The 56713-nt window shown below is 60.6% G+C and carries 56 protein-coding genes (2 of these 56 cut by a window edge); 36 read left to right on the forward strand and 20 right to left on the reverse strand.

Annotated features, from left to right (window positions below; genetic code table 11):
• Positions 1-112: the 3' portion of a YiiD C-terminal domain-containing protein gene (locus tag AC1RR7_RS13395; RefSeq protein ID WP_102620612.1), read on the forward strand. 344 nt of this gene lie to the left of the window's left edge; only the last 112 of its 456 coding nucleotides appear in the window; its start codon lies off the left edge, out of view; it ends in the stop codon at positions 110-112.
• A 31-nt stretch (positions 113-143) separates the two neighbouring features.
• Here AC1RR7_RS13395 and cysQ read toward each other — a convergent pair whose 3' ends face one another.
• A complete protein-coding gene (gene cysQ, locus AC1RR7_RS13400; protein ID WP_096821923.1) occupies positions 144-977 on the reverse strand; it encodes a 3'(2'),5'-bisphosphate nucleotidase CysQ in 834 nt (277 codons plus the stop codon).
• A gap of 5 nt (positions 978-982) precedes the next feature.
• Entirely contained in the window at positions 983-1549 is a 567-nt protein-coding gene (gene nudE / locus AC1RR7_RS13405; protein WP_102620611.1) for an ADP compounds hydrolase NudE, read from the reverse strand.
• Positions 1550-1637: 88 nt separating this feature from the next.
• Here nudE and yrfG point away from each other — a divergent pair, with 88 nt between their 5' ends.
• Positions 1638-2300: a GMP/IMP nucleotidase gene (gene yrfG / locus AC1RR7_RS13410; RefSeq protein ID WP_102620610.1), complete on the forward strand. Its 663-nt coding sequence runs from the start codon at positions 1638-1640 to the stop codon at positions 2298-2300.
• 41 nt (positions 2301-2341) lie between these two features.
• Here yrfG and lysM read toward each other — a convergent pair whose 3' ends face one another.
• Positions 2342-2782, reverse strand: coding sequence for a peptidoglycan-binding protein LysM (gene lysM, locus AC1RR7_RS13415; protein ID WP_008080501.1), 441 nt, complete (start codon positions 2780-2782; stop codon positions 2342-2344).
• Positions 2783-2919: 137 nt separating this feature from the next.
• Between lysM and AC1RR7_RS13420 the strand changes: the two genes are divergently transcribed.
• The 4 genes from AC1RR7_RS13420 (at position 2920) to AC1RR7_RS13435 (ending at position 7774) form a co-directional block, all read left to right on the forward strand.
• Entirely contained in the window at positions 2920-3807 is an 888-nt protein-coding gene (locus tag AC1RR7_RS13420; RefSeq protein ID WP_102620609.1) for a LysR family transcriptional regulator, read from the forward strand.
• A 92-nt stretch (positions 3808-3899) separates the two neighbouring features.
• On the forward strand, positions 3900-4739 hold the full coding sequence (gene fdhD / locus AC1RR7_RS13425) for a formate dehydrogenase accessory sulfurtransferase FdhD (protein ID WP_096821921.1): 840 nt from the start codon (positions 3900-3902) through the stop codon (positions 4737-4739).
• On the forward strand, positions 4736-7084 hold the full coding sequence (locus tag AC1RR7_RS13430; RefSeq protein WP_096821920.1) for an FdhF/YdeP family oxidoreductase: 2349 nt from the start codon (positions 4736-4738) through the stop codon (positions 7082-7084). The genes fdhD and AC1RR7_RS13430 overlap by 4 nt, the downstream gene beginning before the upstream one ends.
• A 210-nt stretch (positions 7085-7294) precedes the next feature.
• Positions 7295-7774 carry a glycine zipper domain-containing protein gene (locus tag AC1RR7_RS13435; protein WP_096821919.1) on the forward strand — a complete coding sequence of 160 codons (480 nt, stop codon included), beginning with the start codon at positions 7295-7297 and terminating at the stop codon, positions 7772-7774.
• Positions 7775-7838: 64 nt separating this feature from the next.
• Here AC1RR7_RS13435 and AC1RR7_RS13440 read toward each other — a convergent pair whose 3' ends face one another.
• The 4 genes from AC1RR7_RS13440 to AC1RR7_RS13455 form a co-directional block, all read right to left on the reverse strand.
• Entirely contained in the window at positions 7839-8270 is a 432-nt protein-coding gene (locus AC1RR7_RS13440) for an acyl-CoA thioesterase (RefSeq protein ID WP_096821918.1), read from the reverse strand.
• Positions 8271-8301: 31 nt separating this feature from the next.
• Entirely contained in the window at positions 8302-9525 is a 1224-nt protein-coding gene (locus tag AC1RR7_RS13445; protein WP_493157662.1) for a 3-hydroxyacyl-CoA dehydrogenase, read from the reverse strand.
• A 110-nt stretch (positions 9526-9635) separates the two neighbouring features.
• Positions 9636-11564 carry a RecQ family ATP-dependent DNA helicase gene (locus tag AC1RR7_RS13450; RefSeq protein WP_273539555.1) on the reverse strand — a complete coding sequence of 643 codons (1929 nt, stop codon included), beginning with the start codon at positions 11562-11564 and terminating at the stop codon, positions 9636-9638.
• Between the two features lie 386 nt (positions 11565-11950).
• Positions 11951-12454 carry a polysaccharide deacetylase gene (locus tag AC1RR7_RS13455; protein ID WP_273539554.1) on the reverse strand — a complete coding sequence of 168 codons (504 nt, stop codon included), beginning with the start codon at positions 12452-12454 and terminating at the stop codon, positions 11951-11953.
• Between the two features lie 304 nt (positions 12455-12758).
• On the opposite strand from AC1RR7_RS13455, the gene AC1RR7_RS13460 reads away from it, so the two are divergent.
• The 6 genes from AC1RR7_RS13460 (at position 12759) to nadS (ending at position 15836) form a co-directional block, all read left to right on the forward strand.
• The gene (locus AC1RR7_RS13460) at positions 12759-13040 is read left to right on the forward strand and encodes a hypothetical protein (RefSeq protein ID WP_273539552.1); all 282 of its coding nucleotides are present in this window, start codon (positions 12759-12761) and stop codon (positions 13038-13040) included.
• A 102-nt stretch (positions 13041-13142) separates the two neighbouring features.
• A complete protein-coding gene (locus AC1RR7_RS13465; protein ID WP_273539551.1) occupies positions 13143-14270 on the forward strand; it encodes a hypothetical protein in 1128 nt (375 codons plus the stop codon).
• A 47-nt stretch (positions 14271-14317) separates the two neighbouring features.
• A complete protein-coding gene (locus AC1RR7_RS13470) occupies positions 14318-14494 on the forward strand; it encodes an antitoxin PaaA2 family protein (RefSeq protein WP_493157665.1) in 177 nt (58 codons plus the stop codon).
• Between the two features lie 326 nt (positions 14495-14820).
• Positions 14821-15120 carry a hypothetical protein gene (locus tag AC1RR7_RS13475; RefSeq protein WP_115076187.1) on the forward strand — a complete coding sequence of 100 codons (300 nt, stop codon included), beginning with the start codon at positions 14821-14823 and terminating at the stop codon, positions 15118-15120.
• Between the two features lie 111 nt (positions 15121-15231).
• Positions 15232-15552 carry a type II toxin-antitoxin system RelE/ParE family toxin gene (locus tag AC1RR7_RS13480; RefSeq protein ID WP_197870129.1) on the forward strand — a complete coding sequence of 107 codons (321 nt, stop codon included), beginning with the start codon at positions 15232-15234 and terminating at the stop codon, positions 15550-15552.
• Positions 15549-15836 (forward strand): NadS family protein, encoded by a 288-nt coding sequence (gene nadS, locus AC1RR7_RS13485; RefSeq protein ID WP_127796615.1) that lies wholly within the window; start codon positions 15549-15551, stop codon positions 15834-15836. The genes AC1RR7_RS13480 and nadS overlap by 4 nt, the downstream gene beginning before the upstream one ends.
• Before the next feature lie 65 nt (positions 15837-15901).
• Here the strand turns inward: nadS and AC1RR7_RS13490 are convergent, their stop codons facing one another.
• Positions 15902-17443, reverse strand: a complete 1542-nt coding sequence (locus AC1RR7_RS13490; protein ID WP_102620601.1) for a phosphoenolpyruvate carboxykinase — start codon at positions 17441-17443, stop codon at positions 15902-15904.
• 181 nt (positions 17444-17624) lie between these two features.
• Entirely contained in the window at positions 17625-18527 is a 903-nt protein-coding gene (gene hslO, locus AC1RR7_RS13495) for an Hsp33 family molecular chaperone HslO (RefSeq protein ID WP_096821908.1), read from the reverse strand.
• 104 nt (positions 18528-18631) lie between these two features.
• On the opposite strand from hslO, the gene AC1RR7_RS13500 reads away from it, so the two are divergent.
• Entirely contained in the window at positions 18632-19432 is an 801-nt protein-coding gene (locus tag AC1RR7_RS13500; protein WP_493065886.1) for a phosphatase PAP2 family protein, read from the forward strand.
• Between the two features lie 67 nt (positions 19433-19499).
• Here AC1RR7_RS13500 and AC1RR7_RS13505 read toward each other — a convergent pair whose 3' ends face one another.
• Complete coding sequence (locus AC1RR7_RS13505) at positions 19500-19907, reverse strand: RNA-binding S4 domain-containing protein (RefSeq protein WP_096821906.1); 408 nt, start codon at positions 19905-19907, stop codon at positions 19500-19502.
• 218 nt (positions 19908-20125) lie between these two features.
• Between AC1RR7_RS13505 and rimB the strand changes: the two genes are divergently transcribed.
• Positions 20126-20605, forward strand: a complete 480-nt coding sequence (gene rimB, locus AC1RR7_RS13510; protein WP_102620599.1) for a retropepsin-like aspartic endopeptidase RimB — start codon at positions 20126-20128, stop codon at positions 20603-20605.
• The gene (rimK, locus tag AC1RR7_RS13515) at positions 20602-21507 is read left to right on the forward strand and encodes a 30S ribosomal protein S6--L-glutamate ligase (RefSeq protein ID WP_007949201.1); all 906 of its coding nucleotides are present in this window, start codon (positions 20602-20604) and stop codon (positions 21505-21507) included. The genes rimB and rimK overlap by 4 nt, the downstream gene beginning before the upstream one ends.
• A gap of 35 nt (positions 21508-21542) precedes the next feature.
• On the opposite strand, the gene AC1RR7_RS13520 is transcribed toward rimK, so the two are convergent.
• Together AC1RR7_RS13520 and ompR are read right to left on the reverse strand one after the other, a co-directional pair.
• Positions 21543-22856 carry an ATP-binding protein gene (locus tag AC1RR7_RS13520; protein ID WP_096821905.1) on the reverse strand — a complete coding sequence of 438 codons (1314 nt, stop codon included), beginning with the start codon at positions 22854-22856 and terminating at the stop codon, positions 21543-21545.
• 114 nt (positions 22857-22970) lie between these two features.
• Positions 22971-23711 (reverse strand): osmolarity response regulator transcription factor OmpR, encoded by a 741-nt coding sequence (ompR, locus tag AC1RR7_RS13525; RefSeq protein WP_007952694.1) that lies wholly within the window; start codon positions 23709-23711, stop codon positions 22971-22973.
• 360 nt (positions 23712-24071) lie between these two features.
• On the opposite strand from ompR, the gene AC1RR7_RS13530 reads away from it, so the two are divergent.
• From AC1RR7_RS13530 to tauD, 7 genes are all read left to right on the forward strand, one after another.
• Positions 24072-26396 carry a Tex family protein gene (locus AC1RR7_RS13530; RefSeq protein ID WP_493157667.1) on the forward strand — a complete coding sequence of 775 codons (2325 nt, stop codon included), beginning with the start codon at positions 24072-24074 and terminating at the stop codon, positions 26394-26396.
• Positions 26396-26779 carry a PaaI family thioesterase gene (locus AC1RR7_RS13535; protein ID WP_085712709.1) on the forward strand — a complete coding sequence of 128 codons (384 nt, stop codon included), beginning with the start codon at positions 26396-26398 and terminating at the stop codon, positions 26777-26779. The genes AC1RR7_RS13530 and AC1RR7_RS13535 overlap by 1 nt, the downstream gene beginning before the upstream one ends.
• A 214-nt stretch (positions 26780-26993) precedes the next feature.
• Entirely contained in the window at positions 26994-28577 is a 1584-nt protein-coding gene (gene gshA / locus AC1RR7_RS13540) for a glutamate--cysteine ligase (protein ID WP_102620597.1), read from the forward strand.
• A 298-nt stretch (positions 28578-28875) separates the two neighbouring features.
• Positions 28876-29853, forward strand: a complete 978-nt coding sequence (gene tauA / locus AC1RR7_RS13545; RefSeq protein ID WP_493157669.1) for a taurine ABC transporter substrate-binding protein — start codon at positions 28876-28878, stop codon at positions 29851-29853.
• Between the two features lie 16 nt (positions 29854-29869).
• Entirely contained in the window at positions 29870-30664 is a 795-nt protein-coding gene (gene tauB / locus AC1RR7_RS13550) for a taurine ABC transporter ATP-binding subunit (protein ID WP_493065889.1), read from the forward strand.
• On the forward strand, positions 30661-31500 hold the full coding sequence (gene tauC, locus AC1RR7_RS13555) for a taurine ABC transporter permease TauC (protein WP_064382739.1): 840 nt from the start codon (positions 30661-30663) through the stop codon (positions 31498-31500). The genes tauB and tauC overlap by 4 nt, the downstream gene beginning before the upstream one ends.
• A gap of 57 nt (positions 31501-31557) precedes the next feature.
• Positions 31558-32400: a taurine dioxygenase gene (tauD, locus tag AC1RR7_RS13560; protein WP_096821900.1), complete on the forward strand. Its 843-nt coding sequence runs from the start codon at positions 31558-31560 to the stop codon at positions 32398-32400.
• 46 nt (positions 32401-32446) lie between these two features.
• Here the strand turns inward: tauD and mgrA are convergent, their stop codons facing one another.
• Genes mgrA through AC1RR7_RS13575 form a run of 3 tightly spaced genes read right to left on the reverse strand, consistent with a single transcriptional unit; the run spans position 32447 to position 37070 of the window.
• Positions 32447-33484 carry an L-glyceraldehyde 3-phosphate reductase gene (gene mgrA, locus AC1RR7_RS13565; protein ID WP_493071495.1) on the reverse strand — a complete coding sequence of 346 codons (1038 nt, stop codon included), beginning with the start codon at positions 33482-33484 and terminating at the stop codon, positions 32447-32449.
• Between the two features lie 39 nt (positions 33485-33523).
• Complete coding sequence (locus AC1RR7_RS13570; RefSeq protein ID WP_493157671.1) at positions 33524-34843, reverse strand: LLM class flavin-dependent oxidoreductase; 1320 nt, start codon at positions 34841-34843, stop codon at positions 33524-33526.
• A gap of 1 nt (position 34844) precedes the next feature.
• Positions 34845-37070, reverse strand: a complete 2226-nt coding sequence (locus tag AC1RR7_RS13575; protein WP_493157673.1) for a TonB-dependent receptor — start codon at positions 37068-37070, stop codon at positions 34845-34847.
• 206 nt (positions 37071-37276) lie between these two features.
• Here AC1RR7_RS13575 and AC1RR7_RS13580 point away from each other — a divergent pair, with 206 nt between their 5' ends.
• The gene (locus tag AC1RR7_RS13580; protein WP_493157675.1) at positions 37277-38314 is read left to right on the forward strand and encodes a LacI family DNA-binding transcriptional regulator; all 1038 of its coding nucleotides are present in this window, start codon (positions 37277-37279) and stop codon (positions 38312-38314) included.
• A gap of 22 nt (positions 38315-38336) precedes the next feature.
• Here AC1RR7_RS13580 and AC1RR7_RS13585 read toward each other — a convergent pair whose 3' ends face one another.
• Both AC1RR7_RS13585 and AC1RR7_RS13590 read right to left on the reverse strand, forming a co-directional pair.
• Positions 38337-38738 (reverse strand): type II toxin-antitoxin system HicB family antitoxin, encoded by a 402-nt coding sequence (locus tag AC1RR7_RS13585; protein ID WP_493157677.1) that lies wholly within the window; start codon positions 38736-38738, stop codon positions 38337-38339.
• A gap of 59 nt (positions 38739-38797) precedes the next feature.
• Entirely contained in the window at positions 38798-38980 is a 183-nt protein-coding gene (locus tag AC1RR7_RS13590) for a type II toxin-antitoxin system HicA family toxin (RefSeq protein WP_065261145.1), read from the reverse strand.
• A 261-nt stretch (positions 38981-39241) separates the two neighbouring features.
• On the opposite strand from AC1RR7_RS13590, the gene AC1RR7_RS13595 reads away from it, so the two are divergent.
• On the forward strand, positions 39242-39502 hold the full coding sequence (locus AC1RR7_RS13595) for a hypothetical protein (RefSeq protein ID WP_096821896.1): 261 nt from the start codon (positions 39242-39244) through the stop codon (positions 39500-39502).
• A gap of 24 nt (positions 39503-39526) precedes the next feature.
• Here AC1RR7_RS13595 and betT read toward each other — a convergent pair whose 3' ends face one another.
• Positions 39527-41488, reverse strand: coding sequence for a choline transporter BetT (betT, locus tag AC1RR7_RS13600; protein ID WP_493157772.1), 1962 nt, complete (start codon positions 41486-41488; stop codon positions 39527-39529).
• A 288-nt stretch (positions 41489-41776) separates the two neighbouring features.
• Positions 41777-42703 (reverse strand): serine O-acetyltransferase EpsC, encoded by a 927-nt coding sequence (gene epsC, locus AC1RR7_RS13605; protein ID WP_096821894.1) that lies wholly within the window; start codon positions 42701-42703, stop codon positions 41777-41779.
• 190 nt (positions 42704-42893) lie between these two features.
• Here epsC and AC1RR7_RS13610 point away from each other — a divergent pair, with 190 nt between their 5' ends.
• From AC1RR7_RS13610 to AC1RR7_RS13665, 12 genes are all read left to right on the forward strand, one after another.
• On the forward strand, positions 42894-43886 hold the full coding sequence (locus tag AC1RR7_RS13610) for a D-cysteine desulfhydrase (RefSeq protein WP_493157679.1): 993 nt from the start codon (positions 42894-42896) through the stop codon (positions 43884-43886).
• A gap of 246 nt (positions 43887-44132) precedes the next feature.
• Positions 44133-44933: a cystine ABC transporter substrate-binding protein gene (gene tcyJ / locus AC1RR7_RS13615; protein WP_096821892.1), complete on the forward strand. Its 801-nt coding sequence runs from the start codon at positions 44133-44135 to the stop codon at positions 44931-44933.
• Positions 44933-45598, forward strand: coding sequence for a cystine ABC transporter permease (gene tcyL / locus AC1RR7_RS13620; RefSeq protein ID WP_085733348.1), 666 nt, complete (start codon positions 44933-44935; stop codon positions 45596-45598). The genes tcyJ and tcyL overlap by 1 nt, the downstream gene beginning before the upstream one ends.
• Positions 45599-45602: 4 nt before the next feature.
• Positions 45603-46352: an L-cystine ABC transporter ATP-binding protein TcyN gene (gene tcyN / locus AC1RR7_RS13625; protein ID WP_096821891.1), complete on the forward strand. Its 750-nt coding sequence runs from the start codon at positions 45603-45605 to the stop codon at positions 46350-46352.
• Between the two features lie 473 nt (positions 46353-46825).
• The gene (locus AC1RR7_RS13630; RefSeq protein ID WP_493157681.1) at positions 46826-47590 is read left to right on the forward strand and encodes a hypothetical protein; all 765 of its coding nucleotides are present in this window, start codon (positions 46826-46828) and stop codon (positions 47588-47590) included.
• 209 nt (positions 47591-47799) lie between these two features.
• Positions 47800-49041 carry an SfnB family sulfur acquisition oxidoreductase gene (locus AC1RR7_RS13635; protein ID WP_102620589.1) on the forward strand — a complete coding sequence of 414 codons (1242 nt, stop codon included), beginning with the start codon at positions 47800-47802 and terminating at the stop codon, positions 49039-49041.
• A 38-nt stretch (positions 49042-49079) separates the two neighbouring features.
• Entirely contained in the window at positions 49080-50273 is a 1194-nt protein-coding gene (locus tag AC1RR7_RS13640; protein WP_493157683.1) for an SfnB family sulfur acquisition oxidoreductase, read from the forward strand.
• Positions 50273-51637 carry an LLM class flavin-dependent oxidoreductase gene (locus AC1RR7_RS13645; RefSeq protein WP_493157685.1) on the forward strand — a complete coding sequence of 455 codons (1365 nt, stop codon included), beginning with the start codon at positions 50273-50275 and terminating at the stop codon, positions 51635-51637. The genes AC1RR7_RS13640 and AC1RR7_RS13645 overlap by 1 nt, the downstream gene beginning before the upstream one ends.
• 13 nt (positions 51638-51650) lie before the next feature.
• Entirely contained in the window at positions 51651-52460 is an 810-nt protein-coding gene (locus AC1RR7_RS13650; RefSeq protein WP_096821886.1) for a MetQ/NlpA family ABC transporter substrate-binding protein, read from the forward strand.
• 2 nt (positions 52461-52462) lie between these two features.
• The gene (locus AC1RR7_RS13655) at positions 52463-53584 is read left to right on the forward strand and encodes a methionine ABC transporter ATP-binding protein (RefSeq protein ID WP_493157686.1); all 1122 of its coding nucleotides are present in this window, start codon (positions 52463-52465) and stop codon (positions 53582-53584) included.
• A complete protein-coding gene (locus AC1RR7_RS13660; RefSeq protein WP_096821885.1) occupies positions 53574-54218 on the forward strand; it encodes a methionine ABC transporter permease in 645 nt (214 codons plus the stop codon). Before AC1RR7_RS13655 ends, AC1RR7_RS13660 begins: the two co-directional genes overlap by 11 nt.
• Positions 54219-54266: 48 nt before the next feature.
• A complete protein-coding gene (locus AC1RR7_RS13665) occupies positions 54267-54893 on the forward strand; it encodes a class I SAM-dependent methyltransferase (RefSeq protein ID WP_192559481.1) in 627 nt (208 codons plus the stop codon).
• 3 nt (positions 54894-54896) lie between these two features.
• Here the strand turns inward: AC1RR7_RS13665 and AC1RR7_RS13670 are convergent, their stop codons facing one another.
• On the reverse strand, positions 54897-56713 hold the 3' portion of the coding sequence (locus AC1RR7_RS13670) for a glycoside hydrolase (protein ID WP_493157689.1). The gene runs 436 nt beyond the window's last position; the window shows 1817 of its 2253 coding nt (coding positions 437-2253); its start codon lies beyond the right edge, outside the window — the gene reads right to left on this strand; the stop codon is at positions 54897-54899.

The following is a 56713-nucleotide window of genomic DNA, read 5'->3' on the forward strand; positions in this document are numbered from 1 at the left end:
GATGTATCAGCGCTACGGGCGGGCGCGATTGACGCTGCATACGCGAGTCGTCAATGCGGGGAGCGATGAGGATGCGGTGACCTTCAGCGGGCAGTACGTTCTGCACCGCTGAAGGCTGAGCGTTCCCGAGTCCGGGAACGCACTTACGAACGGGCCAGTTCCAGCAACTTCGAACGCCACGCCGCTTTCGCCGGCAGCGCCAGAAAGAATGCGTTGCGCAACGATTCCCGTGGTGGATAACAGAACGCATCACCGTTCAAATCCAGGACCTCACCGCCGGCACCTTCCAGCACGCCTTGCGCCGCCGCCGTGTCCCACTGGGACGTCGGCGCCAGTCGCGGATAACAATCCGCCGCACCTTCGGCCACCAGACAGAACTTCAGCGAACTGCCGATGTTGGCCAATTGCAACTCGCCAAGGCTTGCGCTCAAACCGGCCAGCAAGCGTTCCTGTTCCGGGCTCGAATGACGGCGGCTGGCAACCACAGTGAACGCTTCGCCAGGCCCCGGCACGTCACGAACCTGAATCGCCACCGGCGTGCCGCCCGTGTCGCCACGCCAGGCACCGAGCCCGGCACCGCCAACGTAGTAACGCCCATTGGTCGGCATCGATACTACGCCAAAGACCACCCGGCCATTTTCGATCAGGGCAATGTTGACGGTGAACTCTTCGCTGCCGCTGATGAACTCCTTGGTGCCATCCAGCGGATCCACCAGCCACCAGCGCTGCCAGCCGGCACGCACGCTTTGCGGGATGTTGGCGTCCTCTTCGGACAACACCGGGATGCTCGGATCCAGGGCGGTCAGGCCGGCGACGATCACATGGTGCGCAGCGATATCCGCAGCGGTCACCGGCGAATCATCGGACTTGGCGGTCACCGCCACATCGGCGCGCCAGAACGGCAGAATCGCCTCGCCGGCCCGCAGCGCCAGTTCAACCACCGGCGCCATCAACGGATGGGAAAAACTCATAGACATCTCACTCATGACTGGAAAAAACCGCGCTGGGTCAGCAGATCGCGGGCCAGGTACAACGCCGCCAAGGCACGACCTTCGGAAAACTGCGGATTTTGCGCCAATGAAGAGAGATCCCGCAGGTTGATCTTGTCCACTCGCATCGGCTCCGGCTCGTCGCCTTCCAGTCGCTCCTCGTACAGATCGCTGGCAAGCACCACCTGGATTTTCTGGCTCATGTAGCCGGGGGACAACGACAACTCGGTCAGGTGTTCCAATTGCCGGGCACCAAAGCCCGCCTCTTCCTTGAGCTCACGCTCGGCCGCCGCCAGCACATCCTCGCCCGGTTCGATCAAGCCCTTGGGCAGGGACAATTCGTACTCGTCGGTACCGCCGCAGTATTCCTCGACCAACACTGCGTGCTCGGCATCGAGCATGGCCACAATCATCACCGCGCCGTAACCGGCGCCCTTGCCCACCAGCCGCTCGTAGGTGCGCTCCACGCCGTTGGAAAAGCGCAGTTTCAGCTCTTCCACGCAGAACAGACGACTGGTGGCGACGATTTCGCGGGCAAGTACGGTTGGTTTCTGGCGCATGCAAAGCTCCTTGGCGTGAACGCGCTACTATAACGCGGCTTTTCCGATTGTTTGCGTCGGATATCTTTCTACCGTTCGAGACGTTGCCATGCCTTCATTACCGTGGTCCGACATCGATACCGTTCTGCTCGACATGGACGGCACGTTGCTGGATCTGCACTTCGACAACCATTTCTGGCTGGAACACTTGCCGCAGCGCTACGCCGAACTGCATGGCGTGAGCCGGGCCATGGCGGAAATGGAATTGCAGCCGTTGTTCGAACGTCATGCCGGTCAATTGCAGTGGTATTGCCTGGACTTCTGGAGCACGGAATTGAAGCTGTCGGTGCGCGAGCTGAAGCTGGAAACCGCCCACCTGATTGCCCTGCGCCCGGACGCCGACACTTTTCTGGCCGCGATCAAACGGGCCGGTAAACGCGTGGTGATGATCACCAACGCGCACCGCGATTCGCTGTCGCTGAAACTGGAACGGGTTGAACTGGCGCCGTACTTCGAGCGGCTGATCAGCTCCCACGATTACGGTTTTCCCAAGGAGAACCCGCAGTTCTGGGATGCCTTGCAGGCCGATATCGGTTTCGACCCGGCGCGCAGCCTGTTCATCGACGACACCCTGCCGATCCTGCGCAGTGCACGGGACTTTGGTGTGGCGCATCTGTTGGCCGTAAAGGAGCCGGACAGCCGCAAGGGGCCGAAGGACACAGCGGAGTTTGTGGCCGTCGAAGATTATCGGGACTTGATAGCAGGACTCTGAACATTGCAGGAGCTGCCGAGACAGCTCCTGCAAGTCTGTTGTTACTCAGGAATACGCAGCGTCTGCCCCGGATAGATCTTGTTCACGTCCTTGAGCAGCGGCTTGTTGGCCTCGAAAATCTTGTTGTACTGGTTGGCATTGCCATACACCGCCAGGGAAATCGCGCTGAGAGTGTCGCCCTTTTTCACCACCACGAAACGTGCGGCAGCCACTACCGGCCCAGTGACCGTGATCTGGTCATCGACACTGCCGACGCCTTCGATATTGCCCACCGCCAGCAGAATCTTTTCTTTCTCTTCCTGGCTCGCCACCTCGCCGGTGACCGTCACCTTGTCGCCATCCACCGTCGCCTGAACATTCGGGTTACCCAACCCGACCTTGCTGATGTGTTCCTTCAATTGCTCGCTGGCATTGGCGTTGCCAGGGGTCAACAGGTCGATCAGCTTCTCACCGGCCTCTTTTACAAAGCTCAAAAGACTCATAGCGCACACTCCTTGATTTAAGTTCCAGACGCCCAAGCCTAGACCACCACAAACCAACCCGGTTCCAGACCGACCAATGACCCTGTCACCGCGCAAACGGTAGAATCGCCCACCCTTGCCAGCGCCCCGGAGCGAAGATGGACATCAAGCAGCTGAAATTCCTCATCGCCCTCGACGAAACCCGCCATTTCGGCCAGGCCGCCGCCCGGTGCCACATCACCCAGCCGACTCTATCAATGCGCCTGCGCAGCCTCGAAGAAGAACTCGATCTGCCGCTGGTCAATCGCGGCCAGCGCTTCGAAGGCTTCACCGCGCCAGGCGAGCGAGTGCTGGCCTGGGCGCGTACGGTGCTGGCGGCTTACGACGGCTTGCAAGCGGAAGCGGCAGCCTGTCGCGGCAACCTGATCGGTACCTTGCGCCTGGGGGTGGTGCCGCTGTCGAGTTTTGATCCGCTGCCGTTGATGCAACGCCTGCACGCTGCGCACCCGGAGCTACGCTTCGAATTGTCGGCACTGAGTTCGGAGCAGATCCTCGAACAACTGGCGGACAACCGGATCGACATCGGCGTGTCCTACCTGGATCGTCTCGACAACGAGCGTTTCGAATCCCTGGCGTTCGACGAAACCCGCATGGGCCTGCTTTACGATCAGCGCTCCTTCAGCTTCGGCGAGGCACCGCTGAGCTGGCAGGCGCTGATCGAACTGCCGCTGGGCATGCTCACCAGCGGCATGCACTTTCGCCAGTCCATCGACCACAACTTCCACAGCCGGGGCCTGACACCGCAACCACTGTTGCAGACCGACGCCGTGCATCAATTGTTACAAGCTGTGCACGGCGGATTCTGCTGCGCGATCATGCCGCTGGACGGCGGCCTCGAACGCCTCACCGATCACCTGCGCCTGCAACCGATCGAAAACGCCCAGACCCTCGCCCGGCTGGGCCTGATCATGCGCCGCGGCGCCCCGCGTTCGGCACTGGCCGAGGCCTGTTTCGCGCTGTACCAGAAATCGCCAGCGGCCGCTTGATCGACGGCATCTATCGATAGATCGACACTAGCGATTAGACGCGACAAGTTGCCGCGCCTAGTCTTAACGTTGATCAATCCGTCGGTGATGCCATGAACGCCAAGCGCCCGGCCTGCGCGGCGCCTGCACTCGAAACGCCCGCGCCCGCCGCCAGTCAGACCTACAGCTACAGCGACCTGCCCCTGGCGGAGTCGGCCAGCACCGCGCTGGCCGAGGAAGTCGCACTGGCGATTGCCTACAACGGCATCAGCCAGGCCGTGATGCTGGTGACGCCAACCGACCTCGAAGACTTCATCGTCGGCTTCAGCCTGGGCAGCGGCATCATCGAAGACGCCTCGGACATCTATGACCTGCAACTGACCGGTTCAGGCTCGGCGCAATACGCCCAGGTGACCATCGCCAACCGCGCCTTCTGGAATCTCAAGCAGCAGCGTCGGCAACTGGCCGGCACCAGCGGTTGCGGGCTGTGCGGCGTAGAAGCGGTGGAACAGGCGCTGCCCGATCTCAAGGTCTTGCCCGGCGCCCCTTTGCCGCCGATTGAATGGCTCGACGGTCTGCGCCAGCGCATCGGTGCGTTCCAGCCGCTGGGCCAGCATTGCGGCGCGGTACACGCGGCGGTGTTCATGAACGCCAGCGGTGAATTGCTGCTGGGCCGCGAAGACATCGGCCGACACAACGCCCTCGACAAACTGATCGGTGGCCTGATCCGGCAAAAGATATCCACAACCGGCGGCCTGGCGATTGTCACCAGCCGTTGCAGCCTCGAATTGATCCAGAAAGTCCTGCGCGCCGGGATCCAGACCCTCGTCAGTCTGTCCGCGCCCACCGGCCTCGCCGTGCAATGGGCCCGCCGCCACAACCTCAATCTCATCCACCTGCCGCAGAAAAACGCGCCGCGGGTGTATAGCCCAGAAATGGAGAAACACTCGTGAGCCAACACCATCAAGCCGACCAGAAACCCGTCCCGCGCTACAAGCCCTACAAGGGCGCAGCCGGCGGCTGGGGCGCACTGATCAGCGTGGCCCAGGCCTGGTTGACCAGCGACAACGCGCTGAAGAACCTGCGCATGATGCTCAAGACCAACCAGAACGGCGGCTTCGACTGCCCGGGTTGCGCCTGGGGCGACTCGCCGGAAAGCGGCATGGTCAAGTTCTGCGAGAACGGCGCCAAAGCAGTGAACTGGGAAGCGACCAAACGTCGGGTGGACGGCAAGTTCTTCGCCAAACACAGCGTCACCTCGTTGCTGGAGCAGAGCGACTACTGGCTCGAATATCAGGGCCGTCTGACCGAACCGGTGGTCTATGACGCCGAAACCGACCGCTACAAGCCGATCAGTTGGGACGATGCCTACGCGCTGATCGGCAAGCACCTGCAAGCCCTGCCGAGTCCGGACCTGGCCGAGTTCTACACCTCGGGTCGTGCCAGCAACGAAGCCGCCTATTTGTATCAACTGTTCGTGCGCGCCTACGGCACCAACAATTTCCCCGACTGCTCGAACATGTGCCACGAGGCCAGCGGCGTGGCGCTCGCGCAAAGCGTCGGTGTCGGCAAAGGCACCGTGACCTTCGACGATTTCGAACACGCCGATGCGATTTTTGTCTGGGGCCAGAACCCCGGCACCAACCACCCACGCATGCTCGAACCGCTGCGTGAAGCGGTGAAACGCGGCGCTCAGGTGGTCTGCATCAACCCGCTGAAAGAACGCGGTCTGGAACGCTTCCAGCATCCGCAGCACCCGATCGAAATGCTCACCAACGGCGACAAGCCGACCAACACCGCGTATTTCCGCCCGGCACTGGGCGGTGACATGGCTGTGCTGCGCGGCATGGCCAAGTTCCTGCTGCAATGGGAACGCGATGCGCAGAAGGCCGGTGCGCCGGCGGTGTTCGATCACGACTTCCTCAATGAACACAGCGTCAACGTGCTGGAATACCTCGGCGTCGTCGATGACACGCCGTGGGAGCAGATCGTTGCGCAGTCCGGCCTGACGCTGGTTGAAATCGAGCAAGCGGCGCGCATGTACGCCAAAGGCAAGAACGTGATCATGTGCTGGGCGATGGGCATCACCCAACACCGCCATTCGGTGCCGACCATCCAGGAAATCGCCAACCTGATGCTGCTGCGCGGCAACATCGGCAAGCCCGGCGCCGGTCTGTGCCCGGTGCGCGGTCACAGTAACGTGCAGGGCGACCGCACCATGGGCATCAACGAGCGTCCGCCGGTGGCGTTTCTCGATTCCCTGGAGCGTCGTTTCCAGTTCAAGGTGCCGCGCCACAACGGGCACAACGTGGTCGAAGCGATCCATGCGATGGCCGAAGGTCGGGCCAAGGTGTTCATCGGTCTCGGCGGCAACTTCGCCCAGGCCACGCCGGACAGCCCGCGCACCTTCCAGGCCCTGCGCAACTGCGACCTGACCGTGCAGATCAGCACCAAGCTCAATCGCAGCCACCTGGCCCACGGCAAAGACGCATTGATCCTGCCGTGCCTGGGCCGTACCGACATCGACATCCAGACCGAAGGCCCGCAGGCCGTCACCGTGGAAGACTCGTTCAGCATGGTGCACGCCTCCAACGGCCAGTTGCAGCCGCTGTCGAACCAGATGCGCTCGGAGCCGTCGATCATTGCCGGCATCGCCGCCGCGACCCTGGGCAGCAAACCGGTGGACTGGAACTGGCTGGTGGCCGACTACCGGCGCATCCGCGAACTGATCGCCGACACCATCCCGGGCTTCAAGGACTTCAACGAGAAGGTCAAGAACCCGGGCGGTTTCTACCTCGGCAACAGTGCCGGCGCGCGCAAGTGGAACACGACTTCGGGCCGGGCCAACTTCAAGCCGAACATGCTGCCCAAGGATCTGATCCATGAGCGCACTCGCGCCACCGGTCAACTGCCGGATCTGATCTTGCAATCGATGCGCTCTCACGATCAGTACAACACCACGATTTATGGTCTCGACGATCGTTATCGCGGGGTGAAGGGACAGCGTGACGTGCTGTTCGCCAACGAGGCGGACATCATCCGTCTGGGCTTCAAGCCTGGGCAGAAGGCTGACATCGTGTCGCTGTGGGACGATGGCCGTGAGCGTCGCGTGAAAGGCTTCACACTGCTGGCGTTCGATATTCCGGCGGGGCAAGCGGCGGCTTATTACCCTGAGGTGAACCCGCTGGTGCCGCTCGAAAGCACCGGGGACGGCAGCCATACGCCGACGTCGAAGTTCATCGCGATCCGGTTGGAAGCGGCGAGCGAGACAGGGCTGATCATGGCCAGGTCGGCCTGACACCAAACTTTTCAGCGCCCACAAAAAAGGCCGCTTTTGTATAAAAGCGGCCTGTCCGAAGCAGTTAAAGACCGGTGAAAATCGGTTAAGTTCCACCCAAAAATCAGTAACTTGCATAATTGTATACAAGTCGTGTTATTCGTCGGATTTCGATTGTCAGCCTTGTTACACAGCCTCAGGATCGCGCCGTCATCCCTTTGAGGCTCCTCTATGAAGTTCTCCCAGATTCTCTTGTTGTCCCTTGGCCTGGTCAGTGGCTTCGCTTCTGCCGGAGGCACCACCGAAGCAGGTGTGGGCGGCGCATTGGGCGGGGTTCTTGGCTCGGTCGTCGGTCAGTCTTTAGGCGGCAGCACAGGTTCAACCATTGGCGCGGCCCTGGGCGGCGCGGGTGGTAGCGCGGTGGGCGCCAACAAACACAGCCGTGGCGAAGCGGCCATTGGCGGTGCGTTGGGCGCAGCCGGCGGTAACGTGGTTGGCCGCAGCATGGGCGGCACCACCGGCAGCCTGATCGGCGCCGCAGCGGGTGGCGGCGCCGGTGGCGCGCTGGGTAACTACATGGGCAACGAGAGTAATCGCGAAGACCGCAGTTACGATCGCGGCCGTGACCGTGGTCGCTACTACCGTGACGACCACCGTGGTCGTGGCCATGCCTACGGCCATCGCAAGCATCACCGCTACTACCGCGACTGAGGCTTGACCTCGTTGCCGGTACAGCCAGATCGCAGCTCCCCCGAGCTGCGATTTTTTTTGCCTGTCAAACCGCCAGCCGTTCCAGCGCTCCGCGTAACCCCGCAGGGATCGCCACCGGCTGATTCGATGCACGATCAACGAACACATGCACGAAACGCCCCGCCGCACAGGCTTCATGCTCGCCAGCCTTGAACACGGCCAGCTCGTATTGCACTGAACTGTTGCCCAGTTTGCCGACCCGCAAGCCAACTTCGATCAAGTCCGGGAACGCAATCGAGGCGAAGTAATCGCAAGACGAACTCACCACAAACCCCACCACCTCCCCATCGTGGATATCCAGGCCACCCACCTGAATCAGGTAGGTGTTTACCGCCGTATCGAAAAAGCTGTAGTAGGTGACGTTGTTGACGTGGCCGTAGGCATCGTTGTCATGCCAGCGCGTGGTGATCGGCTGGAAATGTGGGTAATCGGCGCGTTGCGGCATCGGGTTGGACATCAGTGTCGATTCCTTGAGTGATCGGCCCAGTCTAAAGGTAAAAACCTTTGCCTCGTGCCGCCAGCTCGCCAATCAGTTGCGCCGGCCGCCATTGATCACCCTGCCGCGTTTCCAGCGCCAGCAGCCGCTTGTGAATGTCTGCCAGCCCCTGATCGTCCGCCCAGGCCATCGGCCCGCCTCTCTCAGCCGGGAAGCCATAGCCGTTCAGGTAAACCTGATCGATGTCATGCGCCGACTCGGCAATCCCTTCCTGCAGAATCTTCGCGCCCTCGTTGACCAACGCCAGAAGACAGCGCTCAAGGATCTCCTCAGATCCGATCTCACGGCGATGAAACCCCAGACCTTCACTGACACTCAACACCAGTGCATCCACCTCGGAATCATGTTCGGCCTGACGACTGCCCGGTTCGTAGTGGTAGTAACCATTGCCAGACTTCTGCCCGAACCGACCCAACTCGCACAAGCGGTTATCCACCTGAACCTCTGGCGCATCCTGGCCCTTGCCGGCCAGCTCACGAGCACGCCACTCAAGATCGATGCCGACCACGTCGTACATGCGAAACGGCCCCATGGCAAAACCGAAGCCCTGCAATATTGCGTCGATCTGCTGCGGCCAGGCCCCCTCAAGCAGCATCTTGCGCGCCTCGAGCACGTAAGGATGGAGCATGCGATTGCCGATGAATCCGTGGCAGTTGCCCGACACCACACTGACCTTGCCCATACGCTTGCCCAGCTCGAGTGCAGCCTCAAGCACGGCTGGCGAGGTCTGTGCACCACGGACTATTTCCAGCAGTTTCATGATGTGCGCCGGGCTGAAGAAATGCAGACCCAGCACTTGCGTCGGTCGTCGTGTCGCGGCGGCAATCGCATCGATGTCCAGTGCCGAGGTGTTGCTCGCCAGCAGGGCTTCGGGTTTCAGCAAGCCATCGAGCTCACGGAAGATCTTCTGCTTGAGTTCGAGATTCTCGTACACCGCTTCGATCACCAGGTCGACATTGCGGATCGCCACATAATCCGCCGCCGCACTGATCCGGGCAATTCGCGCATCGGCCTCGGCCTGATCGATCCGACCCTGACGCACGTTGTGCGCATAGGTATCGGCCACCGTCTTCAGCGCCTGCTCAAGCATCTGTGGATTGTTATCGACCCATTGCACTGACACGCCGGCGTTGGCCAGGCACATGACAATGCCACGGCCCATGGTGCCGGCGCCGATCACGGCGGCCTGCCGAATTTCGAAGGATGTCTGGCTCATTGTTGTTCTCTTGTTGGAGATCCAAAGACAGCCTTCACCATAGTCAGCCAACGGGTATTTTTGAAGTTTATTGCTGTGATGATCGACATTCAGCAAATGGATTCGTTGCATCAGAGATGCGCCTGAGCCCAAGCCCGCACGTCCGCGTAGGGATACGCCTCCAGCGCCGCATACCCGGAAATGGTCCGTGCCTTGAGCTTGGAGAACAGCGGCACACTGATCCCGCACAGAAAGCGCGTCAGCCGCTCCGCTGAAGGCGCACTGCCTGTCTGCTGCTCATGCCTGTGGATAAAATCGCCGCACAACGCCGAGAAACTTTTATCCACAAGCGCCAGCAATTCCGGAGGCGCCGGGAGCCGGGCAACCTGCCCGTGGCACACCGAGCAATGCCCGCACTGCTCGGGGGCGTTGTGATCACCGAAGTACTCCGCCAGTCGATAGCCCAGGCACCGCTCGGTGGCGAACAATTCGAGCATGGCGTGAATCCGCGCCACTTCGGTCTGTTCGTGGCGAGAGAAATAATCATGTAGCTCGCCACTCAAGACCTGGCTGTCGAAGGCGCTGTGCAGCACGTTGTAGACTTCGGTCATCTGCTTGCTTTCCAGCTCGACCCAGCCTTTCTCCTGGAAGTAATCCAGCGCCTTCACCACACGATTGCGCTCAGCCGAATACTGCGTGTACATCGCCTCGAAATTCACCGTGGCCCAGGTCCGAGCGCGATTCGAGGTCTGGATGATCGCCGCAACGAAATCCCTGCGCTCGCCCTCGAAACGCTCTAGCAGCGCCTCGGGTTCCAGCAGGTATTTGAAACGGTATTCGGCGTAGTACGCGTAGCGCGGGGCAATCAGCCCTCGCAGCTCCAGTTGCACCAGCAACGTCTTCAATGGCAGCGCACGAATGTTGCTCTGATCCGCCAGCGGCCCGAGCAAAAACTCCCACTGACCTTCAGGCGCAGCGGCCTGCAACTCGTCCAGCACATGGCGAATGCCATCGCGCTCCGGCGTGTCGCCGTAGACGAAGTTTTCCAGCACATTGAGGCTGTCGCGGTTGGCCAGCACCAGACAGTCGGACGGTTGCCCATCACGCCCGGCGCGGCCGATTTCCTGGCTGTAGTTTTCGATGGATTTGGGCAGGTCGAAATGCACCACGTTGCGGATGTCGCTCTTGTCGATGCCCATGCCGAACGCGATGGTCGCGACGATGCAATTGGACTGCCCGCCCATGAAGCGCTTCTGGATCGCTTCCCGTTGTTCGTGAGGCAGCCCGGCATGGTAAGCCTCAGCCTGAATGCCATTGCGCCCCAGATGTTCGGCGATGTGTTCGGCGGTTTTCTGCAGGGTGACGTAGACGATGCTCGGTTGACCCGCCCGCTCGGCCATCCACTCCACCAGCCGTCGCCGCTTGTCCTCACCGCGCACCGGCTCCACCAGCAGATTGAGATTGGGCCGATAGAAACCCGTGGTCACAACGTCTTCGGCAGCGATGGCGAATTTCGCCTGCATGTCGGCGATGACTTTCGGTGTTGCCGTGGCGGTCAGCAGCAAGGTTTGCGGGATGTTGAACTGACGCTGGTAGTCCGGCAGCTTGAGGTAATCAGGCCGGAAGTTGTGGCCCCATTCGGAGATGCAGTGCGCCTCATCCACCACCAGCAGCGAGATCGGCACCTGCTGCAAAAAATTGCGGAAGCGCTCGTTTTTCAGGCGCTCCACGGAAATCATCAGGATCTTCAGTTCGCCGGAACGGGCACGGGCCATCACATCGTTGGCGTCTTCGCGACTCTGCGCAGAATCAATGCTCCCCGCCGAGATGCCGTGACGTTGCAGAAACGCCAGCTGATCCTGCATCAGCGCGAGCAATGGCGAGACCACCAGCGTCAGGTGCGGCAGCAGGAGAGCCGGCACCTGGTAGCAAAGGGATTTGCCGGAGCCCGTGGGAAAGATCGCCGCCGCCGAGCGCCCGGCCAGCACGGCGCTGATTGCCGCTTCCTGACCGGGTCGAAATTGTGGGTAACCGAAAACCTGTTCCAGGGTGTTGTGCATTCGCTGTCACTCCGTTGACCGCTGTGATGCCAACAGCCTAGCGGGCGATCGCAGCGAATCGAGAAAAGGTCGGGGGGCAAATCGATACGGGATGATACAGCGTCGGCAGCTCCGCCACGGGATCAAACAAATGAAACACATTGTTCATCGCCGCGTGAATCGAACCGAGGGTAATGTCCGTCACGCCTCGAGCCAGGACGGCCGATGCGCATGGATTTTTATCAAGGAGTGAACATGTCGAACCCTTTGAAACTGCCCCTCGCCCTGATCTTTGCATCCCTGTTACTGAGTGGATGTGCGCCCTCTCCCGACAACTTTCCACCGCCCTGGGCCTCCGCCGTGACAACGGATGAAACCTCTTCGGCCTGACACCCGCAAAAGCAGCGTTATGGCCGCAAGACGGCCACCCGCAGTTGCTCATCCAGTACCCGCTCATGCACGTCCAGGCTCTTGCTTGCCCATTGTGCATGGGCCGGGCTGATATCACCCGTAAATGCCGCCGCCAACTGACGCAAGTCAGCGACGCTGCGCACCCGTGGGCAAAACGCTTGATCGTCACAGTTCTGGCTGGCGTTACGGTAGGTGCTGAGCAAGCGATCCCACAGACCGTCGCGCACTTGCCGGATCGACTTGAGCTGCATTTGCTGCACGCCCAGCCGTTGTTTGAGTTCCTGCTCATCCAGAGCTTCGCTGGCCAACAGGGCCTTGCCGAAGATCAGTACCTCAGCGCGGGAGGCCGTATCGATGTTGTCCTGAGTGGTGAGCGCGTCCGGCCAGCCACTGCGCTCCAGATTGGCAAGCGCCAGCCCATTGCCTGTGTCGGAAGCCGCCGCCAAACGACAACCACTGGCCCACAGCAAAATGATCGAGGCCATTCGTAGCCATTGCATACCTAATTCCCTTTAAGCGCGTGTCGGACGTCTGGAAACGCCCTACGGATTCTGGCGCGCACCATACAGAGGTTTACCGGGAATCGCCCGACAAACATGTGGGAAATTTCCCCCCTCAGGGTTTGGCTGTGAAAACGCCGCAAAAACGCGTAGGGCAAATGCCCGAACCCCGGAAAAACCCCTACGAATCCTGTCCATTGTGGCTGTCTTGTCCCACTCGATGGCGCCCTTCTATAGTGGCCGGCGCGGCTGAAAACACTGTGTCGGCCCACCGACGCGACTTCGTAAAGGACACGCCCCAATCATGAACATGTTCAAACCGCTGAATACTCGTTTTCGCCCTCTCAAAACCTGCGACGGCGACACCCCGGTCATGGTCATCGACACCGAAGCCAAACCTGGGGATCTGCTTAATGCTGCCGATCAACGCCTGCGCGCTGCCAGCGATCTGCTGGAAACTCTTTACTGCTTGTGTTTCAAACAGGCCGACGTGAAAGACATCCCCAACATCGTCAATGTGCTTTATTTGTTGACGCAGGACGGCTGTGACTTGCTGGAAGTTGCCAGGCAACGAATAAACAATTAACGCAACGAGCCAAACTTACAAAGTTCGCAACAACCCTTCGCTTCCATTACTGCAAAGTTCAGAACTAGCCTGCTTGCTCTTACATCAACCCAGAGCAACAACATGACTACGCTGACTATTTTCTTTTGCGGTACAGGTTCGACAAAGTTTGATAATACCCACGAAAACTATTGGGACGGCGAACTGGTTTCCACACTCGCCTCCCATCACACCGGTCGCGAGTTTGCCGAATGGATCGTGGTCGATGGCCCTGGCACCAGCAACCTGCAGGCCGATGATCTGTTCACCAAATCCAAGGACTACGGCCTCAGCGGAACCCTGTTCGGCAAGGGCTGGGAGGAAAACGTCCAGCATGCGATGAACATCATCAAAGGCCAATGCGACTGGCAGCGCGAGCAACTGACCGAAGCGGAATATAACCGCCTCAAGGCTGCTGGCATTCCTATTGAGGACGTAAAAGTCGAGGGCTCCTGGCTGTGGCGCAAATACAACTATGGTGATCGCAGCATCACGCAACAGAAGTTACAAGAGCAAATCATTAAAACGTTCCGCAAGGACGGCGTTATTCCAACAAAGGTCAATCTGGTAGGCTGGAGCCGTGGCGGCATTAGTTGCCATATGCTGGCCAATGCCATGTTCAACGACAGTGCGCTGAAAAACATTCCGGTCAATATCTTTGCCATTGATCCTGTGCCGGGCATCGGTAACTTTCAGGAACACCGGGTGAAGCTCAATTACAACGTAAAAGAGTACGTGGGTTTCTATGCACGGGACGAACGCTCCAAGGGTTTCAGCTGCGTCATCCCGCAAACCGCGACCGGCACCAAAACCAGCATCTTCCCTATGCCCGGCCGTCACGCCACCCTGGTTGGCAACGCCTCCGCCGATGGCAACAGTGGACCAAAAGTGCTGGCCGAACCCGGTCTCATCGTCCGCCACTTTGCCGAGGTCTGCCTGAAACGCTGGGGCACCGTGCTCGACAAAAACCTCAACCTTACTGACGCCACCCTGCGAAACCACACCGCGGCCCTCGTCAACGCGGCAGCGAAATACAAGGCCATGGAGAAATGCTCCTACACCTGGTTCACCGAACTGGACCAGGGTGAACGCTACGTGTCGCTGGGCAGCAAAGGCGTCCCGTTTTCGACAGTGAAAGGCACGATCTACAGCCCGGCGAGTGGACTGACGACGAGTGTGCTGGATGTTGAAGGGTATCGGGCGATTCGTTGAGGCGGGACCGGTAACAGACGTCAACACAATCACGGGAGAATTGAACGATGGATAGATCCACTGACGGAATTGAACCTCACTGCGACGAGGAGACCTACAAAGAGTGGGTTACTCGGCAAGTTCAGAAAAGCATCGATGATCCCCGGCCAAGCATCCCCGATGAAGAGTCGAGACGCTTGATGGCAGCGAAACGTGAACTGTTGAGAACACGCAATAATCCGTAGGAACGACCCTATTGAATCTTCGTCCACGTCCTACATGGAGTGATGCCTTATCGGCTATCGCCGTTTGTTAGCTCAAATCTATAGTCGTGACTGTCGCTGCCAAATCAGCGACTCGGGTTTGGTCACCTGAAAATGAGAGAGAAACTTCGCATGCCCTTGTATGCTTGCCGCCTGATTCATGCGGCACGCGTTATGGCGGCTGTGTTTGGGACGCTTCGGCGTGCCTGGAGTTCTCTCTCTCTGGTTGACCAACCCGAACACAGTCCGCCTCCTATCGTTTGGTCATGATGTTGGCGGTTCTTCGGATACTTGAGAGAGTCTAACCAATGAAATCATGGAACCAGTTCCCCAACGATCGCTACCGCCCACTTGATACAAACCTCACCGACACCAAGCCATTGGTCATCGACACCGAGGCCAACCCGCAAGACATCCTCGAATGCGCCGTCCAGCGCCTGCGCGCTTCAAGCGACCTGCTGCAAACTCTCTACTGCCTCTGCTTCAAACATGCCGACGTTGAAGACATTCCCCACATCACCCACGCCCTTTACCTGCTGACCAAAGACGGGTTTGACCTGTTGCAGGTCGCCCAGCAACGAATGCTCAACTGGAAAGCTCCAGTCTGAGGTTGAGTGATCAGATCGTTCCCATGTTCGACATGAGAACGATCACTTACCAGTCATCTACTCAAATCCCTTCAGCATTGCTGGGAGGTAAGCCAATGGCGTACATTTACGATGATTTTTGTTGAGACTCGGATCTTTACCCGTCGAGTAAAAGAGCTGCTGGACGATGACACGTATGCCGCTTTTCAGAAGCAACTGGTTGTAAGTCCTTCGATTGGCGATGTAATTGAAGGCACAGGCGGGATCCGCAAAACCCGAATCGCAGCGAAAGGACACGGCAAGCGAGGCGGAGCACGGGTTATCTACTACCACTTCGTTTCGGCGTCACAAATCGGGTTATTGATGATCTACCCTAAAAATGAACAACACGATCTGTCCAGCGATGAGCGTAAAGCACTCAAGGTCTTGATCGAAAAATGGAGATGCCCATGAGCAAATTTTTTGATGAGCTGATGGAAAGTGTGCAAGAGATGGACGAGATTGTACGAGGCCAGCGCGCACCTTCTCGCGAATTCCACGTTGATGCATTGCAGGTCAAAGAAATTCGTAAAGCTACCGGTTTGACCCAGACCAAATTTGCGGCACTGATCGACGTCCAACTCGGCACGCTACGAAATTGGGAACAGGGTCGTCGCGAGCCAACCGGGCCGGCAAAGGCTCTGCTCAAGGCCATTCATAACGACCCGGTTCATGTTTTGAATGCATTGGCCCATTGAGAAAATGAACGCCCACAAAAAAGCCGCCCTCAAGAGGCGGCTTTTTCATTCACCAGAACTAAGTCTTACAACTTAGGCCCGGCAGCCTTGATCGCGTCGCTCACGTCGAACTTCTTGAAGTTCTCGATGAACAGACCGGCCAGTGCTTTGGCAGCTTCGTCGTACGCAGCCTTGTCAGCCCAGGTGTTGCGTGGGTTGAGCAGGTTGGTTTCGACGCCCGGTACGGCCAGTGGCACGTCCAGGTTGATGGTATCCAGGTGTTCGGTTTCGGCACCGATCAGTGCACCGCTCTGGATCGCTGCGATCACGGCGCGGGTGGTCGGGATGTTGAAGCGTTTGCCGACGCCGTAGCCACCGCCGGTCCAACCGGTGTTGACCAGGTAGACCTTGGAGCCGAAGCCCTTGATGCGCTTGATCAGCAGCTCAGCGTATTCGCCAGCCGGACGCGGGAAGAACGGTGCGCCGAAGCAGGTGGAGAAGGTCGACTTGATGCCGCTGCCCGAACCCATTTCAGTCGAGCCCACCAGTGCGGTGTAGCCGGACAGGAAGTGGTAAGCCGCTTGCTCGTTGTTCAGGATCGACACTGGCGGCAGTACGCCGGTCAGGTCGCAAGTCAGGAAGATCACAGCGTTAGGCTCGCCGCCCAGGTTCTTCTCGGAACGCTTGGCAACGTGCTCCAGCGGGTAGGCTGCGCGGCTGTTCTGGGTCAGGCTGACATCGGCGTAGTCGGCGTGCTTGGCATCGTCGATCACGACGTTTTCCAGCACAGCGCCGTGCTTGATGGCTTTCCAGATGACCGGCTCGTTCTTCTCGGACAAGTCGATGCACTTGGCGTAGCAGCCGCCTTCGATGTTGAAGACAACGCCTTCGCCCCAGCCGTGTTCGTCGTCACCGATCAGGTAACGGCTTTCGTCGGCGGACAGGGTGGTCTTGCCAGTGCCGGACAGACCGAAGAACAGGGTCACGTCGCCCTCTTCGCCGATGTTGGCAGCGCAGTGCATTGGCAGCACGTCAGCGGCCGGCAGCAGGAAGTTCTGCACGGAGAACATGGCTTTCTTCATTTCACCGGCGTAACGCATGCCGGCGATCAACACTTTTTTCTGTGCGAAGTTGAGGATCACGCAACCGTCGGAGTTGGTGCCGTCACGCTCAGGCACGCACTCGAAGTTGGCCACGTTCAACACTTGCCACTCGTCACGACCGGCCGGGTTGTACTGAGCCGGGTTGATGAACAGGCAACGACCGAACAGGTTCTGCCAGGCAGTCTGGGTGGTCATCTTCACGGCCAGGTAGTGATCTTCGGCCGCGCCTACATGCACGTGGGAAACGAAATGCTCTTGCGCGTTGTTGAATGCTTCAACACGAGCCCACAGCGCGTCGAACTTGTCGGCCGGGAACTTGCGGTTGATCGGGCCCCAGGCGATTGCGTCCTGGGTGGAAGGCTCTTCAACGATGAAACGGTCGACTGGCGAACGGCCGGTGCGGTGACCGGTGCGAACTACCAGAGCGCCGGTATCGGCAAGCTCGCCTTCACCGCGTTTCAGGGCTTCTTTTACCAGATCATCAACACTCAGATCGGTGTACACGGCGTTATTGGCTTGCGTCATGAGGTTCCCCGTCGGCCAGTGGCCGAGTGTGCTCCAAACGTTTTGTAGTAGAAAGTCGTGCACTACTACCGCGAAAAAAGTGGGCCGGATTATGCCAGAAAAGCCCAAAAAGAGTAGGGCCCTCCCGTCGTAACGGCGTTATTCCGTCGTTGAGCAGTGAATTTACCTGCGCTGAACCGTTTTAGTGCCGGGTATCTGACGGCGTCTCGACGCCCGCACCAGCGAACAATTGAGCGATATCCGCCGCGTCGAACAGGTAGCGCTGGTTGCAGAACTGGCAATCGATCTCGACGCTGCCACCCTGCTCGGCCACCAATTGCTGCGCATCTTCCAGACCCAGGCTGACCAGTGCGTTACCCGAGCGTTCGCGGGAGCAGCTGCAATGGAAGCGCAGTTTCTGCACATCGAACAGACGGACCTGTTCTTCATGGTAGAGGCGATGCAGAACCGTTTCGTTGTCCAGGCTCAACAGTTCATCAGCGGTCAGGGTGTTGCCCAGCGCGGTGATGTGCTGCCAGCTGGCGGCGCGTTCTTCTTCATCTTTCAGGCGATCGGCAGGCAGTTGCTGCAGCAGCAGGCCACGGGCGCGACGGCCGTCGGCGCACAGCTTGAAGCGGGTGCCAACCTGCTGGGACATGACGAAGTAGTTGGTGAAGCAGTCGGACAGGGTTTCGCCGTCGAGGTCGACGATGCCCTGGTAGCGCTGGCCCACCGTCGGATCGACAGTCAACGCCAACACGCCGTTGGGCATCAGGTCGGAGAGGGTCGCATCAGCGGCGATCAAGTCGGCTTCATAACGGGCCAGGCCACGAATTTCGCGGTCACTGGAGCACTCGATCATCAGCAGCGGGATCGGGCCTTCGGAGCGCGCCTGAAGAATCAGCAAGCCATCGAATTTCAGGGTGCCTACCAGCAACGACGCAGCAGCCATCAGTTCGCCCAGCAATTGCGCAACCGGCTCCGGATACGGGTGCTTGGCGAGCACTTCGGCGTAGCTGCGTTCCAGCGACACCAGTTCGCCGCGCGTGTCGCTGTCATCGAAGATGAAGCGTTGGGTGTAATCGGTATCGAGGAAATCGGTCATAGGTCTAGGTATCTGATTTTAATGACAAAAAGGTTACAAAGAATGAAAATCCCGCGCTTCTGGCATCCATTTTGATGCCTATGTTCAGCCACGGGAGGCATTTTATGAACAATCCGGGTTTGTTCCAATCAAGGTGGAACCTCGGCCGGCTGGTTCTGTGCAATGCAGTGCCATTGGCACTACTGGCTTTCTGGTTATGGCCTACGGGTCAGATGCTGTGTGTGGTTTTCGACGAGTGGCTGTTCCGCTCACTCAATGCACCGCTGGCCAGCAACCCCATATGGCTCCACATCTGGGCAATTGCAAGTCTGCGCCCGTTCGACGTTGTCGTCGGACTGATCCTGCTCACGCTGCTGATCAAGGGCGACTGGGTGTTCAAGGCGATTGACGTGCGTCGCGCCTTCTTCGGATTTTTCTCGATCCTGCTGCTGATGGTGGTGATCCGCGCGCTGTTTTCCAAATTCGCCGACCACATGGGCTGGCAGCACAATAGCCCATCCATGGTGCTCCAGGGCGCCGTTCATATGAGCGACTACTTCCCGCATCTCGAGAAGACCTTTGAGCTGAAGGATCGCTCGAGCCAGAGTTTCCCCGGTGACCATGCTTCGGTGCTGTTGATCTGGGCGCTGTTCATGGGCGTTTTCAGTCGCTCCGCCGGCCAGTTCCTGACGATCTGGGGTCTGGCGCTGCTATTCATGCTGCCGCGTCTGGTGGCCGGCGCGCACTGGGGCCAGGACGATTACATCGGTGGCCTGCTGTTGGCGGTATGGGCGTTGGGCTGGGGTTACTACACACCGTTTGCCTATCACGCGGCGAACTTCTGGCTGAAGATCACAGCGCCGATTTTCACGCTGGTGGGCAAGTTGCCGGTGGTTTCGCGGATGAGTGTGGTGGCGCTCCGCTAATTCGATACGCCTGAAAAGATCGCAGCCTCCGGCAGCTCCTCAGGGAGCGCATGTAGGCTGCGATTTTTTATTCGCCGCTACTGTTCCCACGAAATTTAAACAAGTCCCGACGCTGTTTCTTGCTCGGTTTGCCGTCGGTGGTCACACCCAACGCGCCCGCCTTGCGCATCGCTGCAGCCGCCTCGCGCTTGGCGATACTGGCTTCGGTTTCCGCATACAGCGTCTGCGCTTCCGGCGCGCCACGGCGCACGATCGACAGGGCCTGGACCACGACAGTCTTTTCATCGAAGCCGGTACGAATCTCGAATTCATCGCCGATGCGTGGCTCTTTGCCAGGCTTGCAGCGCTCTCCCCGACAATGCACCTTGCCACTTTCGATGGCGGCTTTGGCCAAGGCACGGGTTTTAAAAAAACGTGCAGCCCACAGCCATTTGTCGAGACGGACCTTGTCGTCCTCTTCGCTTTTTTGTGCCATGGAATTTCCTCATTCTGAAATATTGATGAACTGTACTACCGTTTCTGTCGTGCCATGAATTGCGCTGTCCCGGATTACAATGCACACATTCCGGGGCGTGCTTGAGAGCGCGCAAATCCGGGCCATAGATATCTGTCGCCTTTTAACCACTATTCTGCGTGAATACCGCAAATCCGGCCCCCTGCGGGCTGATCGGTTTTCACCGGTTGAGCATTTTTTTGAAGACATTTGACCATTTGACCGTTGTCGGTCTGCGCGAGTGGGTGGCGCTCCCAGGTTTGGGAGTCGCAGGCCTTCGGGCGAAAATCGACACCGGTGCCAGTACCTCCAGCCTGCACGCCACCGATATCGAGCCGTTCGAACGGGACGGCGAGAAGTGGGTGCGTTTCACCGCGCACCTGGGCACGGTGGTGCAATTGCGCCACCGGCGTTGCGAAGCACCGCTGGTCACCCGCAAGACCATCAAGAGTTCCAACGGCCAGGCCCAGGTGCGCTATGTGATCAGCACCACCCTGGCCCTCGGTGATCGGGTCTGGCCGGTCGAGTTCACCCTCGCCTGCCGCAAGTCCATGCGCTATCGCCTGTTGCTCGGTTCCAAAGCCCTGATCGACGGCCAGTTGGTGGTCAATCCGGGTATCAAGTATGTACAAGACAAGCCGGTGTTCCCGGTATCTACCTCCTCCACAGGTGTTGCATGAAGATCGCTGTGCTGTCGCGGAATCCGCGTCTGTATTCCACCCGTCGTCTGGTCGAAGCCGGCACCGAACGCGGGCATGAAATGGTGGTGATCGACACCTTGCGCGCCTACATGAACATCGCCAGCCACAAGCCGCAGATCCACTATCGCGGCAAGCCGCTGGAAGGGTTCGACGCAGTGATTCCACGGATCGGCGCGTCGGTGACGTTTTATGGCTGCGCAGTGTTGCGTCAGTTTGAAATGATGGGGGTGTTTCCGCTCAACGAATCGGTGGCCATCGCCCGCTCCCGGGACAAGCTGCGTTCGCTGCAATTGCTGTCGCGCCGGGGCATCGGTTTGCCGGTGACCGGCTTCGCCCACTCGCCGGACGACATTCCCGACCTGATCGACATGGTCAACGGCGCGCCGCTGGTGATCAAGGTGCTGGAAGGGACTCAGGGCATCGGCGTGGTGCTGTGCGAAACCGCGACGGCGGCGGAGTCGGTGATCGAGGCGTTCATGGGCCTCAAGCAGAACATCATGGTGCAGGAATACATCAAGGAGGCCGGCGGCGCGGACATCCGCTGCTTCGTGGTCGGCGACAAGGTGATCGCGGCGATGAAGCGTCAGGCCAAGCCCGGGGAATTCCGCTCCAACCTGCACCGTGGCGGTAGCGCCAGCCTGATCAAGATCACCCCGGAAGAGCGCATGACCGCGTTGCGCGCCGCCAAGGTCATGGGCCTGGCGGTGGCGGGTGTGGATATCCTGCGTTCGAATCACGGGCCGCTGGTGATGGAAGTGAACTCGTCGCCTGGCCTGGAAGGGATCGAGACCACCACCGGCAAGAACGTGGCGGGGATCATCATCGAACACCTTGAGAAGAATGGCGGGCCGAACATGACCCGCACCAAAGGCAAGGGTTGAACCTTGAATCAGGCGGCCGCAAGGCCGCCTGAAACTTAAACCGCGTCTCGCGGCAGCATCAACCCCAGCGGCAAGCGCACCCGCGCCTCCAGCCCGCCACCGGAGCGGTTGCGCAGCTCGACATTGCCGCCATGCATCGAAGCAATCCGCTTGACGATCGCCAGCCCCAGCCCGGTACCCTTCCCGCCCCGCGCGCGGTCGCCACGGGTGAACGGGTTGAAAATCGCCTCAAGCTCCGACGGATCAATCCCCGCGCCACGGTCCATCACGCTCAGCACCACGTACGGCGCACTGGTATCGCCGGACACGTAAGCCGCAACTTCGACGCCGCTGCCGGCATGATTCAACGCATTGCCAATCAGGTTGTTCAGCAAACGCTTCATCGATACCCGGCGTAGCGGAAACGGCTGGATCGGCTCCAGACGCAAGCGCACCTTTTCTTCACTCTGGTTGTACGGCGCCGCGACTTCACGCACCAGATCGCTCAGATCCACTTCTTCCACCGACTCGTCCCGACCATCGCGAATGAACGCGAGGAACTGGTCGAGAATCGCGTCCATGTCTTCAATGTCGCGCACCATGTCGTCGGTCAGGTCGGTGCGGTCACCCATCAGTTCCAGCGACAGCCGTAGGCGGGTCAGCGGCGTGCGCAGGTCGTGGGAAACCCCGGCGAGCATCAGTTCACGTTCACGGCCGGCCTGTTCGACGTCCTCGGCCATCTGGTTGAAGGCGCGATAAACCTCGGTCATTTCGCTCGGTGTGTCACTGATCGGCAGGCGCACGCTGCGGCCCTGGCCGAGTTGCCGTGCGGCATACACGAGACGCTTCAAAGGCTGATTGAGCTGGCTGACGAAAATCCATGCCGACGCGGTCGAGAGCAACCCGATGGCGAGGAACCAGCCGAGTACGTTCCAGATTTTCTGGCCGCGCAACGGATGCGGGTACAACGGCACTTTCAACCAGCCATCACCCAGGCTCGGCGCACGCACCCACAACGCCGGCGGTGAATGCATGCGCAGCCGAACCTCGGTGTCGGCCCCCAGTTCCGCCTGCATCTGCCGCTGGTAGATTTCGCTGTACGGCCAGTGCTGTTCGCCTTCCGGCACACCGGCACCGACCACCCGGATCAGGGTCGCGGCATCAGCGATCTTCGCGCGGTTTTCTTCATCGGCGGCCCAATAGGCACGCAGCGTCAGGGCGACGCCGTGGCTGTATTGACGGTCCACCAACACGTCCTCGTTCATCAGCAGATAAACCAGGGTCAGTGCCTTGGAAAACAATACGACGATGAGCACCAGCCAGAGGGTGCGGGAGAAGAAACTTTGGGGGAACCAGACAGGGGTTTTCATGGATAACCGCTACGCACTTGCAGGAGCGAGCAATGCTCGCATATTGCGGATAACGAGTCTGCGGAGGCGGCATTTTTGACCGTTCTACACAGACCCGCTCCTACAAATCACCCGTCACTTGGTGGAGTTGCCATCCGGCACGAACACATAACCCACGCCCCAGACAGTCTGGATGTAGCGCGGTTTGGACGGATCGGGTTCGATCATCCGGCGCAGACGGGAAATCTGCACATCGATGGAACGCTCCAGGGCATCCCACTCCCGGCCACGGGCCAGGTTCATCAGTTTGTCGCGGGTCAGCGGCTGACGGGCGTTCATCACCAGGGCCTTGAGTACCGCGAACTCACCGGTGGTGAGCATGTGCACTTCGTCGCCGCGCTTGAGTTCGCGGGTGGCCAGGGACAGCACGTAGTCACCGAACGTGACGTTCTCTTCTTCGCTGCCCGGCGCGCCCGGCACCGGTGCGGCCTGACGGCGCAGCACGGCTTTGACGCGGGCCATCAACTCGTCCGGGTTGAATGGCTTGGCCAGGTAATCGTCGGCGCCCAGTTCCAGGCCCTTGATACGGCTCAACTCGTCGCCCTTGGCGGTGAGCATGATGATCGGGATCTGATTGTTCGCGCCACGCAGGCGACGGCAAGCGGTCAGGCCGTCTTCGCCCGGCAGCATCAGGTCGAGGACGACCAGGTTGAACACTTCACGCGACAGCAGACGATCCATCTGCTCGGTATTCGGTACGGCGCGGGCGCGGTAGCCCTTGCTGACGAAGAAGCGTTCCAGCAGGCTGCTCAGCCCCGGATCGTCGTCAACAATAAGAATTTTTTCGCCTTCAGCAGTTTGTGCAGTGCTGCTCATTGGATGCTCCTTTTAGCTCGGCGCGCATTATGGCGTAGCTGCCGTTATACGCACCGTGTGCATTGTTAGCAGATTTTTCCTTCACTGCCAGAAAACCGGGGCTTGAGCCTACAGACTGTGTCGCCCCCGAATGACAGAACGCTGGTTATAATGCGCGGCCTTTTGTGTCAGGCAACGTCTGAATCGTTACCGCAGGTGGCCGTCTCTTATTTTCCGGGCCGTCGCAGTAATTGTTCGATTTCACGGGTCAATGGGATGCCTTTTGACCCAGGCAGCGGCAAGCGTCAGGCCGCCCAACCAGACTCCGGGCCTTTATTTACGTGCCTGCGAGCCTGCTTTCACAATTTGTCAGGTGGTTTTATGGACAGCATCAACAGCCGCATCGCCGAGGAACTCGGCGTACGCCCACAACAGGTCGAAGCGGCCGTCGCGCTACTCGATGAAGGCTCTACCGTTCCCTTCATCGCCCGTTACCGGAAAGAAGTGACCGGCAGCCTCGATGACACTCAGTTGCGTCATCTGGAAGAGCGTCTGCGCTACCTGCGAGAACTCGACGAACGGCGCATCAGCATCCTCGCCAGCATCCAGGAGCAGGGCAAACTCACCCCTGAACTGGAGCGCGAAATCAAACTCGCCGACACCAAGACCCGCCTCGAAGACTTGTACCTGCCGTACAAGCAGAAGCGCCGCACCAAGGGCCAGATCGCCCTGGAAGCCGGCCTCGGCGAGCTGGCCGACGGTCTGTTCAACGACCCGAGCCTGGCCCCGGAAGCCGAAGCCGCACGCTTCATCGACGCCGAAAAAGGCGTGGCCGACGTCAAGGCTGCGCTGGAAGGCGCCAAGTACATCCTCATGGAGCGCTTCGCCGAAGACGCCAACCTGCTGGAAAAACTGCGCACTTACCTGAAGCAGGAAGCCACCCTCAGTGCCCGCGTGATCGCCGGCAAGGAAGAGGAAGGCGCCAAGTTCCGCGATTACTTCGAACACGACGAACCGCTGAAAAGCATGCCGTCGCACCGCGCGCTGGCGATTTTCCGTGGCCGCAATGAAGGCATTCTCAGCTCCGCACTGAAGGTCGGCGATGAACTGCCGGGCACCATGCATCCGTGCGAAGGCATGATCGGCCAGCAAGTCGGCATCCAGAACCAGAACCGTCCGGCCGACAAATGGCTGGGTGAAGTGGTGCGCTGGACCTGGAAGGTCAAGCTCTACACCCACCTGGAAACCGACCTGCTCGGCGAGCTGCGCGACGGCGCCGAAACCGAAGCGATCAACGTGTTCGCCCACAACCTGCACGACCTGCTGCTGGCCGCTCCGGCCGGCCCGCGCGCCACCCTGGGTCTCGACCCGGGCCTGCGCACCGGCTGCAAGGTCGCGGTGGTCGACTCCACCGGCAAGCTGCTGGATCACGCCACGGTTTACCCGCACGTGCCGCACAACAAATGGGATCAGACCATCGCGATCCTGGCCGCTCTGTGCGCCAAGCACTCGGTCGACCTGATCGCCATCGGCAACGGCACCGCCAGCCGTGAAACCGACAAACTGGCCATCGAGCTGATCAAAAAATATCCAGCGATGAAAATGACCAAGGTCATGGTCTCCGAAGCCGGCGCATCGGTGTACTCGGCATCGGAACTGGCAGCCAAGGAATTCCCGGATCTGGACGTATCGATCCGTGGCGCCGTGTCCATCGCCCGTCGCTTGCAGGATCCACTGGCCGAACTGGTGAAAATCGATCCGAAATCCATCGGTGTCGGTCAGTACCAGCACGACGTGTCGCAGCTGAAACTGGCACGCGGCCTGGACGCCGTGGTCGAGGACTGCGTGAACGCCGTGGGCGTGGACGTGAACACCGCGTCCGTGGCGCTGCTGGCGCGGATCTCCGGCCTCAACGCGACCCTGGCGCAGAACATCGTGACTCACCGTGACGAACACGGCGCGTTCAAGACTCGCGCTGCACTGAAGAAAGTCGCGCGTCTGGGCGAAAAAACCTTCGAACAGGCCGCCGGCTTCCTGCGCGTGATGAACGGCGACAACCCGCTGGATTCCTCGGCGGTTCACCCGGAAGCCTATCCGCTGGTGCAACGCATCGCCGCTGAAACCGACCGCGACATCCGCTCGCTGATCGGCGATGCCGGGTTCCTCAAGCGTCTGGATCCGAAGAAATTCACCGACGAGACCTTCGGTCTGCCAACCGTCACCGACATCCTGCAAGAACTGGAAAAACCGGGCCGCGACCCGCGTCCGGAGTTCAAGACCGCCGAGTTCCAGGAAGGCGTCGAGGACCTGAAAGACCTGCAACTGGGGATGATCCTCGAAGGTGTGGTGACCAACGTGACCGCATTCGGCGCGTTCGTCGACATCGGCGTGCATCAGGATGGTCTGGTGCACATTTCGGCGCTGTCGGAGAAGTTCATCAAGGATCCACGCGAAGCGGTGAAGGCCGGTGACGTGGTGAAAGTGAAGGTCATGGAAGTCGACATCCCGCGCAAACGCGTCGGCCTGTCGATGCGCATGAGCGACACCCCGGGCGAGAAGATCGACGGTGCCCGTGGCGCGCGTCCAGGCTCGGCGCCACGCCAGTCGCAGGGTTCGGCGCCGCGCAAGGAAACCACGCCGGCGGCTCCGGCGAACAACGCCATGGCGTCGCTGTTCGCCAACGCCAAGCAGTTGAAGAAACGCTGATGGAAATTCCGGCCGGGCTCGTCGAGAGCGCGTTTTTCAAGCTGTTGGGCTGCCGCCTGCACAGCCTGGAAACCGGGGTGGCGCAAGTCGCCCTGGTGCTGGAACCCGAACTGCGCAACCGCGGCGGCAAGCTGCACGGCGGCGCGCTGTTCAGTCTGGTCGATATCGCCATGGGGCTGGCCTGCTCCAGCACCCACGGCTTTGACCAGCAAAGCGCGACCATCGAGTGCAAGATCAACTACATCCGCGCCGTCTCCGAGGGCGAGGTGATGTGCACGGCGCGGGTGATCCACCCGGGCCGGCGCACGCTGGTGGTCGAAGCCGACGTGATGCAGGGCGACAAACTGGTCGCAAAAGCGCAAGGCACGTTCGCTGTCCTGTAGATGTTGTTCATCATTTTGAGTTAATTTCGGCGCTGTGATCGCAGCGTCGGAGTTTTCCTCGCCCGCGTCTGCCAGATTCAGGGACTGAAGTTGGCGTTTCCAATGGGGCTTTCATGGCCCGAAAACCAGGCGAAAACGCCAGTTTCAACTTCCCCCTTGTAGACCGTCCTGCCCACCCCCATATTGGGGCGACTGACGCGTGAAGGAATCCAAATTGAGCGAACTTCTCAACCGCCGCCTGGCTCTGCTCGGTGAGCGCGCCAACCTCTCTCTGCTCGAGCAGTGCCTGCACGGTATCGAACGTGAATGCCTGCGCGTGACCGGCGAGGGACGTCTGGCGCAAACGCCGCACCCTGAAAGCCTGGGTTCCGCGCTGACCAACGAACAGATCACCACCGACTATTCCGAGTCGCTGCTGGAATTCATCACGCCTGCCCTGCCAGACCCGGCCGACACCCTGGCCAGCCTGGACAAGATTCATCGCTTCGCCTACAGCAAGCTCGGCAACGAGTACCTGTGGAGTCCATCGATGCCGTGCCCGTTGCCGGCCGAGGAAGACATCCCGATCGCCTATTACGGCACCTCCAACATCGGTCAGCTCAAGTATGTCTACCGCAAGGGCCTGGCCCTGCGTTACGGCAAGACCATGCAGTGCATCGCCGGGATTCACTACAACTTCTCCCTGCCGGAAAAACTCTGGCCGCTGCTGAAAGAAGCCGAAGGCTTCGTCGGCACCGACCGGGATTTCCAGTCGTCGTCCTATATCGCGCTGATCCGCAACTTCCGTCGCTACAGCTGGCTGCTGATGTACCTGTTCGGTGCTTCGCCGGCGCTGGACGCGGGGTTCCTGCGCGGCCGTTCGCATCAACTGGAACAGTTGGACCCGGACACTCTGTACCTGCCTTACGCCACCAGCCTGCGCATGAGTGACCTCGGTTACCAGAGCAACGCCCAGGCTGGCCTGACCCCTTGCTACAACGACCTGGCAAGCTACACCGACAGTCTGCGCAAGGCGGTGGCCACGCCATACGCGCCGTACGTAGAAGTCGGCACGCACCAGGATGGCGAGTGGGTGCAACTGAACACCAACATCCTGCAGATCGAAAACGAGTACTACTCCAACATCCGCCCGAAACGCGTGACCTACACCGGCGAGCGGCCGATCCAGGCGCTGGTCGCCCGTGGCATCCAGTACGTCGAAGTGCGTTGCCTGGACATCAACCCGTTCCTGCCGATGGGCATCGACCTCACCGAATCGCGCTTCCTCGACGCGTTCCTGCTGTACTGCGCACTGAACGACAGCCCGCTGCTGACCAACATCAGCTGCGGCAACGCCACGTCGAACTTCCTCAGCGTGGTCAAGGAAGGTCGTCGTCCGGGCCTGCAATTGCAGCGTGACGGCCAACCGGTCGAACTGAAGGAATGGGCCGCCGAACTGCTGGAAAAAATTGCTCCACTGGCGGCGCTGCTGGATCAAAGCCATGGCGGCGATGCCCACAGCAAGGCACTCGACGCACAACTGGCCAAGGTCAAGGATTCGTCCCTGACGCCTTCGGCCCAGGTGCTGGCGGCGATGGCCGAGCACAAGGAAAGCTTCGCGCAATTCTCCCTGCGCCAGAGCCAGGCTCACGCCGAGTTCTTCCGCAGCGAGCCGTTGGCGGCTGAGGAACAGGCGAAGTTCGAAGAACTGGCGCGGTCGTCGCTGGCGCAACAGGCTGAACTGGAGCAGAACGAGGTGGGCGATTTCGACGTGTTTGTCGGGTCGTATCAGGCGAGTATTCTGGCGATCAGCAACTGACTGCCTTCCACTCGTTGATCGTTCCAACATCGAGGCGTCGAGCCGTCCGCTTGGGAACGCCTCACGCTAATGATCGTTCCCACGCTCCGCGTGGGAATGCCTCAAGGGACGCTCTGCGCCCCAGTGACGCGGAGCGTCACAAGCTGAATTCCCACGCAGAGCGTGGGAACTATCAAATACCCCCGGCTTAGATTTTTCCGCTCATAAGCTAAGTCTAAAAAGTTATTTATTTCTAGATTCTTAGATCATTTAGTCTCCTTTCACGCCGATCCTCGGTCGCCTGATATGGAGCTCTCCAATGAAACTGAATGTCCCGCTTCGCCTGCTGGCCGTGGCCTCTCTGGCTGCCGCGAGTTTCCTGGCTCAGGCCGCCGACCTCACCGTCGCCTACCAGACCACCGTTGACCCGGCGAAAGTCGCCCAGGCCGACGGCGCCTATGAAAAAGCCACCAAGGCCGACATCAGCTGGCGCAAGTTCGACAACGGTGCCGACGTCATCACCGCCATCGCTTCGGGCGACGTGCAGATCGGCTACCTCGGTTCCAGCCCGCTGACTGCTGCGATCACCCGCAAAGTCCCGGTGGAAACCTTCCTCATCGCCACCCAGATCGGCGCTGCTGAAGCGCTGGTCGCCCGCGACGGTTCCGGCATCAAGACGCCGCAGGATCTGGTCGGCAAGAAAATCGCCGTGCCGTTCGTGTCCACCGGTCACTACAGCCTGCTGGCCGCGCTGAAGCACTGGAACATCGATCCTTCGAAAGTCACCGTCCTCAACCTCGCCCCGCCAGCGATCATTGCCGCGTGGAAACGCGGTGACATCGATGCCACCTACGTTTGGGATCCGGCGCTGGGTGTGGCCAAGGAAAACGGCAAAGTGCTGATCACTTCCGGAGAGCTGGCCAAGTTCGGCGCGCCGACCTTCGACGCCTGGATCGTGCGCAAAGACTTCGCCGAGAAGCACCCGGACATCGTTACCGCATTCGCCAAGGTCACCCTCGACGCCTACGCCGACTACCGCAAGGATCCGAAAGCCTGGATCGCCAATCAGAGCAACGTCGACAAACTGGTGAAACTGTCCGGCGCCAAGGCCAGCGACATTCCTTTGCTGCTGCAAGGCAACGTCTACCCGCTGGCGGCGGATCAGGTCAGTGACCTCGGCGCGCCGACCACCAAAGCCATCACCGACACCGCTGCGTTCCTCAAGGAGCAAGGCAAGGTCGAAGCGGTTCTGCCGGACTACGCGCCGTACGTCAGCGCCAAGTACATCACCAACTGATCGGGAGTTAATTGCGATGGCCTTGCTACAGCTGGAGCGCATCAGCGCACAGTATCCCGGCAGCCCGGAACCGGTGCTGGCGGATATCTCTCTGACCCTGGGGCCCCAGCAATTGCTGGTCGCCCTCGGCCCGTCCGGCAGTGGCAAGACTTCGCTGTTGAACCTGATTGCCGGCTTCGTCGAACCGAGCGCAGGGCGCATCACCCTCGACAACGTGCCCGTCAAAGGCCCGAGCGCCGAGCGCGGCGTGGTGTTCCAGGACGACGCCCTGCTGCCCTGGCAGGACGTGCTGGCCAACGTTGCCTTCGGTCTCGAACTGGCCGGTGTCGCCAAGGACAAACGCGAACAGCGCGCCCGGGAAATGCTCGCGCTGGTCGATCTCTCCGGTTTCGAAAAACGTCGCATCTGGCAACTCTCCGGTGGCCAGAAGCAACGTGTCGGCCTGGCCCGCGCCCTCGCGGCCGACCCGCGCGTGCTGCTGATGGACGAACCCTTCGGTGCCCTCGACGCCTTCACCCGCGAACAGATGCAGGAACTGTTGCTGCAAGTCTGGCAACGCACCGCCAAACCGGTGTTCCTGATTACCCACGACATTGAAGAGGCGGTGTTCCTCGCCACCGACCTGATTCTGCTGGCGCCGAATCCGGGACAGATCGTCGAACGCCTGCACCTCGACTTCGGCCAGCGCTATGCCGCCGGCGAATCGGCGCGGTCGATCAAGTCCGATCCGCGCTTCATCGAAACCCGCGAACACGTGCTCGCCAAAGTGTTCTCGCAACGCAGCGCCGTTCAGCGGCAGGAGCGCGCATGAGCAGTTACGACGTTTCCGCCACCGCAGTGAAACCCGCCGCCACGTCGGTGGTGATTCCTGTGCGTCGCAGCCTCAGCACTCGCTGGATCAGCCTGCTGACCTTGTTCGCGTTGCTGGTGATCTGGTGGGCCGTCACGGCCACCGGCCTGATCGAACCGCTGTTCCTGCCGCCACCGTCCGCCGTACTGCAAAAAGGCTGGTTACTGGCGACCACGGGTTACATGGATTCGACGTTGTGGCAGCACCTGGGCGCGAGCCTGAGCCGCATCGGTCTGGGCCTTGGTTTTGCGATTCTGACCGCGGTGCCGGTGGGCATCGCCATCGGCGCCAACCGCATCGCCCGAGGTGTGCTGGATCCGCTGATCGAGTTCTACCGCCCTATTCCGCCGCTCGCGTATCTGCCGCTGATCGTGATCTGGTGCGGTATCGGCGAGTTGTCGAAAGTGCTGCTGATCTACCTGGCGATTTTCGCCCCGATCGCGATTGCTACCGCCACCGGCGTGCGCACCGTCGACCCGGCCAAACTGCGCGCTGCGCAATCGCTGGGGGCGACTCGCGCACAACTGATTCGCCACGTGATTTTGCCGAGCGCGCTGCCAGACATTCTGACCGGTGTGCGCATTGGCCTGGGTGTCGGCTGGTCGACTCTGGTCGCCGCCGAATTGATCGCGGCCACCAGTGGCCTGGGCTTCATGGTGCAGTCGGCTGCGCAATTCCTGGTCACCGACGTGGTGGTGCTGGGGATTCTGGTCATCGCCCTGATTGCCTTCGCCATGGAAATGGGCCTGCGCGCCCTGCAACGCAAACTGGTGCCGTGGCACGGCCAGGCCCACTGATTTTTCAGCACTGACTACCCCGACAGTTTCGGGGCCCCGGAATTGAAGAGAACCACCATGAGCAGCCTGAACATCACCCCGTTAAGCTCGGCCCTCGGCGCACAGATCAGCGGCGTCGACATCAGCCAGCCGCTGAACCTGGAACAGCGCGACGCCATCGAGCAGGCACTGCTCAAATACCAGGTGCTGTTCTTCCGCAATCAGCCGATCGAGCCGTCGCAACAGGCACGTTTCGCCCACTATTTCGGCGACCTGCACATTCACCCGATCTACCCGAATGTGCCTGAGCAACCGGAAGTGCTGATCCTCGACACCGCCGTCACCGACGTGCGCGACAACGCGATCTGGCACACCGACGTGACCTTCCTGCCAACCCCGGCCATGGGCGCGGTGCTCAGCGCCAAGCTGTTGCCGGAGTTCGGTGGCGATACGTTGTGGGCCAGCGGGATTGCCGCGTATGAGGCGCTGTCGACGCCGATGAAAGCGCTGCTCGAAGGGTTGACCGCGACTCACGACTTCACCCGCTCATTTCCGTTGGAGCGCTATGGCAACACGCCGGAAGCACTGGCGCAGTGGGAAGAGGCGCGGCGCAAGAATCCACCGCTGTCGCATCCGGTGATTCGTACGCACCCAGTGAGCGGGCGGCGTTCGTTGTTCGTCAACGAAGGCTTCACGTCGAAGATCAATGAGTTGTCGGAGACTGAGAGTGAAGCGGTGCTGAAGTTTCTGTTCGCCCACGCGACGCGGCCGGAGTTCACCATTCGCTGGCGCTGGCAGAAGGATGACATTGCGTTCTGGGATAACCGCGTGACGCAGCATTACGCGGTGGATGATTACCGGCCGGCGCGGCGGGTGATGCAGCGGGCTACGGTGTTGGGGGATGTGCCGTTTTTTCGCTGAACAATTGATCGTTCCCACGCTCTGCGTGGGAACGATCAGTGTGTCGTTATTCCGCCGTCGAAGGCTTCTCCCAAAGATTGATCCCGCCCTCCTGGGCAAACCGGTCAATCTCCGCCAACTCCTCCGCACTGAATCTCAGATTTTTCAACGCCCCGACGTTCTCGACAATCTGCTCCGGCCGGCTCGCGCCGATCAGGGCCGAGGTCACTCGCGGATCCCGCAGCGTCCACGCCAGCGCCAGTTGCGCCAGACTCTGCCCACGACGTTTGGCGATTTCATTCAACGCCCGCACATGAGCGATGTTGGCCTCGGACAAATGCGAAGCCTGCAACGAACCACCCCCCGGACGATTGACCCGTGCATCCGCCGGCACGCCGTTGAGGTATTTGTCGGTCAGCAGACCCTGCGCCAGCGGGGTGAACGCAATCACACCGGTGCCGAGTTCGTCGGTGGTGTCGAGCAGGTCCTTTTCCACCCAACGGTTGAGCAGGTTGTACGCCGGTTGGTGAATCAGCAGCGGCACTTTCCACTCTTTGAGCAGCGCGGCGATCTCACGAGTTTTCACCCCGGAGTACGACGAGATACCGATGTACAGCGCCTTGCCCTGCTGCACCGCAGTGGCGAGGGCGCTGGCGGTTTCTTCCAGCGGGGTGTCCGGGTCGAAGCGGTGCGAATAGAAGATATCCACATAGTCCAGGCCCAGGCGTTGCAGGCTCTGGTCGAGGCTGGCCAGCACGTATTTGCGCGAACCGCCGCCCTGGCCGTAAGGGCCGGGCCACATGTCCCAACCGGCCTTGCTGGAGATGATCAGTTCATCGCGATATTGCTTGAAGTCTTCGCGCAGCAAACGGCCGAAATTGGTCTCGGCGCTGCCGTAGGGAGGGCCGTAGTTGTTGGCCAGGTCGAAGTGGTTGATCCCCAGATCGAACGCGGTGCGCAGCAAGGCGCGCTGGGTGTCGATCGGCGTGCTGTCGCCGAAGTTGTGCCACAGGCCCAGGGACAGCGCCGGCAGCACCAGACCGCTGCGTCCGACGCGGCGGTAAGGGATGGAGTCATAACGGTTTTCGGCAGCGGTGTAAGTCATCGAATCCTCTCTTGTCGGTCTTGAATTGGGTGTCGATTGCTACGCAAATCTGTTGCCGGGCCGGGCAAGGCCAAGGTTCTGGCGCAAGGTCCGGCCCTCGTATTCGGTTCTGAACAATCCGCGCCGTTGCAGTTCCGGGACCACGCCATTGGCGAAGTCTTCGAGCCCGCCGGGCAGGTGCGGCACCAGCACGTTGAAGCCGTCCGCCGCGCCCTGCTCGAACCATTCCTGCAAACGGTCGGCAATCTGCACCGGAGTGCCGACGACGCTGTAATGCCCGCGACCGCCAGCAATTCGCCTGCCCAGTTCGGCCAGGGTCAGATGCTCCCGGCCGGCCAGTTCGGTCAGCAGTTTCTGCCGGCTCTGCTGGCCGCTGTCGGTCAGCGGCAACTCCGGCAGCGGCCCGTCCAACGGGTACTTCGACAGGTCGAAGTTGCCCAGCATACGCCCAAGCAGGGCGACACCAACCTCGGGTTCGACCAATTGCTGAAACGTTTCACATTTTTCCTGCGCTTCGGCTTCCGTCTGCCCGACGACGACAAACACACCGGGCATGATTTTCAGCGAATCGGCGCTGCGCCCGTACTTCGGCAAGCGTCCCTTGAGGTCGGCGTAAAACGCCTGGGCGCTGGCCAGTGAGGTCTGCGCGGTGAACACCACTTCGGCCGTCTGCGCCGCCAGTTCACGCCCGGTTTCCGACGAGCCAGCCTGCACGATCACCGGCTGACCCTGTGGCGAACGTGCGACGTTCAGCGGGCCCTTGACCCGGAAGTGCTCACCGACGTGATCCAGCACATGCAATTTTTCCGGGTCGTAATACGCTCCGCTGGCCTTGTCGCGGAGGAAGGCGTCGTCCTGCCAACTGTCCCAAAGTCCAGTGACCACCTGATGAAATTCCCGGGCGCGGCTGTAGCGTTCGGCATGGCCGATGTGTTCGTCGCGGCCGAAATTCTGCGCTTCGGCGGCGTTGTCCGAGGTCACCAGATTCCACCCCGCTCGCCCGCCCGAGAGGTGATCGAGCGAAGCAAATTTACGCGCCACGTGATACGGCTCGTTGTAGCTGGTAGTGGCGGTGGCGATCAGGCCGATGCGTTCGGTCACGGCGCTCAAGGCCGAGAGCAACGTCAGCGGCTCGAAGTGATCCGAACGGGCCATCCGGCTGGCGATATCCTGGGTCGGCGCAGCGACGCTGTCGGCGACGAACAACGTATCGAACTTCGCTGCCTCGGCAATCTGCGCCAGACGTTTGTAATGGGCGAAATCCAGCCCGGCGTTGGCCGGCACATCCGGATGACGCCACGCGGCGACGTGGTGCCCGGTGGCCATGAGAAACGCGCCGAGTTTCAGCTGTCTGCTCATCTCAGAAGTCCTTGCGCAGTTGCACGCCGAAGTAGCGCTCGTCGTCGCGAGGCACGGCGCGGTAGATGTAATTGCCACCGCTGGCGAGCAACGGCGAATACGACTTGTCGGTGAGATTCTTGCCCAGCAATGCCACGCGCCAGCCGTTGGTGTAATCGGCCAGGGCGACGCTGGCATTCCAGAGGCCGTAGGCGCCCTGCTTGGTGTCGGCGTTCTGGCTGATGTCGTACTGCACTTCGCTCTGCCAGCTGTAATCGGTGCCGAGTTCGATATCCAGGCCGTTATCCAGCGGGATGGTGTAGTCGGCCCGCACGTAGCTTTTCCAGTCCGGGCTGAATGGCAGCGGTTTGCCGTTGACGTTGCACGACGCCGCCGCACCCGCCGGGCAGGCGAACTGGTCGATGCGGGCGCGGGTGTAAGCCAGCGCTCCGGAGAACTTCAGTTGCTGGGTCGCCTGCAAGGCGTAATCGAGTTCCACGCCCTCGGTGCTGACGCTGCCGGCGTTGATCAGGCGCGTCACCACTTGCCCGGCGACGGTGTCGAAAAAGTTCGCCTGGTAGTTGTCGTAGTCGCTGTGGAAAACCGCGAGGTTGGTGGTCAGGCGATTGTTCCAGGATGAAGCTTTGATCCCCGCCTCCCAGGTGTTGGAGGTTTCCGGCTTCAATGCTTCAGTATCGCGCGGCTGCATGTTGAAGAACACGTTGTAGGCCGGGCCTTTGTAACCGCGCGAGTAGGTCAAATAAGTGGTGACCGCATCGCTCAAGTCGTACTGCAAACCGAGCCGACCGGACCAGCCGTCCTCGTCCACCGAACCGGAACTGCGGGTGGCCGGTTGAATGCCGCTGACCGTGGTTGTAGAAGTGGAAACGCGACGGTGATCGTATTCCAGATCGTCGTGGGTATAGCGCAGGCCGGCAATGCCACGGAAATCCGAGGTGAAATTCAGCGTGCTCTCGCCGAACACCGCGTAGCTGTCGCTGGTGGCGCTGTAGTCGGCGACACCACGGTCAGTTCGAGTAGTTGTGGTCAACGTGCGCTGATAGGTCTCGTCATCCTTGCCGTGCATGTAGAACAGGCCGCCGACGTATTCGAGAAACTCGCCTTTCGGCGAGGCCAGACGCAACTCCTGCGAGTACTGGTCGAAGGCCAGATCGCCCTTGTCCGCCGTGCCGGGGAACGCGGCCGTCACCGTGCCGAGGCGGTCGCCGTCCTGATACTGGGTGTTGTCCCAGCCACGCCACGCGGTGATCGACGTCAGGGTGTAATCGCCCAGTTGCCAGTCGAGCTGGCCGGACAGGCCCTTGTTGGTGTCTTCGACGTGGGTGCGGGTGTCGGTGTTGATGTCGCGGTTGTGGCTGGTGGCGCTGACCGGACTCAGCGCGTTGGCGAAGGCCGGGGTCAACGACTTGGTGACGACGCCGTTGGGGCCGTCATCGTGGGACTGCATGTAGTCGGCGATCAGGGTGAAGGTGACGTCGTCGTTCGGGGTGAATTCCAGTTTGCCGCGTACACCGCGATGGTTGTAACCGTTGACCTCCTGGCCATTGTGCTTGTTATCGACGTTGCCGTCGTAAGTGCCGAACAAGGTGCTGATCGAACCCTTGAGCGTGTCCGGAATCAGGCTGCCGCCAATGCCGAAACGGGTGCGGCTTTCGTTGCCGCTGTAGTACGACTGATCGATGTAACCGTGGGTCTCGGCGGTCGGCGCCTTGCTGGTGATGTTCAGCACGCCGGCCGACGCGTTTTTGCCGAACAGCGTGCCTTGCGGGCCGCGCAGAACCTCGACGCGCTCCAGATCCAGCAGATCCAGAGTCGACTGGCCAGGACGGGCGTAGACCACGCCGTCAATCACCGTGGCCACCGTCGGCTCGACGCCCGGCGAGGTGGAAATCGTCCCCACGCCACGCACGAACAACGAGGTGTCCTTGTTCGATGCGCCAGTGCGGAAATTCAGCGACGGCACTTGCTGGACGATGCTCGCCACGCTGTTGCGGTTGTCGCGCTCCAGTTGCTCGCCGTCGATTACCGACACCGCCACCGGGACCTTTTGCAGCGACTCTTCGCGGCGGGTGGCGGTGACCGTGACGGACTTGAGTGTCGGCTCCTGATCGGTGCTGTCGGCGGCGAACGCGGCGGGCAGCGGCAGCGCGGCCAGCCCGGTGAGTAGCCAGCCCGCAGCGCGGATCGATTGCGCCAGTTTGTGTGTCGCCCCAGGAATGTTGTGCATGTTTGCCCGCTCGAAAAGTTGCCCTGAACCGCTGCCGTTCTGCGACGACAGCGCCTGTCTCGGTGTCTTGGGCATTCGCTCGAGCGAGTAGCAGACAACGCGCCTTGTTAGCGCTAACATCGCCAGTATTGGCAAGCCGAACATAGACCGTCCAATACTGAAAAATTACTTTTATATGCGTTTTGGTTTTTAAGAAGGATCGAGCCTTGAGCGAAGAAAAGCCCCGCAAACGCCGTGGCGCCGGTCGCGTGACCCTCAACGCGGTGGCGCGCCAGGCCGGTGTTTCGGCAATCACCGTGTCGCGCTACTTCAACCAGCCGGACCAGGTGTCGCCCGAACGCCGCGAGCGGATCGCGGCGGTGGTCGCCGAGCTGGGTTATGTGCCGAACCTGGTGGCCGGCGGGCTCGCCTCGGCGCGGGGAAAAATCGTCGGCATGGTGATCCCGAACATCTCCGGGCCGATCTTCGCCAACACCATTCAAGGCTTCAGCGACACCCTCAGCCGCCACGGTTATCAGTTGCTGCTGGCCTCGAGTTACTTCAGCGCCGAGCAGGAAGAAAACGCGGTACGGGCCTTCCTCGGCTGGTCGCCGGCGGCGCTGGTGGTCACCAGTCACTTTCACAGCGCGGGCACGGAAAAGATGCTCGCCGAAGCGGATATCCCGGTGATCGAAACCTGGGATTACCAGCCAGATCGCGAGCCGATGCAGATCGGTTTTTCGCACTTCGAGGTGGGTGTCAGCGCCGCTCGTTATCTGCACGGCAAAGGCTATCGGCGAATCGCCTTCGTGCAGAACAGCGCACCCGGCGACTTCAGCGCACTGGAACGCCGCGACGGTTACGCAGCGACCGTCCGCGAGTTCGGTCTGGAACCGTGGGTATTCGCACCAGATGCCGATCGCGCCCCGTTCGAGGCCGGCAAACAAGCGATGGAAGCGCTGATGAACGCCTCACCGCGCCCGGACGCCATCATCTTCGCCAACGACAACCTCGCCGCCGGCGGCCTGCTCGCCGGGCAACGGGCCGGCCTCAAGATTCCCGAAGACTGCGCCGTCCTCGGCTTCGGCGACTACCCGTTCGCCGAGATGCTGCTGCCGAGCCTGAGCACGATCAAACCGCCGGCGCTGGAGATCGGCGTACTGGCGGCGACGCGAGTACTGGAAAGTCTGGGCGTGCTGCCGAGCGATGAGGTGCAGCGGTTGAATCTGCTGCAATGCACGGTCATTGAGCGGGAAAGTACCTGACCCCAAATGCTGTAAACCGGCCTTAAGCCGACAACTCACGCAAGGCAGCAGCAGCCAGAAATCCGGAGCGAGAGCTGTAACGCTGATCCCGTCGTACAGTTTGGTCAATACGCTCCAGCAACTGCTCCGGCAGCGTAGCGTTGAAGCGCACCGACTTGCCGAAATAGGGAGTGATATCAAACTCGACTACACCCCAGATACCGCCGGTGTAATCCGGGTTCTTGAGATGAGCATCAATGTCCTGAACCCGAGGCAACGGCGCGCCATCAGCGACCAATCCCTCATAGTGCAAGGCCAGTGCCTCCTGAGTGTTGTCAAAAGCTTCGGCTACCGTTGTGCCTGCGGAGAAACAGCCCGGTACATCCGGGATAATCACTCCGTAGTCTGAGTCGGCATCCTTGTGCAGAACGACCGGGAATTTCATGTAAGTGAATCCTTCCTCTGACATGTCCATAAAGGGACTTTCGTTTCCAATCACGGGCTTCATTTCAAACCCGCCTGTTTCAAGATGCTGTTGATCGTACCCTTGGGAAGATCCGAATCCGGATGCTTGATCGTCACCCTCCCTGGCTTGCCCGGATGTTTGTATTGGTGGTGACTACCTTTGACGGCGACCAGATACCAGCCATCCTCCTCGATCATCCTGATCATTTCCCGACTACGCATTTCCTTCGCCCTGTTCGACAGCAAGAGCTGCGTACTTTAGGAGCTGGACGCCTCACCCAATACACACCATACACACTTGGACAAATATTAGCCTACCAGGCAGACACGTGTTTAATATCCAGATCAGCGGTGAGCGCGCCTAACAAGCGACCCGCATAAACAGATGGATACGTGCCGAAATGTGTCGAACGACATGAGGCTGACAGCTGACCTATGCTCAGCAAAGACAGGACGACTCCCTTTCACAGGCAGATCCCGACCATGCACACCGCAATCATCATCTTCTTCGGCCTGATCCTGCTGGCGCTGATGTTCTATATCGGCGAGCGCATCGGCTTCAGCCGGCAGACGCTGGCCTACGGCTTCGCGGCGTTGTGGCTGGCGTTGACGGTGATCAATGGCGCGGTCGGCGTGGTGCACGCCGGGCAGCCGCTGGGGTCGGAGATCGCGATTGGCAGCGCCGTGTTCGGCGTGCCGATCGCCGCGATGGTTTTGTTCATGGTGCTGAGCGCCGAGACCTGAATCCGTCCCGGCGCCCTGCCCCGATCAACGCACCAGATGCAGGAACTGCATGTGCCGTTCGTACTGGTCGAGGATGTCGTTGATGATCTGTTCTTTCGTGTAACCGACCAGATCGTAGTCCTGACTGCCCTCGCTCAGATGCACTTCGGCGCGGTAGTAGCGGCGGTTATTGAGCTGCTTGGAACCCATGCCACCACGAGCGAACGACGGCGTGAAGTAGCCACGCATCTGCACCTGGTAGATGAACGGGTGCAACTCACCATGGCCGATTTCCAGGCTGACGCTGTCATGGGCCGGGTCCGGTTGGGTGACCACGTTCAGACCTTTCTCGACGAACACCGCGGTCACTTCTTCGATGGCCGGTTTTACCATGGTGTCCATGAAGCGGTACACCTCGTCCCGCGACGGGAAGTGCACGGCCTGACTCAGGCGCTGGCGCCAGCCACCCTTGCCACGCCGTGAACCGGACACAGGCGCCAGCGAATGCAGTTGCGCGATCTGTTTCTGCGACTCCAGATAGAACGCCTTGTGCAGCCCCCACATCATCAGCAGCAGAATCAGCGAGAACGGCAGCGAGGTCAGCACCACCGCTGACTTCAGCGCATCGATGCTGCCGGAGAACAGCAGCGCACTGGTGATCAGTGCGGTCATCGCCCCCCAGAACACCCGCAGCCATTTCGGTCCGTCTTCATCCGGGTTGCCACCCTTGGCGGACAGGGTCGAGAGCACTACCGTACCGGAGTCGGCGGAGGTGACGAAGAACACGAAGCTGATGAACACCGTCACCGCGATGACAGTTTTGCTCCACGGGTAGGTTTCCAGCAGCAGGTACAGGGTCATCGACGGGTTGTCGAGGGCCGACATGCCCAGTGCCGACATGCCGTGATTGAGCACCTGATCGATGGCGCTGTTGCCGAAGATCGACATCCACGCCAGGGTGAAACCGAGCGGAATCAACAACACGCCGAAGACGAATTCGCGGATGGTCCGGCCACGGGAAATCCGTGCGATGAACAGGCCCACGAATGGCGACCACGCGATCCACCAGGCCCAGTAGAACACCGTCCAGCCACCGAGCCAGTCGCTCGGTTTGTCGTAGGCGTAGAGGTCGAAACTCTTCATCGGCAACGCGCCGAGGTAGTCGCCGAGGTTCTGGATCAGGGTGTTGAGCAAATGCTGGGTGGGACCGGCGAACAACACGAACAGCAGCAGCGCACAGGCCAGCAGCATGTTGATGTCGGACATGACCCGCACGCCTTTATCCACTCCGGAAACGGCGACGATGATCGCCGCGCCCATCATCAGCGTGATCAGGCCGACCTGAATCCACTGGGTGTGGGCGATGCCGAACAGGTAGTCCAGACCCGAGTTGAGGTGCAACACGCCGAAGCCCATGTCCGCACCGAGGCCGAACACCGTGGCGATGATGCCGAAGCCGTCCACCGCGTAGCCGATGGGGCCGTTGATGCGTTTGCCGATCAGCGGGTACAGCGCCGAACGCAGGGCCAGCGGCAGGTTGTGCCGATAGGCGAAATACGCCAGCGCCATGCCGACGAAGGCGAACACGCCCCAGCCGTGCAGGCCCCAGTGCAAAAACAGGATCTGCATCGCCTGGCGCGCCGCGTCCGCGGTGCCGGCCTCGCCTTGCGGCGGCTGGAGCATGTGGGTCAGCGGCTCGGACACACAGAAGAAAAACAGCGTGATGCTGATCCCGGCGGCGAACAGCATGCCGGCCCAGGACAGGTAACTGAATTCGGGTTCGTCGTGGTCGGCACCGAGTTTGATCTTGCCGTAGCCCGATAACGCGGTGACCACCACGAAGACCAGATACAGGGTCATCGCGAGCATGTAGTACCAGCCGACCGTATTGGCCGCCCAGTTTTGCGCTTCAAGGAGCCAGGCACCGGCCTGTTCCGGCATGGCGATGACAACCAGGCCAAACAGCAGAATCACTGTCGCGGCGAACCAGAACACCGGCGGATTCATGCGTACCAGGCCGCTGGCAGGGGTGGACGATGCACTCATGAACGGTGCACCTCAAGGGATTGGAAAATGGCTGAAATGATCGGACTCAGCAAAGGCAAGCCTCCTGTTGTGAGCGGGCAGCGAGCTACCGGTTTAACTTGAATGAACGTTCAAGTTAAACATGGATAGCACGCTAAGGACTAATCGCAGGGCTCAGCGGTCGCTTTCGTACGCTAGCTCAAGGAGGGGTATGACGCTGTGGCGAGGGCGTTCGTTCCCACCTCGCGCGGGAACGAACGGACAGGAAAATTACTTCTGCGTCCCGTCATCATGCTGCAGGTTGGCCTGGGTCAGGTTGCACCCGGCCGGCACGCTGCGGGTCAGCCATACGTTGCCGCCGATGGTCGAACCCTGGCCGATGGTGATGCGCCCGAGAATCGTCGCGCCAGCGTAAATCACCACGTCGTCCTCGACAATCGGATGCCTAGGATGGCCCTTCTGCAACTGGCCGTCCTCGTCCGCCGGGAAGCGTTTGGCGCCGAGGGTCACTGCCTGATAGATCCTGACGCGCTCGCCGATGATCGCGGTCTCGCCGATCACCACGCCGGTCCCGTGGTCGATGAAGAAACTGCGGCCGATCTGCGCGCCCGGATGGATATCGATACCGGTCGCCGAGTGGGCGATTTCCGAACTGATCCGCGCCAGCAACGGCAGACCCGCGCGATACAAATGGTGCGCCAGACGATGGTGGATCACCGCCAGAATCCCCGGATAGCACAGCAGCACTTCATCGACGCTGCGCGCCGCCGGATCACCGTGATAGGCGGCCAGCACGTCGGTGTCGAGCAGGCTGCGCAGGCCCGGCAATGCGAGGGCGAAGTCCTGGATGATCCTGATCGCCTGCGCCTCGACTTCGGTGTCGGCCCGGGCGCTGTGGCGGGCGACGTAACGCAGTTCGAGTCGCGCCTGCGCCAGCAATGCATTCAACGCAACGTCGAGGGTGTGACCGACGTAAAAATCTTCGCTTTCTTCTCGTAGATCAACCGGCCCCAGACGCATCGGGAACAACGCGCCGCACAAGGCTTCGAGAATCTGCGCCATCGCATCACGGGACGGCAACTCGCGCCCGCCCTGCTCGCCGCTGGCGCGGCCATTTTGTGTACGCCACTGATCCCGGGCGGTACGCAGTTGGCTGACGATGGTCTGCAATTGCCAATGGCTGGAACGCTCGCTCACGGTAAAGACTCCTCACGGGCGGCCGGACTGTCTGGCCGCGTCAACGGCCACTACTTTACGGCAACGCCTAGGAGGCGAATTAAGAACCGATAGTGCTGGCCTAAGCACATTTGGCTATAAGCGATTGGCGGTTGCCCCGGTAAATCGGCGTGCCTATAGTCCTGACATCTCCTTGCATCAGTACGGACTCATGATCAAACAACAGCTGGACCGCTTTAACCGCCTCGACCTGCTCGGCCAACCGACCCCACTGGAAAAGCTCGAGCGCCTGTCCACCTGGCTCGGCCGCGATGTCTACATCAAGCGCGATGACCTGACGCCGCTGGCCATGGGCGGCAACAAGCTGCGCAAGCTCGAATACCTCGCCGCCGATGCCCTCGCCCAAGGCGCGGACACGCTGATCACCGCCGGCGCACTGCAATCGAACCACGTTCGCCAGACCGCCGCGCTGGCCGCGAAACTCGGCCTGGGCTGCGTGGCGCTGCTGGAAAATCCGCTGGGCACCGATGACAGCAACTACACCGGCAACGGTAACCGTCTGCTGCTGGATCTGTTCGACACCAAGGTCGAACTGGTCGACAACCTCGACAACGCCGACGAACAACTGGCCGCCCTCGCCGTGCGTCTGCGCAGCAACGGCAAGAAGCCTTATCTGGTGCCGATCGGTGGTTCCAACGCCCTCGGCGCACTGGGTTACGTACGCGCCGGCCTGGAGCTGGCGGAACAGATCAAGGACACCGGCCTGCAATTTTCCGCCGTGGTGCTCGCCTCGGGCAGCGCCGGTACACACAGCGGCCTGGCACTGGCCTTGAGCAAAGCACTGCCGCAACTGCCGGTGATCGGCGTGACCGTCTCGCGCAGCGAAGAAGATCAGCGCCCGAAAGTGCAGGGCCTGGCCGAGCGCACTGCCGATCTGTTGGGCGTGGCGCTGCCGGAGAGTTTCAAGGTCGAGTTGTGGGACGAATACTTCGGCCCGCGCTATGGCGAGCCAAATGCCGGGACATTGGCGGCCGTGAAACTGCTGGCGAGTCAGGACGCCGTGTTGCTGGATCCGGTCTACACCGGCAAGGCCATGGCCGGGTTGCTCGACGGTATCGGTCGCGGGCGTTTCGATGACGGCCCGATCATTTTCCTGCACACCGGCGGAGCCCCGGCGCTGTTTGCCTACAAGGATTTTCTGTAGGCCTGAGCGCGTTCCCGCGCCCTGCGTGGGAACGCTCAGCGTCGGCTCGAATGCATATTCATTAAATGCATAACAAATAGAAAATTCATTATTTTCCATTCTAAAAGAACCGTCTTATAGTCTCGCCGCAGGCGAATTTCGCGAGAGACGCATAAGCTGCTTTAAGGCAGGATAGCGCTGTCGTTCAACTCCCGGATTCGCCAACTTTCCTTAAGCGTCTTCCATAAGAAAACACAGGGGCTTGTCATGATTCTTTCCGCACTACGTCGAAATCTGCTGGTAGGTTCGCTGGGCCTGGCACTGAGCGCCGGTCTGATCAGCAGCGCCGTTGCCGGTGAGCAACTGCAACAGATCAAGGACAAAGGCGTTATCAACGTCGGCCTGGAAGGCACTTATCCACCGTTCAGCTTCGTTGATGCCGACGGCAAGCTGTCGGGCTTCGAAGTCGAACTGTCCGAAGCCCTGGCCAAGAAGCTTGGCGTCAAGGCCAAGATTCAGCCAACCAAGTGGGACGGCATCCTCGCCGCGCTGGAATCCAAGCGTCTGGACGTCGTGGTCAACCAAGTGACCATCTCCGACGAGCGCAAGAAGAAGTATGACTTCTCCGAGCCGTACACCATCTCCGGGATTCAGGCGCTGGTGCTGAAGGACAAGGAAGCTGCGCTGAACATCAAGTCCGCCGCTGACCTGTCCGGCAAGAAAGTCGGCGTAGGCCTGGGCACCAACTACGAGCAATGGGTTCGCGCCAACGTGCCGGGTGCCGACGTGCGTACCTACGACGATGATCCGACCAAGTTCGCCGACCTGAACAACGGCCGTACCGACGCGATTCTGATCGACCGTCTGGCCGCGCTCGAATACGCCAAGAAAGCGCCGAAAACCGTAGCGGCCGGTCAGGCGTTCTCCCGTCAGGAATCCGGTATTGCCCTGCGCAAAGGCGAGCCTGAACTGCTGGCGGCCGTGAACAAGGCCCTCGACGAGCTGCGTGCCGACGGGACCCTGGCCAAGATCTCGGAAAAGTACTTCCAAGCTGACGTCACCAAATAATGGAAGCAGCTTTCCAACTCGCACTGGACTCCGCGCCCTTTCTGCTCAAGGGCGCGTACTACACGGTAGTCCTCAGCCTCGGCGGCATGTTCTTCGGCCTGCTGCTGGGCTTTGGCCTGGCGCTGATGCGCCTGTCGCGTTTCAAATCGGTCAGCTGGCTGGCCCGCATCTACGTGTCGTTCTTTCGCGGCACGCCATTGCTGGTCCAGCTGTTCGTGATCTATTACGGCTTGCCGCAAATGGGTCTGGAACTCGATCCGCTGCCGGCGGCCCTGATCGGCTTCTCGCTGAACATGGCCGCTTACGCCTGTGAAATCCTGCGGTCCGCGATCGGTTCGATCGAACGAGGCCAATGGGAAGCGGCTGCGAGCATCGGCATGACCCGCGCGCAGACCCTGCGCCGGGCCATCCTGCCGCAAGCGATGCGCACGGCGTTGCCGCCGTTGGGCAACAGCTTCATTTCACTGGTCAAGGACACCGCGCTGGCTGCCACCATCCAGGTGCCGGAGCTGTTCCGTCAGGCACAACTGATTACCGCCCGGACTTTCGAAGTCTTCACCATGTATCTTGCCGCCGCGCTGATCTACTGGATTCTGGCCACAGTGCTGTCGCACTTCCAGAACAAGTTGGAAGAGCGGGTCAATCGGCACGACCAGGAGTCCTGACCCCATGATTGTCGTGGAAAAACTGACAAAGCAGTTCAAGGGTCAAGTCGTGCTCAACGGCATCGATCTTGAAGTGAAGGAAGGCGAGGTCGTGGCGATCATCGGCCCCAGCGGTTCGGGCAAGACCACGTTCCTGCGCTGCCTGAACTTCCTCGAACAACCCACCAGCGGCCGGATCAAGGTCGGCGATATCGAGATCGATACCAGCCGCCCGCTGAACCAGCAGCAAAGCCTGGTGCGCAACCTGCGCCAGCATGTGGGCTTCGTGTTCCAGAACTTCAACCTGTTCCCCCACCGCACCGCCCTGGAAAACGTCATCGAAGGCCCGATCGTGGTCAAGAAGATGCACCGCGACGTAGCCATTGCTCTGGGCAAGAAGCTGCTGGCCAAGGTCGGCCTGGCGGGCAAGGAAGACGCTTATCCACGGCGCCTGTCCGGTGGCCAGCAACAGCGCGTGGCGATTGCCCGGGCGCTGGCGATGGAACCGGAAGTGATCCTGTTCGACGAGCCTACATCGGCCCTCGACCCGGAACTGGTCGGCGAAGTGCTGGCGACCATTCGCGGCCTGGCCGAAGAAAAACGCACCATGGTTATCGTGACTCACGAAATGGCGTTCGCCCGTGACGTGGCCAACCGTGTGGTGTTTTTCGACAAGGGTGTGATCGTCGAGCAAGGCGAAGCCAAGGCGCTGTTTGCCAATCCGAAAGAAGAACGCACACGACAGTTTCTCAGCAAGTTCCGCAACAACGGCTGATAACTTCGCAAGTGCTATCACTCACTTCCATGGATGGAAGTAGTGTTTTCCCCGCAATACATTCCCCCTCCAAAAATAAACAATAAAACCCTTCAAAGCGCAGTACATATATATGTCCTGCAACACGTTCCCTGTGCGTAAAATTCGCCGCGTCTTGATTTTCCGCTTCGGTAGAACTCACAGCGAAACAGGCTGAAAACCGCAGCAATCTGTAGCTCTCTTCCTTACAAAGCCTAGGCTGACAGCCGCGACAATGTAGGAACCTTCTGATTAATCCGTAATTCACGGATTAACTAATCCACTCGCTTGACACCTCTTCCGGCGAACTCTTATCTAGTCTCCAACCGGCACACGCTAGTTCAACAAGATACTTTCAAACTTGTACGGAACTCCGAAGTTTTATTGCCGGGTAATTCACGCCATTCGTTCTTTCGAAAACGGACTTCGCTGCAAGGCTTCAAGGAGAGAAACCGATGACCTGCATTTCAAACACCCCGCTGCTGGCACCACCGACCCTGGAAAAATCCCACGGGGCCGGTATCAACCTCATGGCGGCCGCCAACCTGACGGTCGACATCAGGCCCTGGCACAACATGGACAGTGGCGACCTGATCGAGCTGTTCTGGGATGGCTGCTACGTTGCTTCCCGCGTGCTGAATGCCGGGGATGTCGGAAGCACGGTCAGCCTGCGGGTACCGGAAAGCTTCATCATCAGCGGTTCGCCGCGCGTGCATTACCGGGTCATGCAGGTCGGAAGAAACCCGGCGCTGTCGGCCAGCGCGCAGTTCCAGGTCAAGCTCGACTGCCCGGGCGGGCAATTCGCGGCAGGCTGCGCGGAGGAAAACCAGTACCTGCTGCCGGTCAGTCTTCCCGAGGTCATTCGCCGACGCGGAATCAACCCGAACCAGATCAAGCGCGGCGTTCCCCTGACTATCGAGCCTTACCTGAACATGGCCGAGGGTGACGAAATCACCCTGCGCTGGGGCGATGTACGTATGGATCTGCCGCGTATTACCCAATCCGATATCGGTCACGGCATTCAGGTCTGGGTGCCCCCGGCAATCATCGTCGAAGCCGGCGAAGACCTGCAGCTGGATGTGACCTATTGCATCATCGACCGGGTCGGCAACAACTCGCGTTGGGCACCATCACAGACGCTGAAGATCGGTTGCGTGAATCCTTATCTGAAAGTGCCCTTGAGGCAGATTCCCATGGCCGCGGAGCGCAAAGCCGAGTGAGCTTTTGATCTTCTATGCATATTCCTAAAAGTTAGTTTATTTAATATTTATACGCGCTTAGGGTATATGAACCGGACCACCGGACATTCTTTCGTTCGCCGCACTTTTGCGGCGTTTTTCATGAGATGTGAGGTAGGTAACATGGTCCGGAACACAATCACCCCAGTGCAAAACGCCAGGGCATTGCGTGCAGCCAAGGAGTGGCACTGATGTCCAGTCTGGCAGACGCAAACGTCCAGAGTGACCTGGACATCGCCCCGCTGTTGTTGCCCGCGCAAGTGCTGCGCAACGACGCTCAAGCCATCAAGGCTGCACATGAACTGGCGCAAGTCGCCCGCGTGCAGGCCGCCAAACGTGACCGCCAGCGCAAGCTGCCGTGGTCGGAAGTCGAACAGTTCACCCGCAGCGGACTGGGCAGCATCGCGATTCCGCGCGAGTACGGCGGCCCGCAGGTTTCCTTCGTCACCCTGGCCGAGGTGTTCGCGATCATTTCCGCGGCCGACCCGGCACTGGGACAGATCCCGCAGAACCAGTTCGGCATCATCAACCTGATCCTCGGCAGCGCCACCGAAGAGCAGAAAAAACAATTGCTGCAGAGCGTGCTCGAAGGCTGGCGCATCGGTAACGCCGGGCCTGAACGCGGCACCAAAGATACCCTGGAGCTGAAAGCGCGCATCACCGCCGATGGCGATGACTACGTGATCAACGGCCAGAAGTTCTATTCCACTGGTGCCCTCTTCGCCCACTGGGTCGCGGTCAAGGCACTCAACGATGACGGCAGGCAAGTGCTGGCCTTCGTCCGTCGTGGCACACCGGGCCTGCGCATCGTCGATGACTGGTCGGGTTTCGGCCAGCGCACCACCGCCAGCGGCACAATCCTGCTGAACAACGTGCGGGTCGATGCTGGTCTTGTGGTGGACAACTGGAAGATCAACGAAAAGCCCAACACCCAGGGCGCGGTGTCGCAGCTGATTCAGGCAGCAATCGACGCCGGCATCGCCCGTGGCGCCATCGATGACGCCATCGAATTCGTCAAGACCCGCGCCCGGCCGTGGATCGATGCCAAGGTCGAACGCGCCAGCGATGACCTCTACGTGATCGCCGACATCGGCAAACTGAAAATCGAACTGCACGCCGCCGAAGCGCTGCTGCGCAAGGCCGGTCAGGTGCTGGATCAGGTGCACGCCGCGCCGCTCACCGCCGAGTCCGCCGCCCGCGCCTCGATTGCCGTGGCCGAAGCCAAGGTGCTGACCACCGAGATCTCGCTGCTGGCCAGCGAAAAGCTCTTCGAACTGGCCGGCAGCCGCGCCACCCTCGCCGAATTCAACCTCGACCGTCACTGGCGCAACGCACGGGTGCACACCTTGCACGACCCGGTGCGCTGGAAGTACCACGCGGTCGGCGCCTATCGCCTCAACGGCAAGTTGCCGGCTCGCCATTCCTGGATCTGACGACCAGAACACTTTTGACCAGATCTCTGGAGAAACACATGACTCTTTCCCATCCCGTCGCGGTCATCACCAGCGACGAGCAAGCCCTGATCGTCGCCAGCGACCTGGCCGAAGACTTCCAGCGCGACAGCAACCTGCGCGACCGCGAACGCCGCCTGCCGCTGCCGGAACTCGACGTGTTTTCCCGCTCCGGCCTGTGGGGCATCAGCGTGCCCAAGGAATACGGCGGCGCCGGCGTGTCCAACGTGACCCTGGCCAACGTCATCGCCCTGATCGCCCGGGCCGATGGCTCGCTCGGGCAGATTCCGCAGAACCATTTCTATGCCCTCGAAGTACTCCGAGTGAATGGCAGCCACGAGCAGAAACAACGTCTGTACGCCGAAGTCCTCGCCGGCCAGCGCTTCGGCAATGCCCTGGCGGAACTGGGCACCAAGACTGCCCACGATCGGGTTACCAGCCTGAAACGCGACGGCAGCGGTTATCGCATCAACGGTCGCAAGTTTTATGCAACCGGCGCCATTTACGCCCAACGGATTCCAACGTCCGTGGTCGATGAAAACGGTGTGCAGCAACTGGCGTTCGTCCCGCGTGACAGCAAAGGCCTGACGGTGATCGACGACTGGAGCGGCTTCGGCCAGCGCACCACCGGCAGTGGTTCGGTGGTGTTCGAAGACGTGTATGTCGCCGCCGAAGACGTCATTCCTTTCCAGAGTGCTTTCGAACGCCCGACCACCGTCGGCCCGCTGGCGCAGATCCTTCACGCCGCCATCGACACCGGCATCGCCCGCGCCGCCTACGAAGATGCGCTGCACTTCGTGCGCAGCAAGACCCGGCCATGGATAGACTCGGGCAATGACAAGGCCACCGAAGACCCACTGACCCTCAAGAGCTTCGGCCACTTGAGCATCCGCCTGCACGCCACCGAAGCCCTGCTCGAACGCGCCGGCGAATTCCTCGATGCAGCCCAGGCCGAGACCAACGCCGAGACGGTGGCGGCGGCCTCGATTGCTGTCGCCGAAGCACGGGCGATCAGCACTGAAATTTCTCTGGCCGCCGGCAGCACGTTGTTCGAACTGGCCGGCAGCCAGGCCACCCTGATCGAGCACGGCCTCGACCGTCACTGGCGCAACGCCCGGGTGCACACCCTGCACGACCCGGTGCGCTGGAAGTATCACGCGGTGGGCAATTACTACCTCAACGATGAAAACCCTCCGCTGCGAGGGACCATCTGATGAGCAAGAAAAAGATCCTGCTCAATGCGTTCAACATGAACTGCATCGGCCACATCAACCACGGGTTGTGGACCCATCCACGGGACACCTCGACCCAATACAAGACCATTGAATACTGGACCGAACTGGCGCAATTGCTGGAGCGCGGGCTGTTCGACGGGTTGTTCATCGCCGACATCGTCGGCGTGTACGACGTCTACCAGAACTCGGTCGACGTCACCCTGAAAGAGTCGATCCAGCTGCCGGTCAACGATCCGCTGCTGCTGGTGTCGGCCATGTCCGCGGTGACCAAAAACCTCGGTTTCGGCCTGACCGCCAACCTCACCTACGAGCCGCCGTATCTGTTCGCCCGACGCATGTCGACCCTCGATCACCTGAGCCGTGGACGGGTGGGCTGGAACATCGTCACCGGTTATCTGGACAGCGCCGCCAAGGCCATGGGCCTGAGTGAACAGGTCGAACATGACCGGCGTTACGACCAGGCCGACGAGTACCTCGAAGTCCTCTACAAACTCTGGGAAGGCAGCTGGGAAGACGGTGCAGTGCTCAACGATCCGCAGCAGCGGATCTACGCGCAGCCAGACAAAGTGCACAAGGTCGAGCACAAGGGCGAGTTCTATCAGGTCGAGGGTTATCACCTGTGCGAACCGTCACCGCAGCGTACGCCGGTGCTGTTCCAGGCCGGCAGTTCGGATCGCGGTCTGCTGTTCGCCGGGCGTCATGCCGAGTGCGTGTTCATCAGCGGTCAGAACAAACCGTCGACCAAAGTACAGGTGGACAAGGTCCGCGCCAGTGCCGTCGAGGCAGGTCGCAATCTCGAGGACATCAAGGTGTTCATGGGCCTGAACGTGATCGTCGGCGAGACCGAAGAAGCGGCCTGGGCCAAGCATGCCGAATACCTGAGCTACGCCAGCGCCGAAGCGGGCGTGGCGCATTTTTCGGCGTCCACCGGCATCGATTTTTCCCAGTATGAAATCGACGAGCCCATCCAGTACGTCAAGAGCAACGCAATCCAGTCCGCCACCAAAAACCTGCAGAACAACGACTGGACCCGCCGCAAGTTGCTCGACCAGCACGCCCTCGGCGGGCGCTACATCACGGTGGTCGGCTCGCCGCAACAAGTGGCGGATGAACTGGAATCGTGGATCGCCGAAACCGGCCTCGACGGCTTCAACCTGACCCGCATCGTCACCCCGGAAAGCTATGTGGATTTCATCGATCTGGTGATTCCGGAACTGCAACGGCGCGGGTCGTACAAGACCGCGTACGACACCGGCAGCCTGCGGGAAAAACTGTTTTACGGCGAAGCGCACCTGCCGCAGCAACACACCGGCGCCCACTACCGACACACCTCCTCGCACTGACTGGAAAACCACCATGACCAAGAAACGCCTGTCCCACCCAGTCAAAGCACTGGCCCTGGCCTTCGGCCTGTTCAGCTCGGCGGTTTTCGCCGCCGACGCGCCGTTGAAAATCGGCACCACAGCCGCGTTCGCGATTCCGCTGGAGGCCGCCGTCGAGGAAGCCTCCAAACAAGGCCTGAAAGTCGAGCTCGTGGAGTTCACCGACTGGATCGCGCCGAACGTCAGCCTCGCCGCCGGCGACATCGACGTGAACTACTTCCAGCACATCCCGTTCCTGGAAAACGCCAAGGCGGCCTCCGGTTTCGACCTGGTGCCGTTCGCCCCGGGGATCATCAACAACGTCGGCCTGTACTCGAAGAAATACAAAAGCTTCGCTGAGCTGCCGGAGGGCGCCAGCGTCGCCATCGCCAACGACCCGATCAACAGCGGTCGCGGCCTGCAACTGCTGGCCAAGGCCGGTCTGATCACGTTGAAACCGGGTGTCGGCTACAAGGCCACCGAAGACGACATCGTCGCCAACCCGAAGAAGATCAAGATCCTGCAAGTCGAAGCCGTGCAACTGGTACGCGCCTACGATGACGCCGATCTGGTCCAGGGCTACCCGGCCTACATCCGTCTGGCGAAGACCTTCGATGCAGGCTCTGCGCTGCTGTTCGACGGCCTCGACCACAAGGAATACGTGATCCAGTTCGTGATCCAGCCGAAGAGCAAGACCGACCCGCGTCTGATCAAGTTCGTCGACATCTACCAGCATTCGCCGGCCGTACGCGCCGCGCTGGATAAGGCCCACGGCAAGCTGTACCAGGCCGGTTGGGAAAGCTGAGGATGACCGCAGCCATTCAACGGCGACTGGATCTTCCAGAGCCACCCGCGCTGGCACAGCGCACCGAGCTGCATCCCGAGCTTAACCGCGCCCAAGTGCGTTTCGTCGGGCTCGGCAAAACCTACGACGGCAAGCAAGGCCCGGTCGCAGCCCTGCAAGGCATCGACCTGGCGATCCAGCGCGGTGAAGTGTTCGGCATCATCGGTCGCAGCGGCGCCGGCAAGTCGTCGCTGATCCGCACCATCAACCGCCTCGAACAACCGACCTCGGGCCGGGTGCTGATCGATCAGGTGGACATCGGCGAGTACGACGAGGATCGCCTCGTCGCCCTGCGTCGGCGGATCGGCATGATCTTCCAGCACTTCAATCTGATGTCGGCAAAAACGGTGTGGCAGAACGTCGAACTGCCGCTGAAAGTCGCCGGTGTCCCGAAGGAGCAACGGGAGAAAAAGGTTCGCGAACTGCTGGAGCTGGTGGGCCTGCAAGCCAAGCACAAGGCGTATCCGGCGCAGCTGTCCGGCGGGCAGAAACAGCGCGTCGGCATCGCCCGCGCACTGGTGCACGACCCGGACATTCTGCTGTGTGACGAAGCCACTTCAGCGCTGGATCCGGAAACCACTCAGTCGATCCTCGGCCTGCTGCGCGAGATCAACAAACGCCTGGGCCTGACCATCGTACTGATCACTCACGAGATGGCCGTGATCCGCGAAATCTGCGACCGCGTCGTCGTGCTGGAACACGGGCGCATCGTCGAGCAAGGCCCGGTCTGGGAAGTGTTCGGCAACCCGCAGCACGAAGTCAGCCAGACCTTGCTCGCACCGCTGCAACACGCCTTGCCCGAAGAATTGCAAAGCCGTTTGCAGGCGCAACAGTCGTCCGATGCGGCCGTGGTGCTGCGTTTGCAGTTCACCGGCAGCCAGCAAGACGAACCGGATCTGGCCGCGCTGTTCGCCGCGCTCGGCGGTCGGGTGAAATTGCTGCAGGGCGGCGTGGAACGGATTCAGGGGCACGCGCTCGGGCAACTGTTGCTGGCGGTGGCAGGCTCGAAGCTGAACGCCGAGGAATTGCGCCAGCGTGCCAGCCAATGGGCACAACGCACGGAGGTGCTGGGCTATGTGGTTTGATCGCTTGCTGCAGGGTTTCATCGATACGTTTCTGATGGTCGGCGTGTCGTCACTGATCGCGCTGCTGGCGGGTATTCCGATGGCAGTGATTCTGGTCACCAGCGACAAGGGGGGGATCTACGAAGCGCCGGTGCTGAATCGCGCGCTGGGCGCGTTCGTGAATCTGTTTCGCTCGATCCCGTTCCTGATCCTGATGGTGGCACTGATTCCGTTCACCCGGCTGATCGTCGGCACCACGTACGGTGTGTGGGCGGCCGTTGTGCCGCTGACCATTGCGGCCACGCCGTTTTTTGCGCGAATCGCCGAAGTGAGCCTGCGCGAAGTCGACCACGGTTTGATCGAAGCCGCGCAAGCCATGGGGTGCCGACGCTGGCACATCATCTGGCACGTGTTGTTGCCTGAAGCGCTACCGGGGATCGTTGGCGGTTTCACCATCACCCTGGTGACGATGATCAATTCGTCGGCCATGGCCGGGGCGATCGGCGCCGGCGGCCTGGGTGACATCGCTTATCGCTACGGCTATCAGCGCTTCGACAGCCAGATCATGCTGACCGTAATCGTGCTGCTGGTGGCGCTGGTAGCGGTGATTCAGCTGGGCGGCGATCGTCTGGCACGAGGGTTGAACAAGCGCTGAACTGCATGGCGTATAGTCGGCAACATCCATTGCCAGCGCAGTCCGACCATGAAGCAGACCCCCACCGATCTGGAACAGATCACCTCCACTACCCTCGGCCACTACAACGCGGTGGCCGAGGATTTTCGTGAAGGCACCCGCGACCACGATGTCAGCCAGAACATCGATGCACTGCTGCGGCACATTCACGCTGAGGCGCCGTTTTCCATCCTCGATTTCGGCTGTGGACCTGGGCGGGATTTGCAGACCTTCACGCGCATGGGTCACGTCGCCGTCGGCCTCGACGGCGCGGAAAAATTCGCGCAGATGGCCCGGGAAGACAGCGGCTGCGAGGTGTGGTGCCAGGATTTTCTGAAGCTGGATCTGCCGGCAGAACGCTTCGACGGCATCTTCGCCAATGCGGTGCTGTTTCATGTGCCGTTGCAGGAACTGCCACGGGTTCTGCAGCAGTTACACGGGACACTGAAGCCGGGTGGGGTGTTGTTCAGCTCCAATCCACGCGGGGATAACCGTGAAGGCTGGAATGGGCCGCGTTATGGCTCGTACCACGATCTTGAAGCCTGGCGCGGATTGCTGACCGCTGCCGGGTTCGTGGAACTTGAGCATTACTACCGACCGGCGGGGCTGCCGCGTGAGCAGCAGCCTTGGTTGGCCAGTGTCTGGCGCAAGGCCTGAAACTCAGGGCCTCGCTTCAACCTGAAACCAGGTTGGCGCACTCCCCGGCGAGCGCACCATGATGCTTCGCCCGGGCACAGTCTGCCCCTGCACCTCATGCGTCTGCACATCAAAGTTAGCCAATAAGCGCGTGCCGTCTTCAAAGGATGTCTGCTGAACCAGCCGGTCCGCGCTCAACCATTCGAAACCGGTGAGCGCCTGGGTTGCCAGACGTTCATGCAAAGGCCGGAAGAATGCATCCTGACGGGCAATCTGCGGCAATCGCTGCGCAAGCGTGTCGACACTGAGGTGATACAGCGGCGCAACGTTGTAGAGCAACTGCGCGAGTTCGTTGTCCGCCCGTACATTGGTCAGTTTCAGACTATCGAACAGCCAATGGTGGGACGTGATGACCGAGCCATGGAACACCGCCTGATACAACGGCAAACGGCTGGCCGGATCAAAGTGAATACGCCGCAACGACTCCTTGATCGGCACAGGTTTGAAGAAAACCTCTGGCTGCTCCGGCGGATACCACTTGCCTGCAAAGTACCTGGACTTGGGGTTCTTGCTCATTTCGACATCGCCCCAACCGATCACTGGCGTCTGCATGCCATGGGCGAACAACACGCCTTGCGCGGTCGTTGCGTTGCCATCCTCGGAACCTGCGGGCAGTTTCAGCACTTCATTGATCCAGCGTGATGCCCCGATGTTGCCTTCGGCATTCTGTGCCTGGGTCATCGTTGCCCCGAGACGGTAGCTGTCGAACAGCATGCCGGTGGCATAGGCATCGAGAAACCAGCTGTTGAAACCGGCGGCGTCGCGAATGGCCGCGACCCGCTGCTCAAGCAGCGGTCGCACGCAACGGGGGTCGGTGTAATGCCCCGATTGCTGGAAGCCGCTTTTCAGCGTTCCGTCGCTCTTCACGATTGCGCACTCAAGATTTGCCTTGTCCCCCAGGTGTGCGGTGGTCCAATCAGGGTTCTCGCTACGGCTCAGCGCCGTCTCATAAGAGTCGTACGGCGCGATCAGATAACCCGCCGCCACGCCGGCCTTGATCGTCTCGGGGTGCCAGAGGCCACCCTCCCAGCCCTCACCCAGTCCCAACCACAAACGGGACAGCCCGGCGTTCTGTAATTGCTTGATCGTATCCAGCGACAAGGTGCTGCCCCAGCGCTCGGGTTCAGGCGTCAGCGCCTCACCGAGGTGGGCTGCCACTTGTGCGCGCACATCAGCGTAACCGTTGACCAGAGCCTGCATGTCCGGCACGGCCCGGGCCTGCCAGGTCTTGCGCGCCAGGGTATTCAGGGCGTGATTGAGACTGCGCAAAAGTACGGTTTTCTGATAGCGGTTCAACTCCCCGCCAGTGGCAAGGATCTGCAACGCCTCACGATCCATTCCCGCTTTCAGCTCACTGGCCAGTGAGCCCCCACCGCGCAAGGTGTCGAGCAGCACAGACCAACTGCGCACATCTTTGGCTCCCAGCAGGTCGTTGCCCCACAGGTACAGATGACTGGCGCCCGGCAGTCGCCTCGCCTCAGGTGTTTTCGTGAATTTGCTGCTCAAGGCTTCATAACGATCGTTATCGATCAGCCATTGCCGATAGCGCTTGGCGCCGGCCAACGGGTCGGTTGCCCCGAGAAACAGCGTGAACGTCAATGGCGTCGACGGATCGAGTGAGGTGAAGCGATGCCGGGCGGACAGCGCCAGAGTCTTGCCTTCGGCGCTGAACAGCAGTCGATTGTTGTAGGGATTGGACATCAGCCAATGCAGGCTGAATCCATCATGTTCAACCCCCCAAAGCGGCAAACTCAGATCCTGCGTGGTATTGAATTCGCCCT

The sequence above is a fragment of the Pseudomonas sp. GW821-FHT11G12 genome, assembly GCF_058808055.1.

Coding starts and splice junctions, on each gene's coding strand:
- AC1RR7_RS13490 (WP_102620601.1), bottom strand. CDS start 17,443: ATGACGCAAGCCAATAACGCCGTGTACACCGATCTGAGTGTTGATGAT.
- AC1RR7_RS13450 (WP_273539555.1), bottom strand. CDS start 11,564: ATGCACAACACCCTGGAACAGGTTTTCGGTTACCCACAATTTCGACCC.
- nudE (WP_102620611.1), bottom strand. CDS start 1,549: ATGCGCCAGAAACCAACCGTACTTGCCCGCGAAATCGTCGCCACCAGT.
- tauD (WP_096821900.1), top strand. CDS start 31,558: ATGAGCAGCCTGAACATCACCCCGTTAAGCTCGGCCCTCGGCGCACAG.
- AC1RR7_RS13455 (WP_273539554.1), bottom strand. CDS start 12,454: ATGCAATGGCTACGAATGGCCTCGATCATTTTGCTGTGGGCCAGTGGT.
- yrfG (WP_102620610.1), top strand. CDS start 1,638: ATGCCTTCATTACCGTGGTCCGACATCGATACCGTTCTGCTCGACATG.
- AC1RR7_RS13505 (WP_096821906.1), bottom strand. CDS start 19,907: ATGGCACAAAAAAGCGAAGAGGACGACAAGGTCCGTCTCGACAAATGG.
- ompR (WP_007952694.1), bottom strand. CDS start 23,711: ATGAGCAGCACTGCACAAACTGCTGAAGGCGAAAAAATTCTTATTGTT.
- mgrA (WP_493071495.1), bottom strand. CDS start 33,484: ATGACTTACACCGCTGCCGAAAACCGTTATGACTCCATCCCTTACCGC.
- AC1RR7_RS13595 (WP_096821896.1), top strand. CDS start 39,242: ATGCACACCGCAATCATCATCTTCTTCGGCCTGATCCTGCTGGCGCTG.
- AC1RR7_RS13590 (WP_065261145.1), bottom strand. CDS start 38,980: ATGCGTAGTCGGGAAATGATCAGGATGATCGAGGAGGATGGCTGGTAT.
- AC1RR7_RS13655 (WP_493157686.1), top strand. CDS start 52,463: ATGACCGCAGCCATTCAACGGCGACTGGATCTTCCAGAGCCACCCGCG.
- AC1RR7_RS13470 (WP_493157665.1), top strand. CDS start 14,318: ATGGATAGATCCACTGACGGAATTGAACCTCACTGCGACGAGGAGACC.
- betT (WP_493157772.1), bottom strand. CDS start 41,488: ATGAATCCGCCGGTGTTCTGGTTCGCCGCGACAGTGATTCTGCTGTTT.
- AC1RR7_RS13500 (WP_493065886.1), top strand. CDS start 18,632: ATGAACAATCCGGGTTTGTTCCAATCAAGGTGGAACCTCGGCCGGCTG.
- AC1RR7_RS13520 (WP_096821905.1), bottom strand. CDS start 22,856: ATGAAAACCCCTGTCTGGTTCCCCCAAAGTTTCTTCTCCCGCACCCTC.
- AC1RR7_RS13460 (WP_273539552.1), top strand. CDS start 12,759: ATGAACATGTTCAAACCGCTGAATACTCGTTTTCGCCCTCTCAAAACC.
- AC1RR7_RS13480 (WP_197870129.1), top strand. CDS start 15,232: ATGATTTTTGTTGAGACTCGGATCTTTACCCGTCGAGTAAAAGAGCTG.
- AC1RR7_RS13650 (WP_096821886.1), top strand. CDS start 51,651: ATGACCAAGAAACGCCTGTCCCACCCAGTCAAAGCACTGGCCCTGGCC.
- AC1RR7_RS13465 (WP_273539551.1), top strand. CDS start 13,143: ATGACTACGCTGACTATTTTCTTTTGCGGTACAGGTTCGACAAAGTTT.
- AC1RR7_RS13640 (WP_493157683.1), top strand. CDS start 49,080: ATGACTCTTTCCCATCCCGTCGCGGTCATCACCAGCGACGAGCAAGCC.
- AC1RR7_RS13645 (WP_493157685.1), top strand. CDS start 50,273: ATGAGCAAGAAAAAGATCCTGCTCAATGCGTTCAACATGAACTGCATC.
- AC1RR7_RS13585 (WP_493157677.1), bottom strand. CDS start 38,738: ATGAAATTCCCGGTCGTTCTGCACAAGGATGCCGACTCAGACTACGGA.
- AC1RR7_RS13635 (WP_102620589.1), top strand. CDS start 47,800: ATGTCCAGTCTGGCAGACGCAAACGTCCAGAGTGACCTGGACATCGCC.
- rimK (WP_007949201.1), top strand. CDS start 20,602: ATGAAGATCGCTGTGCTGTCGCGGAATCCGCGTCTGTATTCCACCCGT.
- AC1RR7_RS13610 (WP_493157679.1), top strand. CDS start 42,894: ATGATCAAACAACAGCTGGACCGCTTTAACCGCCTCGACCTGCTCGGC.
- AC1RR7_RS13530 (WP_493157667.1), top strand. CDS start 24,072: ATGGACAGCATCAACAGCCGCATCGCCGAGGAACTCGGCGTACGCCCA.
- AC1RR7_RS13665 (WP_192559481.1), top strand. CDS start 54,267: ATGAAGCAGACCCCCACCGATCTGGAACAGATCACCTCCACTACCCTC.
- AC1RR7_RS13630 (WP_493157681.1), top strand. CDS start 46,826: ATGACCTGCATTTCAAACACCCCGCTGCTGGCACCACCGACCCTGGAA.
- AC1RR7_RS13570 (WP_493157671.1), bottom strand. CDS start 34,843: ATGAGCAGACAGCTGAAACTCGGCGCGTTTCTCATGGCCACCGGGCAC.
- AC1RR7_RS13445 (WP_493157662.1), bottom strand. CDS start 9,525: ATGAGCCAGACATCCTTCGAAATTCGGCAGGCCGCCGTGATCGGCGCC.
- AC1RR7_RS13535 (WP_085712709.1), top strand. CDS start 26,396: ATGGAAATTCCGGCCGGGCTCGTCGAGAGCGCGTTTTTCAAGCTGTTG.
- tcyN (WP_096821891.1), top strand. CDS start 45,603: ATGATTGTCGTGGAAAAACTGACAAAGCAGTTCAAGGGTCAAGTCGTG.
- cysQ (WP_096821923.1), bottom strand. CDS start 977: ATGTCTATGAGTTTTTCCCATCCGTTGATGGCGCCGGTGGTTGAACTG.
- AC1RR7_RS13435 (WP_096821919.1), top strand. CDS start 7,295: ATGAAGTTCTCCCAGATTCTCTTGTTGTCCCTTGGCCTGGTCAGTGGC.
- AC1RR7_RS13660 (WP_096821885.1), top strand. CDS start 53,574: ATGTGGTTTGATCGCTTGCTGCAGGGTTTCATCGATACGTTTCTGATG.
- nadS (WP_127796615.1), top strand. CDS start 15,549: ATGAGCAAATTTTTTGATGAGCTGATGGAAAGTGTGCAAGAGATGGAC.
- fdhD (WP_096821921.1), top strand. CDS start 3,900: ATGAACGCCAAGCGCCCGGCCTGCGCGGCGCCTGCACTCGAAACGCCC.
- tauB (WP_493065889.1), top strand. CDS start 29,870: ATGGCCTTGCTACAGCTGGAGCGCATCAGCGCACAGTATCCCGGCAGC.
- tcyL (WP_085733348.1), top strand. CDS start 44,933: ATGGAAGCAGCTTTCCAACTCGCACTGGACTCCGCGCCCTTTCTGCTC.
- AC1RR7_RS13475 (WP_115076187.1), top strand. CDS start 14,821: ATGAAATCATGGAACCAGTTCCCCAACGATCGCTACCGCCCACTTGAT.
- tcyJ (WP_096821892.1), top strand. CDS start 44,133: ATGATTCTTTCCGCACTACGTCGAAATCTGCTGGTAGGTTCGCTGGGC.
- AC1RR7_RS13440 (WP_096821918.1), bottom strand. CDS start 8,270: ATGTCCAACCCGATGCCGCAACGCGCCGATTACCCACATTTCCAGCCG.
- tauA (WP_493157669.1), top strand. CDS start 28,876: ATGAAACTGAATGTCCCGCTTCGCCTGCTGGCCGTGGCCTCTCTGGCT.
- lysM (WP_008080501.1), bottom strand. CDS start 2,782: ATGAGTCTTTTGAGCTTTGTAAAAGAGGCCGGTGAGAAGCTGATCGAC.
- tauC (WP_064382739.1), top strand. CDS start 30,661: ATGAGCAGTTACGACGTTTCCGCCACCGCAGTGAAACCCGCCGCCACG.
- AC1RR7_RS13420 (WP_102620609.1), top strand. CDS start 2,920: ATGGACATCAAGCAGCTGAAATTCCTCATCGCCCTCGACGAAACCCGC.
- hslO (WP_096821908.1), bottom strand. CDS start 18,527: ATGACCGATTTCCTCGATACCGATTACACCCAACGCTTCATCTTCGAT.
- AC1RR7_RS13575 (WP_493157673.1), bottom strand. CDS start 37,070: ATGCACAACATTCCTGGGGCGACACACAAACTGGCGCAATCGATCCGC.